Source organism: Kaistia adipata DSM 17808, from assembly GCF_000423225.1.
GTDB classification, from domain to species: domain Bacteria; phylum Pseudomonadota; class Alphaproteobacteria; order Rhizobiales; family Kaistiaceae; genus Kaistia; species Kaistia adipata.
Genome location: NZ_KE383991.1, coordinates 644,912 through 701,954 on the forward strand (window position 1 = coordinate 644,912; position 57,043 = coordinate 701,954).

Consider the following 57,043-nt stretch of genomic DNA (forward strand, 5'->3'; position numbering starts at 1 on the left):
AGGACTCCGCCAGACTCGATCGCCTGTTCCACGCCCTGTCCGATCCGACGCGGCGCGCCATGCTGCGACAGCTTGCCGACGAGGAACGGAAGATCGGCGATCTCGCCAGGCCCTTCGCCATGTCGTTTGCCGCCGCCTCCAAGCATGTGCGCGTGCTGGAAAGCGCGGGGCTGGTCAGCCGCCGCGTCGAGGGCCGCGCGCATATCTGCCGCATCGAGGCGGCCCCCCTGGCGGAGGCGGAGGCCTGGCTCAGCTTCTACGCCCATTTCTGGAGCCGCCGCCTCGACACGCTCGAGGCCCTGCTTCAGGCGGAGCCACACCTGCCGCCGCCAGCAACGGAGTAAACACGTCATGAGCGACTACGGCACGATCATCGCGCCTGGCACGATCCGGTTCGAGCGGCTCCTGCCCGGCCCGATCGAGCGGGTTTGGAGCTTCCTCGTCGATTCCGACAAGCGCGGGCAATGGCTTGCGAGCGGCGCCATGGAGCCGCGCGCGGATGCCCGTTTCGAGCTCACGTTCCATCATGCCAGCCTGTCGCCCAACGTCGTCCCCACGCCGGAACGCTTCAAGTCGTTCGAGAACGGCGCCACCAGCCGGCACCGTGTCACCCGGGCCGAGCCGCCGCGCCTCCTGAGCTTCACCTGGAGCGCGGATGCGGAGGCTCCTTCCGAGGTGACGTTCGAACTGGAGCCGGTGGGCGACAAGGTGCGGCTGATCCTCACGCACCGGCGCCTGCCGAGCGGTGAAATGGTCAATACCGCGGGCGGCTGGCACACCCATCTCGCCATCCTCACGGACAAGCTTTCTGGCCGGACACCACCGTCGTTCTGGACCCTGTTCGAGGGCATAGAGGCGGAATATGGCCGGCGCCTCGGGGCACCGTGAGCCGTGACTATCGGCGGCGGGTCAGGTTGACGATCAGCACGCCGCCGATCGCCATGGCGCCGCCGGCGAGGCTGAGCAGCGTCGGCACCTCGCCGAGCCACAGCCAGCCGATCAGCGTCGCGGTCGGGGCGATGCAGTAGAGGAAGTTGGCGGCGCGCGCCGCCGGGAAGCGCTTCAACGCGATCGCCCAGGTCAGGTAGCCGATGACGGTCGGCAGGATTACGAGATAGGCGATCGAGAGCACGACGGAGAGCGGCGCGGCCTTGAGCGCCACAGCGGTGGCCGGCAGCGCCGGCAGCAGCGGCAGCGCGCCGAGCAGCAGCACCCAGGCGGTGACGACCAGCGCCGGCATGCGGCCGAGCAACGGCTTCTGCAGGATGGTCGAGATCGAGGTGCAGAGCGCCGCGCCGAGGATCAGCACGGCGCCGAAGTTCAGCCCGAAGCCGTCGCTGTTGGCATAGGCGATCAGCCCGACGCCCAGGAACGATACCAGCGTCCCGATCCAGCCATAGACGCCGAAGCGCTCGCCGAGCAGCGGCACGGCGATCAGCGCGACGATGATCGGATTGATCTGGATGATGAAGGAGGCGGGACCGGCGGCGATCGTCTGCTCGCCGGTATTGAGCAATACGGCATAGGCCGAGATGAAGAGCACGCCGATGACGACGAGCCGCGCAAAATCCCGACCCGATGGCAGAGGCGGCCGCGCGATGGCGAGGAAGAGACCGGCCGGCACCGCCGCCGAGAGATAGCGCGCCGCCGCGAGTTCGACCGGCGTCAGCGCCGTCAGGCCGACGCGGATCGCGGCGAAGGCCGACGCCCAGCCGATGATCGTGGTCGCGATGGCGGCCAGTCCGATCAGATCGGTTGCGCTCTTCCGTTCGGTCACAGCCTCGGTCATGCGATCCCCGCCTTCGCCAGCCCCTCCCTGATACGCCGATCACCGGCGGTTTCGAAGAGCAGAAATGCCGCCGGCCGGCGCAAAAAAGAAAAGGCCGCCCGAAGGCGGCCTTTCCGGAAGTCGATGGATCGACTGATCAGCGCGAGTAGAACTCGACGACCAGGTTCGGCTCCATGTGGACCGGATACGGCACGTCGGCGAGAGCCGGAACGCGCTGGAACTTGGCGGTCATCTTGTGATGATCGACTTCGATGTAGTCCGGAACGTCGCGCTCGGCGAGCTGGGTCGCCTCGAGGACGATCGTCAGCTGACGCGAGGCTTCCTTGACCTCGATCACATCGCCGACCTTCGCCTGGAAGGACGGAATGTTGACGCGGCGGCCGTTGACCTTGATGTGGCCGTGCGAAATGAACTGGCGCGCGGCGAAAACGGTCGGGACGAACTTGGCGCGGTAGACGATCGCGTCCAGACGGCACTCGAGGAGGCCGATCAGGTTCTCGGACGAATCGCCCTTGCGACGGGTCGCATCGGCATAGATCTTCCGGAACTGCTTCTCGGAGATGTTGCCGTAGTAGCCCTTGAGCTTCTGCTTGGCGCGGAGCTGGGTGCCGTAGTCGGAAACCTTGCCCTTGCGGCGCTGGCCGTGCTGGCCGGGGCCGTATTCGCGCTTGTTGACCGGAGACTTGGGACGACCCCAGAGGTTTTCGCCAAGACGGCGGTCAATCTTGTGTTTGGACGAAGCACGCTTCGACATCGCATATCCCTTGGATACGAGTTACAGGGACACGTGCCCTCCTCTGCCGGCTTGGGACCGGCCGACAGGAAGCCCTGGGGCCTCCGCGGGTGCGTGAAATACCGCGCCGGCCCAAACGGACCGGCTCGATGGGCCGGGGTGTAGAGGAGAAGGCCGGTCGAGTCAATTCAAGACGCCGCGCCCGGCGCCTCAGGCCACCGACATCAGCAGCCCGCCCTCGACCCGGAGCGCCGCGCCGTTCGTCGCCGCGCCGAGCGGGCTGGCGACATAGGCGACCAGCGCCGCGATCTCCTTCGGATCGATCATCCGCTGCAGCAGCGACGAGGAGCGGCAGAGCCGGAAGAACTCCTTCTCCAGCTCCGCCTCGCTGCCCGCATGGCCCGGAAACACCGAGCGCAGGAAATCGCCGATGCCGGCCGAGCGGGTCGGTCCCGGCATCAACGAGTTGACCGTCACCGCCGTGCCCTTGGTGAGCTCGGCGAGCCCGCGCGCGATCGAAAGCTGCGCGGTCTTGGTCATGCCGTAGTGGATCATGTCCGGCGGCACCTGCAGCGAGGATTCGCTGGAGATGAAGATGATACGCCCCCAGTTCCGCTCGATCATGCCGGGGAAATAGTGCCGCGCCAGGCGCACGCCGCTCAGCACGTTGACGTCGAAGAAGCGCAGCCAATCGGCGTCGCTGATCTCGACGAACGGCTTCGCTTCATAGATGCCGAGATTGTTGACGAGGATGTCGACACTCGGCTGCTCGCGGATCAGGATCGCCGCGCCCTCGGCCGTCGCGGGATCGGCGGCGATGCCGCGCGCCGCGCCGATCTCGCGCACCACCGCGTCGACCTTGTCGGCCGAGCGCCCGACCACCGTCACGGCGGCGCCCTCTTCCGCCAGCGTGCGGGCGATCGCCAGCCCGATGCCGCCCGTCGATCCGGTGACGAGCGCTGTCTTGCTCGAGAGTTCGAGGTCCATTCCGGTCTCCTGATCCTGCCGACATGCCGTGGCGGCAGAGTAGGAGAGTCCGGTGCGGCAGGCACGCCGGAATTCAGGCGCGGCGAATGTCCGCTTCCCAGTCGGTCAGCATCTGCATGATCTCGATCGAATCGGATGGCCGCGGCGACGGGCGTTCGGCCTGCCTGCGGCCGGCGGCCAGGCTGCGCTCGACCATCCGGACCTGATGGACGAAGGCATCCGCATCGCTTTCGACGACGATCTCCTCGCCCTTCCCGTCGAAGCCGGTGAACAGCAGCCGGCTCGAACCCGCCTCGGGGAGCCAGGGATTGTCGAGGAAACCCAGGCTGCCCTTGTCGCCGACGACGGTGAAATCCGGAAACATGCCGTAGGTCTCGGCCGTCTGGACGGTCGCGAGGATGCCGCAGCCGAAGCGGACGGCGAGCGCCGCCTCGGCGACGTTGCCGTCATGGGCCGAGATCACTCCCGTGCCGGTCTGGGCGCGATCCGCGAAGGCGCCCTCTCCCGCCACCGTCTGGACGGCGAGCTGAAGCAGCGACACCGGATAGCAGCCGAGATTGTAGAGCGTGCCCCGCCCCTCGGGATTGACCACCTGCCAGATGTCGGCGGCGTAGTTCGCATGGATCGATTTGACCGTGCCCAAACGCCCGTCGCGCAGGATCTCGGTGAAGCGCGCGATCAGCGGATGGGCGAGATACATCAGCCCTTCGACAAAGAAGATGTCGTGCGTCGCTACGGCCTCGACCAGCGCCCGGCTCTTCTCCATGTCGACAGACAGCGACTTCTCGCTCAGCACCGCCTTGCCGGCCTTCGCTGCGGCGGCGACCGCCTCGTGATGGACATGGTTGGGTAGCCCGACATAGACGATATCGACGGCCGGATCGGCCAGCAGGGCGGCAGCATCGACATGGGCGCGCTCACCGTCGAAGCGGGCGCGGAATTCCTCGGTACGCGTCACATCACGCCCGGCAACGCCGGCGATGCGCGATCCCGGGCTCTTCTGGATCGCCGCCGCGACCGTGTCGGAGATGAACCCCGTCCCCCAGATACCCCAACCGATCATCGCCCACTCCCCGTTCTGCCTGCGCGCTTCTACCGCCGAGGCCTGCCGGGAGCCAGAGGCATGGCGTATATTGTATCAGTCCATACAAAAATGTGCGGGACGGGCTTCCCCTTTCCGGATCGGCCTCCCACATTGCCTGCACACGGCCCAGACACCCGCCTTACCGGATTGCCCCGCCCATGCCCCTTACCGTCCCGCTCTCCGTCCTCGACCTCGCCCCGGTTCGCCAGGATGGAACCGTCGCCGACGCGCTCGCCCGCTCGCTCGATCTCGCGCGCCACGTCGAGAAGCTCGGCTACAATCGATTCTGGGTCGCGGAGCACCACAACATGCCAGGCATCGCCAGCTCGGCGACCTCGGTGCTGATCGGCTATATCGCCGGCGGCACCTCCACCATCCGCGTCGGCTCCGGCGGCATCATGCTGCCGAACCATGCGCCCCTCGTCATCGCCGAGCAGTTCGGCACGCTGGAGGCGCTCTATCCCGGCCGCATCGATCTCGGTCTCGGCCGCGCGCCCGGCACCGACCCGATGACGATGCGGGCGCTCCGCCGCGACTTGACCGACGACGACAACGACTTTCCGCGCAACGTGCAGGAACTGCAGGCCCTTCTCGCGCCGGCGACGGAGGGGCAGAAGGTGCGCGCGGTGCCGGGTGCAGGCTCCAACGTGCCCGTCTGGCTGCTCGGCTCGTCGACCTTCAGCGCCCAGCTCGCGGGACTGCTCGGCCTGCCCTTCGCCTTCGCCAGCCATTTCGCGCCGCTCCGCCTGATGGAGGCGCTCGAAACCTACCGGCACTTCTTCCAGGCCTCCGAGCATCTGGAGAAGCCCTACGCCATGGTCGGCGTTCCGGTGATCGCGGCGCCGACCGACGACGAGGCGCACTATCAGGCGACGACGCAGTACCAGCGCCTGATCAACCTCGTCCGCGGCCGGCCGACAACGCTGATGCCGCCGGTCGACAACATGGACGGGCTGTGGGAAGCGCGCGAGGAGGCCTATGTGCGCTCGCATCTCGGCGTCGCGGTGATCGGCGGGCCGGACACGGTGCGCGAGGGGCTGGCGGCGCTCGTCGCGCGCACCGGCGCCGACGAGCTGATCATCACGACGGATTTCTACGATCATGCCGATCGCTTGCGCTCCTTTGAAATCGTGAAGGAAGCGACAAGCGGGCCTTGATGCTGTATCAATCTCGGCAGTTCGTATCGAGACCAACTTCAAGCATTCGCTGTGCCGTCATCGCAGGTTACCATTGTCGTACCGGTCTTCAACGAAGCGGCCGGCCTTCCGAACTTCGCTCAGCAGCTCCGCGCGGCGATCGACTCCATTCGCGGAATCACCTGGACCATCCTGTTCGTCGATGACGGTTCCGGCGACGAGACCCGCGCGGCGATCCGCGCGCTCAACGCCGCCGACGGGCGGTTCCAGGGCCTGGCGCTGTCGCGCAATTTCGGCAAGGAAACGGCGATCGCCGCCGGCCTGCGCCATGCCAAGGGCGACGCCGTCATCCTGATGGATGGCGATCTCGAACATCCGCCAGAGGTCATCGCCTCCTTCGTCGAGAACTGGCGCGCCGGCTACAAGATCGTCTTCGGCAAGCGGATCGACAAGGAAACGCAATCGCCGCTGCGCCGCTTCTATTCGAAAGCCTTCCACGGGCTGTTCAGCGCCATCGCCCGCCCGCGCATTCCCGCCGGCGCGGTCGATTTCCTGCTGATGGACCGCCAAGCCGTCGACGCGATGAACCAGCTCGGCGAGCGCACGCGCTTCAGCAAGGGGCTCTATGCCTGGATCGGCTTCCGCTCGACGACGGTGCCCTTCGTCGTCGGCGACCGCAGCGCGGGCCAGTCGAGCTGGCGCTTCCGCTCGCTCGCCCGCTTCGCCGTGGACGGCATCGTCTCGTTCTCGTCCGTGCCGCTCAAGGTCTGGTCCTATCTCGGCCTGGTGATCTCGGCCTTCGCCATCCTCTACGCCGCCGCCTTCATGATCCGCACGCTGATCTTCGGCGCCGACGTGCCGGGCTTTCCCACCCTGGTCGTCTCGATCATGGTGTTTTCGGGCGTGCAGCTGATCTCGCTCGGCGTGCTCGGCGAATATGTCGCCCGCATCTATGACGAGGTGAAGGGGCGGCCGCTCTTCCTCGTCGAGGAGACGATCGGCGGCGCCCCCGAACAGCAGACCGAGCCCCGCGTGCGGCGCATCGCATGATGACGGCCGGCCGCGTCCTTCTCTGCGCGGACGACTATGCGCTGTCGCCCGGCGTCTCGCGCGGCATCGCCGAGCTGATCGAGGCCGGCCGGCTCTCGGCGACCGGCGCGATGACCACCGAACCGGGCTGGCTCCAGGCGCGCGAAGCCGTCGCCGGCCTGCGCCGCCAGGCCGCCATCGGCCTGCATCTGAACCTGACGACCGGCGCCCCGCTCGGCGCCATGCCGCGCACCCTGCCCCTGGGCCGGTTCGACGGCATCGGCGCCATGATGCGGCGGACGCGGGACGGCTCGGCCGATGCGGGCGAAATCACCTCCGAGATCGACCGGCAGCTCGACCGCTTCGAGGCGATCGCCGGCGCGCCGCCCGATTTCGTCGACGGCCATCACCACGTCCATGTCCTGCCGCTCGTCCGCCCGGCCCTGCTCGCCGCGCTGGCCCGCCGCTATCGGCACGCGCCGCCGCTGGTGCGCGATCCCGGCGACAACCCGCTCCGCATCCTCGCGCGGCGGCGTTCGTTGGTGAAGGCGCTCGGCGTCGCCTGGCTGGCGCGCGGCCTCGCCGCCGAGGCCCGCCGCCTCGGCCTGCCGACCAATGACGGCTTCTCCGGCTTCTCCCGCTTTGACCGGGCCGTGCCCTTTGATCGGGAAATGACCGACTTCCTGCGCGCACCGGGTCCACGCCAGCTGGTCATGTGCCATCCAGGCTATCCCGACGAGATCCTGCGCCCGCTCGATCCGCTGTTCGAACGGCGCCGCGACGAGCTGGATGCGCTGAAGGCGTTTCCGGCCGAGCGGATCCTGCGCCTCGAGCGCGACGGCTCCGGCCGGATCCGGTGGCCGGCATGACGGCGGCGACGCTGGCCGGCAAGCTCCGCCACGTCGCCGCCTTCGGCGTCGCGGGCCTGAGCGCCTTCGCCGTCGACGCGGCGATCCTGAGCCTGCTCGTGCAGCTCGGCGCGGATCCCTATCTCGCGCGGCTTGTCGCCATCGCCTGCGCCATGGTCGTGGGCTGGCTGGCCAACCGCACCTGGACCTTCCGGGCCCCAGGGCCGCCGCGCCTCGGCGAGTTCCTGCGCTATGCCTCGGTCGCCTCGCTCTCCGTCGCGGTGAACTACGCCGTCTATGCGGCGGTGCTCGCGGCGTGGTCCGGCGCGACGCCGCTGCGGGCGCTCGTCGCCGGCACGGCGGTGGCGACGCTCCTCTCCTATCTCGGCTACCGCCTCTTCGCCTTCGGCGGCGTCAGGCCGGCAGCGTCCGCTCCACCGGCGGCGTCCAGCAACGCCACGCCAGGAACGGAATGAAGGCGAGGCAGAGCAGCGGCTTGAGCCAGAGCGTCGTGTACGGATAGGTCGCGATCGCGACGACGAAGGCGACCGACAGGCCGACCATGAACCAGCTCTCCGCGGCGCGGCGCTCGCGATGCCAGAGCACCGCCGCGTAGATCGCGACGACGCAGCCGAACATCACATAGGTGTTCGATTCCGTGCGCGGGTTGAACAGCATCAGATAGACGACGGCGATGGCGAGGATGTGGAACGGCGCGTCGCGCCCCGTCCGACGCAGCGCCACGAAGGCGAGGCCGAGCGACAGCAGCGCGAAGACGAGCCGGATCCCGGTCAGGACCCGATCGGAAAGCGAGATGCCGAGCGCGTTCAGGAGACCGGTCAAATCCGCCCAGCGCCCGTCGCCGGGATCGCCGGCGGCCAGGATCTTGGCGATCCCGAGCCGATAGAGATCGACCACGCCGGCGGGATCGGGATTGACGAAGGGGAGCAGCAGGAAGCCGATCGTCACGACGACCAGGCGCCAGCCGAGCTTCGGATAGAGCACGCCGACGAGCAGCATCAACACCAGCGCCAGGGGCTTGATCGCGAAGGCGAGGCCGAGGAACAGCGCCGAGCGCCACCAGCGCTCTTCAACGATCGCCACCGAACCGAGCATCAGCAGCGCCATCAGCAGCACCGTCGCCTGGCCGTTGCGGAACGCGCTGAAGCCGCTCGGCTCGAGCAGCAGCAGGCACGCGCCCAGCACGAGCCACTTGCGGCGCCCCGCCACGGCGGGAAGCAGCAGGCCAACGCTCCACCAGATCGCATAGGCGAGCAGCCCGACCGACACCACCCGCCAGAGGGCATCGCCGAGCGACGCCCCGAGCAGGGCGAAGGGGGTATAGAGGACGGCGAAGCTCGGCAGGTAGAGGAAGCCGGCGATGCCCCCGCCGAAGATGTCCTCGCCCCGCCACCAGCCAAGCGCGCCCAGGCGATAGACCGGCACGACGCTGCGGCGCTCGGGATCGACCAGCACCAGCGCCACGACGACGAGGTTGAACAGCAGGAAGATGCCGAGTCCCGCCCAGCCAGCGACCGGCAGCAGCCGGTCGAGCGGCCGCTCCGCGACGGCGAACCCCGCCCTTCCGGCGGAGCTGTCGATCGTCATGAGAAATCGCCTTCCAGGCCCATGCCCGCGAGAACGGGAGCCAGTTGCCGTGGCCATGCGTGGCCCGAGGTCAGAAAGGCCCGTCCGGGCCGCATCGGCACGCCGTCCGCCTCGCGCGCCAGCTTGAGCACCGACAGCACGCGCCGGGCGATCGCCTCGGCCGGATCGATCCACTCCACGGGCCACGGCGCGACGCGCTCGAGCCGGTCGATCAGGAACGGATAATGCGTGCAGGCGAGCACGATCGTGTCGGTGCGCCGGCCGTCGACCTCGATGAAGGCCGGTTCGATCTCGGTGCGGATCGCCGCGTCGGCGACGCTCTCGCCGCGCATCACCGCCTCCGCCAGCGGCGCCAGCTCGGACGAGCCGACGAGGCGGATATGGCAGCCATTGGCGAAGCTGCGGATCAGTTCCCGCGTATAGTCGCGCTTCATCGTACCGGGCGTCGCCAGCACGCCGACGACGCCGCTTTTCGAGCGTTCGGCCGCCGGCTTGATCGCCGGCACGGTGCCGATGAACGGGATGGCGTGTCGGGCGCGCAGCGGCGGCAACACCAGCGTCGACGCCGTGTTGCAGGCGATCACCACCGCGTCGGGACGATGGCGTTCGATCAATTGCCCCATCAGCGCGACGATGTGGTCGGAAAGCGGTCCCGCCTCCCAGTCGCCATAGGGAAAGGCGGCATCGTCCGCGACATAGGCGATCTCGGCGGACGGCAATTGCCGCCGGATCTCGCGCAGCACCGAGAGGCCGCCGATACCCGAATCGAAGACCAGCAGCCTGGCGCTCAATCGTCCGCCTCGCGGCTGGTGGTCTCGGTGCCGTCGGCCCGCTTGCGCGGGCGGGTCGGCCGGTTCTCCAGCGCCGCGATGACGCCGCGCAGCGTGCGGATGTCGGCCTCGGTGAACTGCGCCCGCTGCAGCATGGCGCGCAGGGTCTGCACCACGACCGGGCGCTTCTCGACCGGCCGGAAGAAGGTGACCTGGTCGAGCGCGCCTTCCAGATGCTCGAACAGGCCGAGCAGCTCCTGCTTGGTGGCCGGCCGGCTGTCGTTCGGCATGGCGAAGCGCAGGCCCGCTTCCTCGGTCTCGAGCCCGCTCCGGCGCCACTCATAGGCGACGATCAGCACGGCCTGGGCGATGTTGAGCGAGGCGAACTGCGGATCGATCGGCAGCGTCACGATCTCGTCGGCGAGCGAGATTTCCTCGTTGGTGAGGCCGATCCGCTCGCGTCCGAACAGCACGCCGGTCTTCACGCCGGCCGTCATGTGGCCGCGCATGATGCCGGCGGCCGAGGCCGGGCCGCGCACCGGCTTTGCCAATTCGCGCGACCGCGCCGTGGTGGCGACCAGATAACCGAGATCGGCGACCGCCGCCTCGACCGTATCGAACAGGCGGATGCGATCGAAGACATGGTCGGCGCGGCTGGCGGCGCGACGAGCGCTTTCGTTCGGCCAGCCGTCGCGCGGGTTGACGATGCGGAGGTCGCGCAGGCCGAAATTGGCCATCGCGCGGGCGGCCGTGCCGATATTCTCGCCCAGCTGGGGTTCGACGAGAATGACGGCGGGGCCATCGACGAGAAGTTCAGGGGAAGACATGTCGCTCATGGGGCGGTGGGAGAAAGGGATGTCCTAGCTGATTGCGCGTGGTCGCGCTATATTTGCGGCTTGGAAAGCGACACACGGATGAGTCGCTAGTGCCACGGTATTCACGACCCAAGGGGGGTAGACGCCATGCCGGCAGACACAGCAGCCAACAAGAGCTTTTCTGCGGCGGTCCGCGACAAATGGGGCTGGTTCCTGTTTCTCGGCATCGTCTTCCTGATCGGCGGCGTCTTCGCGATCGGCATGCCGCTGGTCTCCAGCGTCGCCGTCACGATCTTCCTCGCGGTGGTGCTCGTCATCGCCGGCGTGTTCCAGATCTTCCAGGCCTTCAGCGTCAAGGGCTGGGGCGGCTTCCTCTGGCAGCTGGTCGTCGGCATCGTCGTGCTGATCGGCGGCATCGCCATCTACATGTCGCCCGTCTTCGGCAGCTTCGCGCTGACGCTCATCATCGCCTCGGTGTTCCTCGCCAAGGGCATCTTCCAGGTCGCGCTGTCCTTCCGCATCAAGCCGCTCGACGGCTGGGGCTGGATCCTGGCGGCGGGCATCATCGCCTTCCTGGCCGGCTTCTTCATCCTGATGCAGTATCCGACCTCCGGCCTCTGGGTACCCGGCACGCTCGCCGGCATCTCGCTGATCTTCACCGGCTGGAGCTACATCGCGCTCTCCCTGGCGGCCAAACGCAGCCTGGCATGAACGAGAGGGAGTGGCGGTTGCGCTACGGGGTGAGCGGCGACGCGATGTTGCCGCTTGTCTCGATCATCGTGATCAACTGGAACTATGTCGACTATCTTCAGGCTGCGCTCGATTCCGCAATCGCGCAGGATTATCCGGCGATCGAGATCATCGCTCTCGACAATGCCTCAACCGACGGCAGCGCCGAGCTCATGGAAGCCTTCGTCGCCCAACATCCAGCGGTCCGCTTAGTCCGGCTTCCTGAAAACCTGGGCCAGCTCGGCGCAGCGCATCACATCTTTGGACATCATGATGTCGCCGGAGCGTTCGTCTGCTTTCTAGACACAGACGACCTGCTCTTCCCGCATTTCGTCAGCCATCATGTTCGGGCCCATCTCCTTGTAAGCCAGAACGCGGGAATCTCGACGAGCGATGCATTCCAGCTTGACAGCCAGGGCAGCGTCATCGCGGGCAGCCTGCCTCACTGGCGAAAAGACCTGATCGAACCGCCTGCTCATTGGCAGCAGATCGAAGTCGAGGTTGAGGGCAGCTTGCCCGGAAAGATTTCGGCAACCTCGATATCGAGCAAGGAGTCCAGATGGTTTTGGTATCCAGGAACGGCCAACCTATTCAGATCGACGATACTGCACGATTTTTTCGCCCTGCTGAACGCGCCGATACCTCAGAAATACTGCATCGACGCTTCTGCAGCGCCCTTCAGCCACAAGAGATTGGGCACCCTTCTGCTTGAGGCTCCGCTGTCGGCCTACCGCTCCCATGGGCGGAACACCAGTTCAGCTACGCCACGTCTGCAGCATTTTCGAGCGCACCGGCAAACCTTCATCGCCAGCGATAAAGAGCAGGCAATATGGTTCAAACTCCAGCGGAGTGCGTCAGGGCTCACGGCCAACCAGACATAGCAAGCCAATCTCGGGGCTTGATGCAAGCGGCCGGGGGGGCCATCACGTTGAATATTCAGAACAGGGCGGGCGCCAGAAACGAGTTCACGCTCGGCGGAATCCCTGCCTCACGTCTGGCCGTGCCCGGCCAGATGCAACTGCCACTCGTTTCATTCATCGTCAGAAACTGGAACTACGGCGACTTCATCGGCAACGCCATCGCTTCGATCAAGGCGCAAGACTACCCGCGTTTCGAAGTCATTGTCGTGGACAACGCCTCGACAGACAACAGCCGCGACATCATCCAGCAGCAAATCGAAGAGGACCCTCGCTTTAGGGTTGTTCATTCCGACGTTAATCTGGGTCCGCTCGGTGGCGCGCTTCTCGGCCTGGAAAGCGCCAAGGGCGAATTCGTCACCTTCGTGGATTCGGATGATACGCTGCTTGCGAACTTCGCCTCCCTGCACATACAGGCCCATCTGGCAGCCTCCCGGAATATAGCCTTCACATCCTGCTCGACGATCGAAACCGGTCCCGATGGTGCTGTTGTCAATGGACGTCGACAGCGCTCTGGTATCAAGGAAACCGCCCCACGTCACGGTCTGCGCGCGGCCGACATCGTTCCCCGGCTTGGAACTGTCGATGATGAGGCCTACGAGCTGTTGTCGCAAAACACAATGATGCTCGGCCCGGCGACCACGGGTTGGCTTTGGTCACCCGGTACCGCCAACATGTATCGCCGCTTCATGCTCGACTTACTGGCACCACTGGCCGATCCGATCGATCTTCTAAAGCTGTCCGGAGACGGTCACTACAATCGGCTGTGCCATCTGATTGGCGGTTCGGCGATCATCGACCTGCCGCTTTCCACCTATCGGATCCACGGTGGAAATTTCTACGTCTCGACGCCCAGCCTAGCGAGCTGGCAGCTGGATGGCGGTCCCGCCCTTCAATTTGGAGCCCTGAGATCACGAGAAATGATCCGAGTCCTGGTTGCCAATACGCAGGACTTCGCTTGGCGGATCGGCGAGAAGCGCTTCTGGGACTCGCTGTTCATATTGGTGGACTTGGGACAGAAGCGACAAGGCGGAACCACGGAAGAGTTTGCCACTTTCATCGGCGAACAGATCGGAATCCTCGCCCAGACCTTTGGGGAGAAGCACACGCTGCACCAGCTGGCAAATCACCTGCCCAGGGACACGTTGAACGAGATCCTCAGGCAGCGCTACGGTGGCAGCATTCCATACCGTGTTCGATGGTTCCTTCATCCCCTTCACCTTCACCGTCTCAAGGAGCGCGTGAAGCGCCTAGCCCGGAAATTGCGTATCGCGCGCGACTAAAAAAAGCGGTCTCCAAATGCCGCTGGGATGTTCGATGGGGCGTTGGGCCACGCCCCGCCCTTCCCGCCTTTGCGCGTCCTGAGTGCGATGCTATAGGGAAGCCCGCACCATCCTCGGCGCCCTGGCGCTGGCGGCTTCTTCCGCCGGCAGGCAGCGCCGTCAAACCCGGAAGCGAGGCAATCCTCCATGGCGAAGATCAAGGTAGCCAATCCCGTCGTTGAGCTCGACGGCGACGAGATGACCCGGATCATCTGGCAGAACATCAAGGACAAGCTGATCCATCCCTACCTCGATCTCGACCTGCAGTACTTCGACCTGGGGATCGAGCATCGCGACGCCACCAACGACCAGGTGACGATCGACGCGGCCGAGGCGATCAAGCGCGTCGGCGTCGGCGTCAAGTGCGCCACGATCACGCCGGACGAGGCGCGCGTGAAGGAGTTCAACCTCAAGGAGATGTGGAAGTCGCCGAACGGCACGATCCGCAACATCCTCGGCGGCGTGATCTTCCGCGAGCCGATCATCTGCAAGAACGTGCCGCGCCTGGTTCCGGGCTGGACGCAGCCGATCATCGTCGGCCGTCATGCCTTCGGCGACCAGTACAAGGCGACCGACTTCCTCGTCCCCGGCAAGGGCCGCATGACGATCAAGTTCGAGGGCGAGGACGGCACCGTCATCGAGAAGGAAGTCTTCAAGTTCCCGGGCGCCGGCGTCGCCATGGCGATGTACAACCTCGACGAATCGATCCGCGAGTTCGCCCGCGCCTCGATGAACTACGGCCTCAACCGCAAGTATCCGGTCTACCTGTCGACCAAGAACACGATCCTCAAGGCCTATGACGGCCGCTTCAAGGACCTGTTCCAGGAAGTGTTCGACAACGAGTTCGCCGACAAGTTCAAGGCCGCCGGCATCACCTACGAGCACCGCCTGATCGACGACATGGTCGCGTCGGCGCTGAAGTGGTCGGGTGGTTATGTCTGGGCGTGCAAGAACTATGACGGCGACGTCCAGTCCGACACGGTCGCCCAGGGCTTCGGCTCGCTCGGCCTGATGACCTCCGTGCTGATGACGCCGGACGGCAAGACCGTCGAGGCGGAAGCCGCCCACGGCACCGTGACGCGTCACTACCGCGAGCACCAGAAGGGCAAGGAGACGTCGACCAACTCGATCGCCTCGATCTTCGCCTGGACCCGTGGCCTCGCCCACCGCGCCAAGCTCGACAACAACGAAGAGCTCGCCAAGTTCGCGCTGACGCTCGAGAAGGTCTGCGTCGATACCGTCGAGGCCGGCGACATGACCAAGGACCTCGCGCTGCTCGTCGGTCCTGACCAGAAGTGGCTCTCGACCACCGGCTTCCTCGACAAGGTCAGCGAGAACCTGACCAAGGCGATGGCATAACCAAGCCGTCCGGGAGCCCCGCTCCCTGTTGCCTTCGGACAAGGGCGGTTCGCCGCCCTTGTCCCCTCGCCTTCACTGCGCCCCACCGGGCCGCATATGAGCAGGACGCCCGCATGAACGTCGTCATCCGTCCGCTCGCCCCCGCAGACCACGCGGCGTGGCTCTCCCTGTGGCAGGGCTATCTCGACTTCTATGAGAGAGCGCTCGCTCCCGAAATCACCGATCTCACCTGGACGCGGCTCCACGATCCCGCCGAGCCGATGTTCGCCCTCGGCGCCGAGCGCGACGGACGCCTGGTCGGCTTCGCCCACGCGATCCTGCACCGCTCGACCTGGCTGGCCGGACACTCCTGCTATCTGGAAGACCTGTTCGTCAGCCCCGGCGATCGTGGCGGCGGCATTGGCGGCGCGCTGATCGAGGCCGTCGCGCAGCAGGCGCGCGATCGCGGCTGCGACCGGCTGCACTGGCTCACGCACACCGACAACGCCACGGCGCGGCGCCTCTATGACAAGCTCGCGGCCCATCTCGGTTTCGTCAGCTACCGGCGCAGCCTTCTCGATCCGTGAGTCGATAGCGGCTCCGTCGGCTACATCCGCGCCAGCACCACGATCGGCCGTCCGCGGCCGTCGCTCAGGATCAGCTTCTGGCGTGGGCCGTCGATGCGCCAGCTGCGCACGTCCTTGAGCGCATCCAGGAACTTGCGCTCCTGGTTCATGGCCGCCGGCGTGCAGGCCATCATCGTGCTGACGATCTGGCCGAAGCGGATGCTGTCGCCGCGGATCTTCGCGCTGCCGCCTATGGTGTTGCAGCCGCCGGAGCCGCTGACGCCCCCATCCCGCCGGATCACCAGCTCCGTCTGCAGATAGTCCATCACGCCGCCGCCGCGGATATCCTCGGCGAGCCAGCGCCCGACCGGCCCGCGCGAGGGCCGCTCCATGCCCTGCCCGGCGACGCGCTGAAGCGGAATGTCGATCCGGTCGGGTCCGCCGATCTCGACCGCATGCCGGCTCGTCGAGGTGAACCAGAGCTTGCCGCCGGCGGAGATCGTGGCGCGCAGCGCATAGCTGTGGCGCGGCCTCAGCTTGTCGTCATCGAAGCGCAGGCGAAAGGCGATCGGCACCTGGCCGCGCGGCCGGAACGTGGTCTGCGCGATCACCCGGGAAGGAGCGTCGGCGAGCGACACGTCCAGGAGTTGCACCTCGACCCGCGCGTCGGGCGGCAGGGCGATGCGTTCGCGATAGAGGATCGATCCGTGCAGGGTGCGCGTCGCGGCGCTGGCCGGCATCGCGACCAGGCCCGCGAGCAGCGCCAACAGCACCGCCAGCGCCAGCGCGACCGCACAATGTCCACAGCGTGCAAAATCCATTTTGCGAGGGATCATCACCCGACACTCCAAGGAAACGCTCATATGCTGCATCGCAATAAATATATGATGCAGGCCCACAACATTACTGCCAGACCGTATCATATTGACCGAGTAGAAAACATTGCATAGCCTTCCAATCAAGCTAGAGACAACTAGCTTCAGCGGGAGAAAAAACTGTCCTTGATGAACGCGTGACATGCTCCGTCGCATTCGCGACGATCGGAGGTTGTTGCTGACAGGGAAACGCCATGACGTCTGAGTGCGGCCAACACGGCTGACATCTCGGCCAGCGCCCTGTCCAGGTGAATAGATCGGGTGACGGTTCGCCGATCTCTTCCGGAATAACCCCTTCCGCAACCTTGCCAACGATGCCGCACCTCGGGGAGGAGCCTGCGGGTGCGCATCAAGGATCACCATCACATCGCGAGGCGCGCCGGAATGCCAGCCAGGCATCCGGCCCCGGCGGCTCTGCGAGCGCGCCGGACCGGCGATGGATCACCACAGCGCCAGGATCCGTCCAAGGCGACGTCAGTTTAAGTTCTGGGAGGATGTGTATGGCGTCAGTTGAGTTCGTGAACGTCAGGAAGTCTTTCGGCAGCCAGCCGATCATCAAGGGCGTCGACGTTCAGATCGAAGACGGCGAGTTCGTTATTCTTGTCGGTCCTTCCGGTTGCGGCAAGTCGACATTGCTGCGCATGCTGGCCGGGCTGGAGAACATTTCCGCCGGCGAGATCCGAATCGGCGACAAGGTCGTCAACCGCGTGCCGCCCAAGGAGCGCGACATCGCGATGGTCTTCCAAAACTATGCGCTTTACCCGCATATGACCGTCGCCGACAACATGGCCTTCTCGCTGACGCTGAAGGGCGAGAGCAAGGCCGTCATCGACGCCCGCGTCAAGCCGGCGGCGGAAATCCTCGGCCTCACCCACCTGCTCGAGCGCTATCCGCGTCAGCTCTCCGGCGGCCAGCGCCAGCGCGTCGCCATGGGCCGCGCCATCGTCCGCGATCCGCAGGTCTTCCTCTTCGACGAACCGTTGTCGAACCTCGACGCCAAGCTCCGCGTCGCCATGCGCGCCGAGATCAAGGAACTGCACCAGCGCCTGAAGACCACGACCGTCTATGTGACGCATGACCAGATCGAGGCCATGACCATGGCCGACAAGATCGTCGTCATGCATGACGGCCGCGTCGAGCAGATCGGCGCACCGCTGGAGCTCTACGATCGGCCGGCCAATCTCTTCGTCGCCGGCTTCATCGGCTCGCCCTCGATGAACATGATCAGCGGGTGCATCGATCCGAGCGATCCCCTGAGCTTCGTGGCGAAGGACGGCACGAAACTGCCGGTCGGCAAGCCGATCGACGCCAGCCCCGACCGCCCGCTCGTCTACGGCATGCGTCCGGAATTCATGCGGCTCGACCCCGCCGGCATCCCGGCCGAGGTCGTGGTCATCGAGCCGACCGGCGCCGAAACCCAGATCATCGCCAAGCTGGCCGGCACCGAGGTGACCTGCGTCTTCCACGAGCGCATCGCGGCCAGGCCGGGCGACACGCTGCATATCGGCATCGACGCGGCCGCCATTCACATCTTCGACGAGACAACCGGACTTCGCCTCTAGAGATCGTCAACATCCGAGGCACGCGCCGTGTCGGAACGGCGTCCTGCGTTAAGCAGGAGATTTCCGCATCACAGGAGGAGGACACCCATGACCTTGAACAGACGTCATTTTCTCGCTTCGTCCGCCGGCCTCGTCGCCGCGGCCGGTTTCGGCGGCCTCGGCACCAACCGGGCCTTCGCGCAGAACGCCCCGGTCTACAAGCCGGAAGAAGGCGCGTCGCTGCGCCTGCTGCGCTGGGTTCCGTTCGTCGCCGGCGAGGAAGCGGCCTGGCTCGAGAACACGCGCAAGTTCACCGAGGCCACGGGTGTCCAGGTCCGGATCGACAAGGAGAGCTGGGAAGACGTCCGCCCGAAGGCCGCCGTCGCCGCCAATATCGGCTCGGGCCCCGACATGGTGATGAGCTGGTTCGACGACCCGCAGCAATATCCCGACAAGCTGGTCGACCTGACCGAGCTCGGCGAATATCTCGGCAGCGCGCATGGCGGCTGGTATCCGGGCCTCGAGGGCTATGCCAAGCGTGACGGCAAGTTCATCGCCCTGCCGCTCTGCGCGATCGGCAACGCGATCGTCTATCGCGACAGCCACATGAAGGCTGCCGGCTTCAATGAGTTCCCGAAGGACACCGCCGGCTTCCTCGAGCTCTGCAAGGCCCTCCAGGCCAAGGGCACGCCGGCCGGCTTCCCGCATGGCAAGGCCGTCGGCGACGGCAACAACTATGCCCACTGGCTGCTCTGGAGCCATGGCGGCAAGATGATTGACGAAGGCGGCAACGTCGTCCTCAACAGCCCGGAAACGCTCGCCGCCGTCCGCTATGCGCAGGAGCTCTACAAGACCTTCATCCCGGGCACGGAAAGCTGGCAGGACGTCAACAACAACCGCGCCTTCCTGGCCGGCCAGGTGTCGCTGACCGCCAACGGCGTCTCGGTCTACTATGCCGCCATCAAGGACCCGGCGATGAAGGAAATCGCCGAGGACATGCGCTCGGTCAACCTGCCGATCGGCCCGGTCGGCGAATCCGTCGAGCTGCACCAGGCATCGACGCTCTCGATCTTCAAGCACACGAAGTATCCGGAAGCGGCCAAGGCCTATCTGCAGTTCATGTACCAGGCGGACAACATGAACGACTGGATCGAGGGCGCCAGCGCCTATTGCTGCCAGCCGCTCAAGGCCTTCGCCTCCAATCCGGTCTGGACCAGCAACCCGATCCACGAGGCCTATGCCAAGGCGTCGGCCTCGCTGCGTCCGAACGGCTATGCCGGCCCGCTCGGCACCGCCTCGGCCGCAACCATGGCCGACTATGTCCTGGTCGACATGTTCGCGACCGCCGTCACCGGCCAGATGTCGCCGGAAGACGCGATCGCCCAGGCCGAACGTCGCGCCCTGCGCTACTACCGCGTCTAGGCGGCACCCCGGTTTCCCGCCGCCCATGCGGCGGGAAACCACCCGATCGATGCCCGGGCGCGGAGTTGTCCATGAGTTCCCAATCCATCCCCCCCCCGAAGGCCCGCATGACGGACTGGCTCCAGAGCCGGAATGCGACGGGGCTGCTCTTCATGCTGCCGGCGGCGGCGTTCCTGATCTGCTTCCTGACCTACCCGCTCGGACTCGGCGTCTGGCTCGGCTTCACCGATGCCAAGATCGGCCGAAGCGGCGTGTTCATCGGCCTTGAGAACTACTGGTATCTCTGGCACGACCCGGTGTTCTGGACCTCGGTGTTCAACACCGTCTTCTACACGCTGATCGCGTCCGTTCTGAAATTCGCGCTCGGCCTGTGGCTCGCCCTGATCCTGAACGAGCACCTGCCGTTCAAGTCCTTCTTCCGTGCCATCGTGCTGCTGCCCTGGGTCGTGCCGACGGTGCTGTCGGCGCTCGCCTTCTGGTGGATCTTCGACGCGCAGTTCTCGATCATCTCGTGGTCGCTGATGCAGCTCGGCTGGATCGACGCCCCGATCAACTTCCTCGGCGACCCGACCAATGCCCGCATCTCGGTGATCGCGGCCAATGTCTGGCGCGGCATCCCCTTCATCGCCATCTCGCTGCTCGCCGGCCTGCAGACGATCTCGCCCTCCCTGCAAGAGGCCGCCTCGCTCGACGGCGCCACCAGCTGGCAGCGCTTCCGGCTCGTCACGCTGCCGATGCTGACCCCGATCATCGCGGTTGTCATGACCTTCTCGGTGCTGTTCACCTTCACCGATTTCCAGCTCATCTACGTACTCACCAAGGGCGGCCCCGTGAACGCGACCCATCTGATGGCCACGCTCTCGTTCCAGCGCGGCATTCCCGGCGGCCAGCTGGGTGAAGGCGCGGCGATCGCCGTGGCCATGATCCCGTTCCTGCTCGCGGCGATCCTGTTCAGCTTCTTCGGCCTGCAGAGGCGGAAGTGGCAGCAGGGCGGCCAGGATTGAGGAGACACCCCATGGCAATCTCATCCGATCAGGACGTCCTGAACGACAACGCCGAAGGCATGAGCTACCTGAACCGGCTGCCGCGCCGGGTGGTGACGATCTACCTGCCGCTGGCCGTGTTCGTGTTCGTCCTGCTGTTCCCGTTCTACTGGATGGCGATCACCGCGGTGAAGCCGAACCAGCAGCTGACGAACTACTCCGAATACAGCCCGTTCTGGGTCGTCAGCCCGACGCTCGACCACATCAAATACCTGCTGTTCGACACGTCCTATCCGGGATGGCTCTTGAACACGATGCTGGTCGCCATCGGCTCGACGGTGCTCTCGCTCGCGGCGGCCGTCTTCGCGGCCTACTCGATCGAGCGGGTGCGCTTCACCGGCTCGCGGCCGGCCGGCCTGCTGATCTTCCTGGCCTATCTCGTGCCGCCGTCGATCCTGTTCATCCCGCTGGCCGTCATCGTCTTCCAGTTCGGCATGTTCGACAGCAAGCTGGCGCTCATCTTCACCTACCCCACCTTCCTCATCCCGTTCTGCACCTGGCTGCTGATGGGGTATTTCCGCTCGATCCCCTTCGAGCTGGAGGAGAGCGCCCTGGTCGATGGCGCGTCGCGCTGGCAGATCCTCGTCAAGGTCATCCTGCCGCTCGCCGTCCCCGGCCTGATCTCGGCCGGAATCTTCGCCTTCACGCTGTCGTGGAACGAGTTCATCTATGCGCTGACCTTCATCCAATCGTCCGAGAACAAGACGATCCCGGTCGGCGTGCTGACCGAACTGGTTCGCGGCGACGTGTTCGAATGGGGAGCGCTGATGGCCGGTGCGCTGTTCGGTTCGCTGCCGGTGGTCATCCTCTATTCGTTCTTCGTCGACTACTACGTCTCGTCGATGACGGGCGCCGTGAAGGAATAGGCCGGCCTCCGGTCACGACCTTCCCGCGACAGACTATCCGGCCGCCGCAGCGAAAGCCGCGGCGGCCGATTTTATTCCGTCCCCTCACCGGGACCCACGCGCCGCGAATGCCCTCCCTGGCAGCGGCATCGGCGACGCGACAAAATCATGGGGGCCGACGGTGGCTCCTGGCCGCCGCCCCGCATCTGCGGCGTGGCGTTCCGGCCCGCCTTCGCGCTAGGCTCGGCCATCGGATCGGGAGGATCATCATGTCGGAGTTTTCGGGGAAGCGCGTTCTCGTCACGGGCGCGGGCAAGGGCATCGGCCGCGCGACGGCGGAGCTCATGGCGGAATATGGCGCCCGCGTCGTCGCGCTCTCGCGCGACCCGAACGACCTGGCGAGCCTCGCCGAGCAGATCGGCTGCGAGACGATCGCGGTCGACCTCGCCGATCCCGTCGCGGCTCGCGTCGCCGCCCGGGCGGCCCAGCCGATCGACCTCCTCGTCAACTGCGCCGGCACGACCGTCCTCGAGCCGTTCCTCGAGACCAGCGTCGAGAGCTTCAACCATCTCTACACGGTCAACGTGGTGTCCGCGGCGGTGATCGCGCAGGAGACGGCGCGCAGCATGATCGAGCGCGGCATCAAGGGCGCGATCGTCAACGTCTCGTCGCTCTCCTCCTGGATCGGCTTCGCCGACCACGCCGCCTATTGCGCCTCGAAGGGCGGCCTCGACGGCCTGACCACGGTGATGGCGAACGAGCTCGGCCGCAAGGGCATCCGCGTCAACGCCGTCAATCCCTGCGTGACGCTGACCCCGATGGCGGTGAAGGCCTGGAGCGACCCGGCCAAGGCCGACCCGATGCTCCAGCGCATTCCGCTCGGCCGCTTCATCGAGCCGCGCGAGGTCGCCGAGGCGATCGCCTATCTGCTCTCCGACCGCGCCTCGATGGTGAACGGCGTGACGCTGCCGGTCGACGGCGGCTTCATGGTCAACTAGGCGGCTCGCCCGGCGCATCGGCCTCCAGGCCGTCGACCTTCGGCTGCCTGGGGCCGATGAAATCGAGATCCGCGCCGCTCCTCAGCCTTGCGCGGACGATCTCGCGCGCCCGGCTCAGCCGCAGGTCGATCTCGCTATCCGGCAGGCCCATTCCGGACAGCAACTCGCCGGAGAGCTGGAGGCTCGCCTCCAGCGCCTCGGGAACGACATGGGTGGCGCCGAGATTGAGCAGGACGCGGGCATGCGGCACGCTGCGGGCGCGCGCGTGCACCGCGGCCTCCGGCCAGCGCCGCCGCACGGCGGCGATCATCTTCTCCGCGACATTGCCGCTGTCCGGCGTCACGACGAAGGCGGCCGCCCGGTCGCCGCCCAGCCTGGCCAGGATCTCGGCCCGCGTCGCATCGCCATAGAACACCGGATGCCCGTCCCGCTTGGCCCGCTCGACATGCGACACGTCGAGATCGAGCGCGACGAAGGGAATGCCCTCCGTGCGGAGCATGTGGGCCACCATGCTGCCGAAACGGCCATAGCCGCCGATGATGACATGATCGGCAAAGTCGACGTCGCCATGGATGCCATGCGTCTGCGCCTGATTGCGCACCTCCATGCGACGGCCGAGCCGGCCGCCGACGACGCCGAGCAGCGGCGTGAACATCATCGAGAGCGCGGCGACCGTCGTCGCGAAATGGGCCACGTCGGCGTCGATCACCTTGCCGCTATAGGCGAGCGCGAACATGACGAAGGCGAACTCGCCCGCCCCGGCGAGCAGGAAGGCCATCTCGACGGCGACGGACGCCTCCAGCCGGTTGCCCCGCGCCGCGACATAGGCCGTCAGCATCTTGACGAAGATCAGCACGACGAGCGCCGCCAGCACGAAAGCCCATTGCTCGACGACGATCGACAGGTCGATGGTCATGCCGACCGTCATGAAGAACAGGCCGAGCAGCAGGTCCTTGAACGGCTCGACATCGACGTCGAGCTGGTGCCGATACTCACTTTCGCTAAGCAGCAGCCCGGCCAGGAACGCGCCGAGCGCCGAGGACAGCCCCGCAGCCGAGGTCAGCGCGCCCGCGCCGACGATGATCAGCAGGGTGATCGCGATCAGGAGGGTGCGGTTGCCGGTCGATCCCGCCAGCCGCATCAGCGGCCGGATCAGGAAACGGCCGAGCGCCAGCACCAGCACGACCACGGCGGCGGCGATGCCGATGCCCTGCACCAGAGCCAAACCGATCTTGGCGCCGCCCGTCGCGCCCGCCGTGCCGAGAATACCCACGACGATGACGATCGGAACGACGGTCAGGTCCTGCAGGATCAGGACGCCGAGCGTCGCCCGGCCCGCCGGCGTGCTCAGTCGCTGCCGCTCGATCAGCGACTGGGTGACGATGGCGGTCGACGACAGCGAGAGGGCCATGCCGAGAACGAGCGAGTCGTCGAACTGATAGCCGATCGACGCGGCGAGCGCGTAAATGGCGGCCGTCGCCAGCACGACCTGCAGGCCGCCGACGCTGACCATCAGCCGCCCGATCGCCTTCAGCCGCGCGAAGGAGAGCTCCAGCCCGATCGTGAACAGCAGGAAGAGAACGCCGAGCTCGCCCAGCGTCTGCAGCCGCGACACGTCCGAGATCGCGGCATAGCCGAGAATCGGCCAGTGCTCGGCGAGATGGCCGAGGCCGCCGGGCCCGACCGCGATGCCGGCGATCAGGAAGCCCAGCACCACGCCGAGCTTCAGATATTGGAACAGGGGCACGATGATGCCCGCGGCAACCAGGAAGACCAGAAGTTCCCTGCCTGCCGCGGCGTGTTCCATCGCGTAATCCCTTTCCCGGGCCTACGCGCCCGTCGATCAGCCTGCCAGAACGGCCTCGATCGCGGCGAGCGCCTCATCGGCCTTGGCGCCGTCCGGCCCGCCGGCCTGCGCCATGTCCGGACGGCCGCCGCCGCCCTTGCCGCCGAGCGCGTCGGAACCGGCGCGAACCAGGTCGATCGCGCTGTAGCTGCCGACGAGATCGTCGCTGACGCCGACCACGAGGCCGGCCTTGCCGTCGTCCGAGACGCCGACGATCGCCACGATGCCCGAGCCGACCTGCTTCTTGGCGTCGTCGACGAGACCCTTCAGGTCCTTCGGCGCGATGCCCGAGACGACGCGGCCGAGATAGCGCACGGAACCGACCTCGCGCACGCCCTCGCCGGCCGCCTGGCCGCCGCCACCGCCGAGCGCCAGCTTCTTCTTGGCCTCGGCGAGCTCGCGCTCGAGACGGCGCTTGTCCTCGACGAGCGAGGCGACGCGATCGGCCGCCTCGTCCGGACGCACCTTCAGCGCCGCCGCGACGGCCTTCAGCCGCTTGTCCTGCAGCTCCAGGTGATCACGCGCGGCCTTGCCGGTCAGCGCCTCGACACGGCGCACGCCGGCCGCGACCGCGCTTTCGCCGACGAGCGTCACCAAGCCGATCTCGCCGGTGCGGCCGACATGGGTGCCGCCGCAGAGCTCGACCGAATAGGCCTTGTTGCCGTCCTCGCCCATCGAGACGACGCGGACCTCGTCGCCATATTTCTCGCCGAACAGCGCCATCGCGCCGGAATGCATCGCCTCGTCGCGATCCATCAGGCGGGTGACGACCGGCGCGTCCTGCAGCACCACCGCGTTGGCGATGTCCTCGATCGCGCCGAGCTCGGCCTCGTCGATCGGCTTCGGATGGCTGAAGTCGAAGCGCAGACGCTCCGGCGCCACCATCGAGCCCTTCTGCGCGACATGGTCGCCAAGCACGCGGCGCAGCGCCGCATGCAGCAGGTGGGTGGCCGAATGGTTGGAACGGATCGTCGAGCGGCGGGCGTGATCGACGGTGAGGCGCACCGCGTCATCCACCTTGACCGTGCCGCTCTCGACCGTGCCGACATGCACGAACAGGCCGTCGGCGCGCTTCTGCGTGTCGGAGACGAGGATGACGGCGCCGCCCTCGGTCTCGATGCGGCCGGCATCACCGACCTGGCCGCCCGATTCCGCGTAGAACGGCGTCTGGTTGACGACGATCGACACCGCCTCGCCGGCCTTCGCCTCGGCGATCTCGGCGCCGTCGCGCACCAGCGCCTGCACCTTGCCCTCGGCCGCCTCGGACGAATAGCCGAGGAACTCGGTCGCGCCGAGCTTGTCGCGCAGGCCGAACCACACGGTCTCGGTGGCGGTGTCGCCCGAACCCGCCCAGTTGGCGCGGGCCTCGGCCTTCTGCCGCTCCATCGCGCTCTGGAACGCGTCGGTGTCGACGGCGATGCCGCGGGCGCGCAGCGCGTCCTGCGTCAGGTCGAGCGGGAAGCCGTAGGTGTCGTAGAGCTTGAACGCCGTCTCGCCATCGAGCGTCGCGCCGCTGGTCAGCGAGCCCGTCGCGTCGTCGAGCAGCGTCAGGCCGCGCGCCAGCGTGCGGCGGAAGCGGATTTCCTCCAGCCGGAGCGTCTCGGTGATCAGCGCCTCGGCGCGGACCAGCTCGGGATAGGCCTGGCCCATCTCGCGCACCAGCGCCGGCACCAGGCGCCAGATCAGCGGCTCGGCCGCGCCGAGGAGGTGCGCGTGGCGCATGGCGCGGCGCATGATGCGGCGGAGCACGTAGCCGCGACCCTCGTTCGACGGCAGCACGCCGTCGGCGATCAGGAAGCTGGTGGCGCGCAGGTGGTCGGCGATGATGCGGTGGCTGGCGCGGTTGGCGCCCTCGGCCGGCACGCCGGTCGCCTCGACCGAGGCGCGGATCAGCGCCTTGAACAGGTCGATATCGTAATTGTCATGCACGCCCTGCAGGACGGCGGCGATGCGCTCCAGGCCCATGCCGGTGTCGATCGACGGACGCGGCAGCGGCACGCGGTTGCCCGGCGCGATCTGCTCGAACTGCATGAAGACGAGATTCCAGATCTCGATGAAGCGGTCGCCGTCCTCGTCAGGGCTGCCCGGAGGACCGCCGGGGATGTGGTCGCCATGGTCGAAGAAGATCTCCGAGCACGGGCCGCACGGGCCGGTGTCGCCCATCTGCCAGAAATTGTCCGAGGTGGCGATGCGGATGATCTTGTCGTCGGAGAGGCCGGCGATCTTCTTCCAGAGGCCGAAGGCTTCCTCGTCATCGTGATAGACGGTGACGCAGAGCTTGTCCTTCGGCAGGCCGTACTCCTTGGTGACGAGCGTCCAGGCGAGCTCGATCGCCCGCTCCTTGAAATAATCGCCGAAGGAGAAGTTGCCGAGCATCTCGAAGAAGGTGTGATGCCGGGCGGTGTAGCCGACATTGTCGAGATCATTGTGCTTGCCGCCGGCGCGGACGCATTTCTGCGACGTCGTGGCGCGCGGATAGGGCGCGGCGGAACGGCCGGTGAAATAGTCCTTGAACTGGACCATGCCGGCATTGGTGAACATCAGCGTCGGATCGTTGCGCGGCACCAGCGGGCTCGACGCGACGATCTCGTGACCGTTCTTCTGGTAGAAGCCGAGATACGCCGACCGGATGTCGTTGACGCTGCTCATAAACTGACCCGCCTGCTGCAGTGGGCAGGGCGCGTCAAAGCGCACCCGCCGAAGGAATTGTGCCGGCGTTTGTAACGAGCGCTAAGCGGACTGTCCAGAAACCGCGTGCGGTAGGGTTAGCGCGCGTCGGCGACCCGACGGCTCAGGCGCTGCGGCCGTCATAGGGCGTCACGCTCACCGTCGAAAGATCGATGTCGTCGATGCAGCGGACATTGACCGCGACCATGGCGGAGCCGTCCGGCGCCGTGCCGCGCCCGAACGAGCCGACGCCGCAGGTGGTGCAGAAGAGATGATGGATGCGGCGGTGATTGAACTGGTAGTCGGCGAGCGCCGCCGGATCGGTCTCGAGGACGAAATCATCGGCAGGGACGAAGGCGAGCCAATGGCCGCGCTTCTGGCAGATCGAACAGTTGCAGCTTAGCGCGGCGCCGAAATCGCCCCGCGCCGTGAAGCGGACATTGCCGCAGTGACAGCCGCCGCGCACTTCCTGCCAAGCCATGAAATTCCCTCTCCCGGTGCTTCCGCGCCGGCCGTCCGGCGCGGACAATCCCGATACAGGAAAGCACGAACGGGGCGTCGGCGACACCCCGTCCGCGCGGCCGCTCAGGCCTCCAGCGCGTCGTCGCCGTCGTCCTCGGGGCCGCCCTTGATCAGCTGGTCGGCGATCAGGCCGGCATTCTGGCGGATCGCCAGCTCGATCGCGGCGGCCGCCTGCGGATTCTCGCGCAGGAAGGTCTTGGCGTTCTCGCGGCCCTGGCCGAGGCGCTGGCTGTCATAGGAGAACCAGGCGCCTGACTTCTCGACGATGCCGGCCTTGACGCCGAGATCGATGAGCTCGCCCATCTTGGAGACGCCCTCGCCATACATGATGTCGAACTCGACCTGCTTGAACGGCGGCGCCAGCTTGTTCTTGACGACCTTGACGCGGGTCTGGTTGCCGACCACCTCGTCGCGCTCCTTGATCGCGCCGATGCGGCGGATGTCGAGGCGGACCGAGGCGTAGAACTTGAGCGCGTTGCCGCCCGTCGTCGTCTCCGGATTGCCGAACATGACGCCGATCTTCATGCGGATCTGGTTGATGAAGATCACCATCGTGTTCGATTTCGAGATCGACGCGGTGAGCTTGCGCAGCGCCTGGCTCATCAGGCGCGCCTGCATGCCGGGCAGACTGTCGCCCATCTCGCCCTCGATCTCGGCGCGCGGCGTCAGCGCCGCCACCGAATCGACCACCAGCACGTCGATCGCGCCGGAGCGCACCAGCGTGTCGGTGATCTCGAGCGCCTGCTCGCCGGTGTCGGGCTGCGAGATCAAGAGGTCGTCGAGATTGACGCCGAGCTTGCGGGCGTAGACGGGATCGAGCGCGTGCTCGGCGTCGACGAAGGCGCAGATTCCGCCATTCTTCTGCGCCTCGGCGATGGTGTGCAGCGCGAGCGTCGTCTTGCCCGAGGATTCCGGACCGTAGACCTCGATGATTCGGCCGCGCGGCAGACCGCCGATGCCGAGCGCGATATCGAGGCCGATCGAGCCCGTGGAAACCGTGCCGATCTCGACGGCCTTGTTCTGGCCGAGGCGCATGATCGAACCCTTGCCAAAGGATCGTTCGATCTGGGAGAGCGCTGCATCGAGCGCTTTCGACTTGTCCATTGTGGCCCCTTCGACGAGACGGAGAGAAGATTGAGACATTCCGGCGCTCCTTATTCCACACCGCTCGGACGTGAGCAAACAGGGATAATGTACACGTTTTGTTCTCATGCGCAAGAACCCGTTGCGCCGGGAACGCCGACCGATCTCCGGTGGCGTCGCCGCGGCCGATCGGGCTAGGATGAGGCCCATGGGCCATTTGGATGCGCGTTCGCGCCGGAGGCTTGCCTATGCTCCAGTTTGCAACCCGAAGCCCGACTGCCGCCGTGCGCGGCCTTGCCTTGGCGGCTGCCCTGATCGGGGCCGCCGCGACGATCGCTTCCCTCCCCGCGTCCGCACAGGAAGGCAAGTCGATGACGGCAGCCGAATCCGATCCGATCGCGCTCGGCTGGATGGTCGGCGCCCCGCCGCCCGCCGACAAGATCATCCGCTTCACCGATCCCGACTATTTCGCCTTTCCCAAGCTGCGCTGGACGGTCTGCCATTTCCGCCAGCTGATGCCGACGGTCGGCGTCGGGCGCGGGCTCGGGCCGCTGCGCTTCTTCGAACGCGCCCCGGACAGCGGCATCGACGCTCTCACCTTCACCCCGCTCGGCGGCGACAGGAAGATGCGCTTCGACGATTCGCTCGCCGCCAACTACACGGACGGCATCGCCATCCTGCATGACGGCAAGCTGGTCTACGAGCGCTATGCCGGCTGCCTCGACGACACCGGCAAGCACGCGGCGATGTCGGTGACCAAGTCGCTGACGGGGCTGCTCGGCGAGATCCTCGTCGCCGAGGGCACGCTCGACGATAAGGCCAAGGTGGCGACGCTGGTGCCGGAGCTTTCGGCGAGCGCCTTCGGGGACGCGACGGTGCGCCAGGTCCTCGACATGACCACCGGCCTTCACTACAGCGAGGATTATTCGGATCCGGATGCCGATGTCTGGATCTATTCGGCCGCCGGCAGCCCGCTGCCCAAGCCGGCCGACTACACCGGTCCGCGCAGCTATTTCGACTATCTGAAGACGGTCCGGAAGGAAGGCGAGCACGGCGTCGCCTTCGGCTACAAGACGATCAATTCCGACGCGATGGGCTGGATCATCGCGCGCGTCACGGGAAAATCCGTCGCGACGCTGCTCTCCGAGCGGATCTGGAGCCGGATGGGGGCCGAGCAGGACGCCTACTACACCGTCGATTCGATCGGCACGCCGTTTGCCGGCGGCGGCCTCAATGCCGGGCTCCGCGACATGGCGCGGATCGGCCAGCTGATGCTGGATGGCGGCCGCCAGAACGGCGTCCAGATCCTCCCGGAAGCGGCGATCGCCCATATCCGCGCCGGCGGCGACAAGGCGGCCTTTGCGAAAGCCGACTATCCCCTGCTCAGGGGCTGGAGCTACACCGGCATGTGGTGGATCTCGCACAATCCAAACGGCGCCTTCATGGCGCGCGGCGTGCACGGCCAGGCGATCTATGTCGACCCGGCCGCGCGCATGGTGATCGCCCGCTTCGCCTCGCACCCGAAGGCCGGCAACGCGGCCAATGATCCGACCAGCCTGCCGGCCTACGAGGCGGTAGCGAAATACCTGATGGCGAAGTGAGCGTCAGGCGGTCAGTCCGCCGTCGATGGCGATGGTCTGGCCGGTGACGTAGCGCGCCACCGGCGAGGCGAGATAGGCGACGGTCGCGGCGACCTCGGCGACCTCGGCATAGCGGCCGGCCGGGATGCGGGCGATGCGCTCCGGCGTGCTCGGCAGCGAATCGACGAAGCCCGGCGCGATCGCGTTGACGCTGATGCCGTCCTTGGCGAGCGTCCGCGCGGCGACGCCGACATAGGCGGAAAGCCCGGCGCGCAGCACCGAGGACGAGGCGAAATCCGGATCGGTGCGCTTGGCGGCGAAGCTCGAGATCGCGATCACCGCGCCCCCGGACTTCTCGAGATCGGCGCGCGCCGCGCGCAGCAGACGAACCGTCGGCATCAGGAAGATGTCGAGCGCGGCGTGCCAGTCGGCATCGTCGAGATCGAGCAGCTTCTTCTTCGCCGCATGGCCGGTGCTGGCAACGATGACGTCGATGCTGCCGGTCTCGGCGCGGGCGCGCTCGACCAGCGCGACGAGATCATCGGGGTTGGTGACGTCGCCCCGAACGGCGAAGCCGCCGAGTTCGGCCGCGAGCGCATCGACGCCGTCCGAGCGACCGAGCAGGCCGACGCGGTAGCCATCCGCGGCGAGGCGGCGGGCGACAGCCGCGCCGATGCCCTTGCTGGCGGCCGTGATGAGGGCGGTCTTGGTCATGCTGGGAGCCTCTTGGTGATGCGGCATGGCGACGGCGCGCCGACGCGGTTCGACGGGTCGTCGATAAGAACCGCTCCGTACGCGAAAGAAAAGGCAATGGAATGCCGAAACGGGGCCGGGAAAGCGAATGGCTTGCCACTTGCGGATCGAGAACGTCGCGGAACCGGCCGGACGTCAGGCGAGCAGAATCTCTGCGCGCCGAATCGTCGGAACACTTGCGCGCGCCGCGCCGGATCGGCATGGTCCGCCTTTTCGCGGTCGCTCAGCACCCCCGTCGGGGGCGTCAGCCCGCGCCTCCAAGAAGAACGGTACTCTTCGATGTCCGAAAAAGACCTCATCATCCTTTCCGACGAAGTCGCCGCCGCCAAGGCGGATGGCAAGCCGCTGGTGGCGCTCGAGACGACGATTGTCACGCATGGCATGCCCTATCCGGACAACATCGCCACCGCCCGCGCCGTCGAGGACATCGTCCGCGCGAACGGCGCCGTGCCGGCGACGATCGCCATCATGGACGGCAAGATCCGCGTCGGCCTGACGGCGGACGAGCTGGAGCGCCTGGCCGGCCTCAAGGACGTGATGAAGGTATCGCGCGCCGACCTCGCCTTCGCGCTTTCGACCGGCCGCCCCGGCGCCACCACGGTCGCCGCGACGATGATCACGGCGCATCTCGCCGGGATCAAGGTGTTCGCCACCGGCGGCATCGGCGGCGTGCATCGCGGCGCCGAGACCACCTATGACGTCTCGGCCGATCTCTACGAGTTCCCGCAGACGCCGGTCACCGTGGTCTGCGCCGGCGCCAAGGCGCTGCTCGACATCCCGAAGACGCTGGAAGTGCTGGAGACGCTCGGCGTGCCGGTCGTCACCTTCGGCCAGGACGAACTGCCGGCCTTCTGGTCGCGCAAGAGCGGCCTGCCCTCGCCGCTTCGCCTCGACGCGGCGCGCGACATCGCCGCCTTCATCGCCAAGCGCGCCGAGATCGGCCTTTCGGGCGGCATGCTGGTGGCCAATCCGGTGCCGGTCGCCGACGAGATCCCGGCCGAGGAGATGAGCGGCTATATCGAACAGGCCATCGTCGACGCCGAGCGCGACGGCATCCGTGCCAAGGGCGTGACGCCCTACGTGCTCGGCCGCATCCTGGAGCTGACGTCGGGCCGCAGCCTCGTCACCAACATCGCGCTGGTGAAGAACAACGCCAAGCTCGCCGCCGGCATCGCCGCCGCGCTCTGACGCGCCTTCGCGCGGCAGGTTGCTGCGCGCGAGAACACACGACAAGGACCGTCTCGTCGTTCACGAAGCGAAGGGACGGTTCGGCCCCGGCCGATCAGGATTGCCGTCGCACCGCGTCCCGCCGGCTCTCGGCGCGCTGCGGCCTGGCGATCCAGATGTAGCCCTCGCCATATTGGGTGGCGATCATCGTGGGGCTTCGGGCCGAGTCGCCAAGCTTGGCGCGCAGCCTGTTGATCAGGAAATCGATGCTGCGATCCGTCCCGACGGAACCGCTACCGGCGATGGCGTCGAGAAGCTGGTTCCGCGTCAGCACCCTGCGCGGATGGCGGGTGAAGACCTGGAGCAGCGCCCGCTCGGACCGGGTGAAGCGGAATTCCGTGCCGGCGCCATGACGCGCGAACAGGAACGACGGATCGAAGCTCAGATCGCCGTAATGGACCTCGCCCTCCATTTCGCCCTCCTGCCCAATCAAACAATCATGCAACAATTCTTGGCTATGGTCGAGATGAACAGCGGACCACACCGCGACAGACGAGTTCAACAATAGATCACGATCGTGGATCTTCATGATGCGCGCCGGATCACGTTCATTTGCGTTTCTACCCAAGAAGATCAGATGCCATATGTTTATATTGGCATCCTTTCTGTGCTTGGCCTCGCTCGCCACCACCGGCGCGGCGATCGCGGAAGCCTCTCGACCGGTCGATCTGAAGCTGGTGATCGCCCTCGACGTGTCGACCTCCATGGACCTGGCCGAACGAAAGCTGCAGCGCGACGGCTTCGCCACCGCCTTTCGCCAGCCCGATGTGCTGCGCGCGATCCAGCGGGGGGCCCATCAGCGCATCGCGGTTGCGGTCATGGAATGGGCCGGCGAAACCCGCCAGAACGTCATCCTCGACTGGACCGAGCTCGCCGACGCCCCGGGGATCGCCGCCTTCGCCGATCGCCTCCAGAGCCGGATTCCCGGTCGCATGGCGCTCGGCACGGCGGTCGGCGCGGCCATGCTGCGCGCCGCGGCGATGCTCCGCGAGAGCCCCTATGGAAGCGACCGCCTCGTCATCAACATTTCCGGCGACGGGCTGAGCAATCGCGGGCCGGATCCGGCCGCCGTGCGCGACCTGCTGGTCGCGCGGGGGATCACGATCAACGGCCTGCCGATCGTCTACAAGGACCTGCTGCAGGGCATCGCGGCGTTGGGCACGGCGGATGCGCCTGGCCCCGGCGCGCTGATACGCTATTTCGAGGAAAGTGTGATTGGGGGCGCCGGTGCCTTCGTCGAGCCGGTGGCCAGCATTGACCAGTTCGATGAGGCGATCCGCCGGAAGCTGATCCGCGAGATCCACGGCCCCCTCGACGTCGCCGGGCGCGGCGACGTCGACCGGCCAGAGGCTCAGGCGGCGGTCGCCGCCTCGATCGTGCCGGATGCGGACTCCGCCATCCGGATGGCCGCCACGACATGGCCGATCGCAGCCCGGTCGAGCGCCGACGGCCCGCCCAGATAAAGCTGGCCGAGATCGGGGCCGGAACGGTCCTCGATCGACGAGAAGCCAAGCGCGGCCAGCCGCCCGGCAAGGTCGTCGGGACGGAAGAAGGTGACGAAAGGCTCGCCGAGGCTCGCCGTGCGACCGGCGAGCGTCGTGAAGGCGAGACGCTGCAGGAGCGTGAGCTTCTCCGGCGATTCGGCGTAGTCGAACACGACCTCGCTGCCGCCCGGCCGCGCCGCGATGATGCCGAGCGTCGAGGTGATCGCCTCTTCGCTCAGATAGGGCGCCACGCCGAGCCAGGAGAAGAAGGCCGGCACGTTGGGGTCGAGGCCCGCCTCGACCAGCTTCTCGTCCAGCCGGTCCGTGCTGAAATCGATGGGAACATAGGTCACCGTCTCCGGCACGGTGATGCCGGTCGCGGCGAGACGCTCGCGCTTCCAGGCCTGGGTCGCCGGATGATCGACCTCGAACACCACGACGTCCTGGTCGGCATAGGGATTGCGATAGGCGAAGGTCTCCAGACCGGCGCCGAGCACCACGACATGGCGGACGCCGCGCGCGACGGCGGCGGCGAGCCGATCCTCGGCGAAGCGGCTGCGCGCGGCGAGGAAGGCGCGGATCGCCTCGCCGCCGGGCGAATCGGCGCGCGAGAGTTCGTCGCGCGCGAGCACGGAACCGCGATCGCCGCCGACGATGACGAGCGCGAGCGGATCCTCGAAAATCAGGGGTTTATCAAGAAGCTGGTGAGCCGCGCGCCGCATGGCGACGCGGAAGGCGGTAGCACTGGGTTGTCCTTCGATCATGTTCGCCTTCTACTCCAGACAACCGAAATTGGTAAGCAGCCGAATGGCCGCCTCCCGGTCCGCCGGCTCGCTCGCATCGGAGAAACGCAGCAGCGAAGCCGTGCCGTCCGCCTCGATGATCGCGTGGAACGGCACGAAATCCGCGTCCGGACCGACCGCCACCTGGCCGCAATAGCCACGGCCGTTGCGCGCCTTGGAACGATGGATGCCGCGCAGTCGCGCGTCGGCCGGCGCCGCGAAGTCGCGCGTGGCGAGCTTCGTGATGGCGCCCACCAGCGGCGCGTCGAGATCCCTGGCGGAACCGTCGACGACCTGCTGCGCCCCGGCCGCCGCCGCGCCCAGAACCGGCGACAGCAGCGCGGCGAGGACGGCGGCCCGACGGCGGCTGAGGCGCGGCATCAACGGTCCCATGCCAGCTGCAGGCCGTCGAGGCCGTGGAAGTGATAGGCGTCGCGATAGCTCGGCTGCCCGGCGAAGCGGAGCCCCGGCAGGCGCTCGAACAGGATCGGCAGCGCCACCTGCATCTCCAGCCGCGCCAGCGGCGCGCCGATGCAGAAATGAATGCCGAGGCCGAAGGAGACATGCGGCTTCGGTTCACGGCTCGCATCGAAACGGTCGGCCGCGACGTAGCGCACGGGATCGCGGTTCGCCGCGCCGAGCATCAGCCCGACCTGCTGGCCCTTCTTCAGCTGGAGCCCGCCATATTCCATGTCCTCGAGCGCATAGCGCATAAACATGTGCAGCGGCGGGTCGAAGCGCAGGCACTCCTCGACCGCCGCGGCGGTCGCCTCGTCGGAGGCGAACAGCGCCTTCGGGTCGGCGCCGGACTGGAGGATGGCGCGGACGCCATTGCCGATCGCGTGCACCGTCGCCTCGTGGCCGGCGTTCAAGAGCAGGATGCAGGTCGTGATCAGCTCGTCCTCGGACAACTTCTCGCCCTGCTCCTCGGCGGCGATCAGCTGGCTGATCAGGTCGTCGCCCGGCTTGCCGCGCCGCTCCTCGACATAGGCGCGCAGGAAGGCGGAGAATTCGAGCGTCGCGGCGACGGCGGCGTCCTCCATCGCGCGGGTGCGGCCGAGCTGGTACATGCCGACCATGGCATGCGACCAGGCGAGAAGGTCCGGCGCCCGCTCGACCGGCACGCCGAGGATCTCGGCGATGACGGTGATCGGGATTGGCGTCGCATAGGCCTCGATCAGGTCGGCGCTGCCCTTCGCCTCGAAGCCGTCGATCAATTCGTTGCAGAGCGCGGCGATGCGCGGGCGCAGCCGCTCGATCTGGCGCGAGACGAAGGCGCGGTTGACGAGGGTGCGCAGCCGCGTATGCACCGGCGGCTCGCGCTCCAGCATCGAAAGATTGTCGACGTCGTAGAACGGCTTCAGATGCGCCGGGATCTCGGGAATGCCGAGTTCCTCGCGGGTCGCCACATGCAGGATCTCGCGGCCGAAGCGGCGATCACGGTAGATGGCGTTGACGTCTTCCGCGTCGAGGAAGCACCAGACGCCGGGCTCCTCCCAGAAGAACACCGGCGCCACGGCGCGGATCGCCTCGAAAACCGGATAGGGATCCTGGAAAAAGGCCGGATCCTTGGCGTCGATCGAGACGTATCGCGTGGCCGGATCGATCCGGACCGGCAGAACCTGCGCCGTCGCCGTCTGGCCGGGCGCGCTTCCATCATTCATGAAGATCATTCCGAGTTTAAAATCTGAACCGCCATTTTCGGCGGCCATGCGCGCCTTGGCAAGCGCGGCGTTTGGCTGCGCCGCCGACACGGCCGGCGCCCGGTCAGTGACCGAGCGCTTCCTTGACCGCCGTCGCCAGCTGCTTGAGCGAGAACGGCTTCGGCAGGAAGTTGAAGGTCTCGCCATCCGGCAGGTTGCGGGCGAAGGCGTCCTCGGCATAGCCCGACACGAAGATGATCTTCAGGTCCGGCCGCTCCTTGCGCAATTCGCGCAGCAGCGACGGGCCGTCGAGCTCGGGCATGACGACGTCGGAGACGACGAGGTCGATCGACCCGCCGGTCTCGCGCATCACCTCGAGCGCCTCGACGCCGGAGGTGGCCTCGTGCACCGTATAGCCGCGCGAGGCGAGCGCGCGGGCGGCGAAGCTCCGCACGGCCTCCTCGTCCTCGACCAGCAAGATGCTGGCGCTGCCGGTGAGATCGGCGATCTCCGGGGCCTTCTCGGCGACCGCCTCGGGCTTGGCCGAAACGGCCGGCACATGGCGGGGCATGAAGATGCGGAAGGTCGTGCCGACATCCGTCTCGCTGTCGAAGAAGATGTGCGCGCCGGTCTGCTTGACGATGCCGTAGACGGTCGACAGGCCGAGGCCCGTGCCCTTGCCGACATCCTTGGTCGAGAAGAACGGCTCGAAGATCTTCGACTGCACCTCGGGCGGAATGCCGGTGCCGGTATCCTGGACCTCGATCAGGACATAGTCGGCCGGCGGCAGCGGCTTATAGTGGAAGGCCGCGACCTCGTCCGGCGTGACATTGCGGGTGCGGATCGTCAGCGTGCCGCCCTTCGGCATGGCGTCGCGCGCATTGACCGCGAGGTTGATCACCACCTGCTCGAACTGGTTCAGATCCGCCTTGATCGGCCAGACGTCGCGGCCATGCACGAGCTGCAGCTTGACCTTCTCGCCGAGCAGCCGCTCCAGCAGGATCGAGAGATCGGACAGCACATCGCCCATCGCCAGCACCTGCGGGCGCAGCGTCTGGCGGCGCGAGAACGCCAGCAGCTGCCGGACCAGGCCGGCGGCGCGGTTGGCGTTCTGCTTGATGTTCATGATGTCCTGGAAGGACGGGTCGCTCGGCCGGTGGTTGGCGAGCAAGAGGTCGGAGAAGCCGATGATCGCCGTCAGCACGTTGTTGAAGTCGTGCGCGACGCCGCCGGCCAGCTGGCCGATCGCCTGCATCTTCTGGCTCTGGGCGAACTGCAGTTCCAGCGCCCGCTGCTCCGTCGTCTCCAGCGCGTAGACGGTGGCGATCTCGCGATCGGTGGCGTCCTCGTCGACCGCCGACACATAGAAGCGGACGCTGCGCTCGCCATGGCCGGGAATGGTCGTGTCGACGGGCGCGATCTCGCTGCGGCCGCCGGCGGCGGTCTCGAGCGCCGCCTCCAGCGCCGGGCGTTCGCTTTCGGCGACGAGGTCGATCAGCCGCGTGCGCGAACCGCCTTCCGACTTGATCGGCCCGAACAGCCGCGCGAAGGGCGCGTTGGTGCGGCCGATGCGGCCGGACTTGTCGATCGAGGCGATGGCGAAGGGCGTGTGGTTGAAGAAGCGCATGAAGCGCACCTCGGCCGCGCGCAACGCCTCCGAAAGCTCCTCGCCGGGGCCGCGATTGAGGACCACGGTCCGCGTCGCGCCGGGCGCGCCGTCGCCGGCGAAGGGCACGCGATGCAGCAGCCGCACCGGCAGGCTCTGACCGTTCTGCTTGACGAGGTCGAGGTCGATCGTCTCGGTGCGCGTCTCGCCACCCCGCTCGCGGCCGACCGACAGCAGCGCCGCGCCATCGCCGCGCACGATGTCGGAAAGCGTCAGTGTCCCCGACTTGAAGAAAGCGAGATCAATGCCGAGCCAGTCGGCGAGCGTCGCGTTCAGATAGACGATGCGGCCATCCGGCTCGGCCGAGAAGAAGCCCGCGGGCGCATGGTCGAGATAGTCGATCGCGTGCTGCAGGTCCTGGAAGACGTTCTCCTGCTGGGCGCGATCGCTGGTGACGTCGGCGATCTGCCAGGCGGTCAGGACGCGGTCCGGCTCCTCGCCGGTGCGCACCGGCCGCACGCGGATGCGATACCAGCGCGGCGGGCCGCCGGCGGGGCCGGCCAGCGGGCTCGGCATGCGCACTTCCTCGACCGCCGTGCGGCCGTCGCGGATCGACTGCGACAGACGGTAGATCGCCTCGCTCGCCGCCTGGTCGGCCGAGAACACCCGCTCGACGACGCGGACGTCCTTCGCCTCGTCGGCGCCGATCAGGTCGGCATAGGCGGCATTGGCATAGAGGATGCGGCTGTCGCGATCGGTGATGACGAGGCCGTCGGCCATGGAATCGATGAAGCCGCGGCCGAGTTCGTCGCGCGGCGAGCGGCCGCTGAAATGCAGGAGCCCGATCGCCGCCGCGAACAGCGTGAATACGCCGACCACGGCGAGCAGCCCGAGCAGGGCGAAGATGAAAGGTTCGGCCGCATCCGGCGGCAACAGCGCGAAGGCGAGCGCCGCGCCGACCAGGCAGCAGGCGAGCACCAGCAGGCGGCCGATTCCGGTCGGACGATCGGAGCGGTCGACCAGCGCGCGGCGCGGTGTCTTCTGGCGGTTCTCGGTCATGCCGTCACCCGGCCCGATCTGTGCGGCACGAACCCTTGCACCCCGGTCTGCCCCATCTTCTTCTCGGTCCCGGAAAATCCCTGGCGGCGACGAAGAATCGCCACGCACCGCATGTAGCAGGCAGAATGCGGAGGATCGCCCCCGAATTCAACGCAAGCGCGGAATTCGACAGCAATCGGCTCCCCCGTTCCTGCCCCTGCCACGGAATCGGCCAGCTCGCCCCCTATCAGGCCGGAACGGGAATCGTCACGCGGCGCGCCACGCGATGCCTGGCGCCGCCCCGTGGGTGCGAATCCACTGGATTCTGCCAAAGTCATGGTCAATGAATTCTTAATGCCATCAGGGGATTGATGGATCAGTTCGGTGCTGCGGGCTTGCCAAGGCCCGGCGCACGCAGGAAAAACGTCGGCTATGCGCGGAATCGAGCTTCCGGTCACCGAAGGTGCCAGGCTCGATCCGTTTCGATGCCTTGCGACGGGCTGAACCGGAATCGGAAGTCGGGAGAATAAGATGCACGATTATCTGGCGCCAATGTTCGGCGACACAGGCGCGACCATTGCCCAGTTCGTGATCACCCTCGTGGTGGTTCTGCTGGCCATCCTGCTGGTGTTCTGGCTGATCCGCCTGTTCACGAATGGCCGCCTCGGCAACAGCCCGACCCGTGGCCGCCAGCCCCGCCTCGCCGTGCTCGACGCGCTGCCGATCGACCAGCGCCGCCGGCTCATCCTCGTCCGTCGCGACAATGTCGAGCACCTGATCCTGATCGGTGGCCCCGCCGACGTCGTCGTCGAGCCGGGCATCCAGCGCGCCCAGCAGTCGCGCCGGCTCGAGCCGCTGCGCACGGAGCCGGCGCCGCGCCCGGCGCCCGCGCCGCAGAACGGCCGCGTCGCCGCGCCCCTCCCGGCCGAGATGGTCCGCCAGCACGAACCGCACCGTCCCGAGCCGGCGCCGGTCGCCGAGTTCCAGCCGGTCGAGCCCGCGCCGCAGGCCGAAGCGCCGCGCGCGCCCGAGTTCGACGCCCCCGCCGAGCTTTCGGCGGAACGCGGCCAGGAAGCACGCTTCCAGCAGTCCGAGCCGGAGCCCGCCTTCGAGCCCGCGTCGCCCTCGCCCCGCGCCCAGCCGCAGCGCCCGATCCCGGAGCCGCGCACCGGCCGTGGCTTCCCGAGCTTCATCTCCGGCAACCGGCCGCGCCACACGCCGACGACGGCCGACGTGCCGGCCCAGCCCATGCCGGCGCCGCGCCAGGTTCCGCCGGCAGAGCCGATCGAGGGCCGCTCCACCGGCCAGCGCCCGCGCCCCTATGATCCGCGCCCGCTGCTCGGCTCGCAGCAGACGCCCGTCGCCCCACCGGTGAGCTCCGCCGCCGCGGTCGATCCCGCCCTTGCCGGCGAGTTCGAGAACGCCCGCCAGGCGGCACGTCGTGGCGCGACGCCGCCGCCGGTCGAGGCCGCCGACCCGTTCGCCGCGCTGGACGAGGAGGCCGAGCGCCTCGCCCGCTTCGAGCCGATCTTCGACGTCGGCGCCGAGACGGCGACATCCGCGGCGGACGACGCGGCGTTCGCCGCGCCGCGCCACGCCGCCGCGCCGGCCGTCGAGCCGCCGCAGCCGGAGGACGAGCCGGTCGAGATCGCGGAGGACTTCATCGACCAGGCGCCGTTGCCGGGCGAGGAGAACCAGCCGCCGCAATCGCCGGTCAGCGATCTCGAGAAGGAGATGGCGCGCCTGCTCGGCGAGATCTCCGGCTCGCGCAAGAGCTGATCGCGCCGCCAGGCGAAGCCAAGAAAAAGGGCGCGGAACCGACGGTTCCGCGCCCTTCTCTTTTTTGAAAAATCCGGTTGTCTATTCGTCGCGGTAGACACGCTCGCGCCGCTCGTGGCGTTCCTGCGCCTCGAGCGACAGTGTGGCGATCGGCCGCGCGTCCAGGCGCTTCAGGCTGATCGGCTCGCCCGTCTCCTCGCAGTAGCCGTAGCTGCCGTCCTCGATCCGCTGCAAGGCGGCATCGATCTTGGCGATCAGCTTGCGCTGACGATCGCGCGCCCTGAGTTCGATCGCCCGGTCGGTTTCCGACGAAGCGCGGTCGGCGAGATCGGGATGGTTGACGTTCTCGTCCTGGAGATGCTGGAGCGTTTCCCGGGACTCCCGGAGAATATCGTCTTTCCAGGCTAGGAGCTTCTTGCGGAAGTACTCCCTTTGCCGCTCGTTCATGAAGGGCTCGGCTTCTGAGGGCCGATACGCTTCAAGGGTATCTAACGTCATGAATGACCCCTGCTCGATGGCATTTCGGCGCGGAATATAGCGATGCGGCCCCCGGAGGACAACTGGTCGCGGCGGTCTTTGTGAGAGACCCGAAATAACCGCTTGCACAACCCTCCCGCGCCTCCCTGATTCGATCGGAAGCGGCCGGCAAGCCCTTGATGATTCGCGATTTTCGAGAACGCTTACGGGCAGGCTTCCAGCGCTTCGGCTGCCGACAGGATACACCCTCGCGCCGTGGCATTAACGCAACGGAAGGTAAAACTTCGTTAATCTTAACGATGATTGAATGGGCGGGCTGCCTGGTGCCCGTCGCCGCCGGCGACACCCCAGCCCTTCCGCGCCGCCGCGCCTGACCGAGGATGCCGCCGTGAGCCAGTTCCCCCTCCAGCACGCCCCGCACGGCCGCGCGCCCGAGGCGCCCGCCCCGCCCGCCATCCGCAACCGCGACGACGCCATCCGGCTGTGCGCCGGCATCGAGACGACGATGGAGGCGGTGCTGCAGATGATCGAGGCCGAGACGACCTTGCTGCGCAAGGGCCAGCGGATCGCGGCGGCCGAGCTCGAGGCGCGCCAGGGCCATTATGCGCGGCGCTACATCGACGAGCTCGCCTCGGTGGGCGCCGTCGGCGCCGATCTCGACTATTTCCTGCCCGGCTCCGTCGACCGGCTCCGGCGCCTGCACGAACAATTCTGCGCCGTGCTGCGGATCGACATGGCGGCGCTCGCCACCGCCCGCGAGGCGGCGAAGACCCGCCTCGCCGCCCCCGCCGCGCCCCAAGCCGCTCCGCCGCCCGCCCGCGCCGTCAGCGCCCCGCCCGCCGCGCCGATCCGCGACCCGAGACTGGCGCGCGTCGCCGCCGAATGAGCGCGACGATCCGATTGAAGTCGGGCTGAAGCCGTGTCAGCGTAGTGTCTCGACCGCGCCGGCAAACGCTCCGGAACCGCGGTCGCGGAACAGGATTCGACACGACCGCCATGCGCCTTCTGCTGCTCCGCCACGCCAAATCCGCCTGGGACGTCGCCGGACTCGCCGATTTCGACCGCCCGCTGGCGCCGCGCGGGCGTCGCGCCGCGACCATGATCGGCGAGCATCTGGCGACGCATCGGCTGATACCCGACCGCATTCTCTGCTCCTCGGCGCGGCGCACCCGCGAAACGCTGATCGGCCTGCTGCCAATGATCCCGACCGAGCTCGACATCCGCATCACCCGCGATCTCTACGAGGTCGGGGCCGACGCCTATGTCGATTGCGTCACCGCGCTCGGCGGCAACGCCCGCAGCCTGATGCTGATCGGCCATAACCCGACCATGCAGGACACCGCGCTGGAACTGATCGGCAGCGGCAACCCGGCGCTGCGCGACGAGATCGCGTCCAAATTCCCCACCGCCGGCCTGGCGGTGATCGATTTCGACATTCACAAATGGTCGGAGCTGCGCCCGCGCACGGGGCGCGTCGTCGCCTTCTTCCGGCCGCGCGAACTGGAGCTGGTCGGCGCCGATCCCGCCGCCGACGACGAGTAGGGCTTTCGCCGCCAGCGCGCCGTGCCTACATGGAGCGCGGTCGGCTCGTCGGCCAGACGCATCGGCCGCGACCGGCCAGGAACGGGACCCTTGAAGCTCACCACGCTGACTGACGAAGCGCGCCTCGCCCTCTCGACGCTGGGCGATCGCGCGGCGGACCTGATTTCGCCCACCGTGCGCCTCGGAGTCACCGGACTGGCGCGGGCCGGCAAGACGGTCTTCATCACGGCGCTGGTCCACAATCTCGTCCATGGCGGGCGGCTGCCGCTGTTCCGCGCCTATTCCTCCGGCCGCGTCACCGGCGCGAAGCTGGAGCCGCAGCCCGACGACGACGTGCCGCGCTTCGACTACGAGGACCATGTCCGCGCCCTGGTCGACCAGCGGATCTGGCCGGATTCGACCTATCGGATCAGCGAGCTCCGCCTGACCATCGCCTATGAATCCGCCTCCTATTTCAAGCAGCGCTTCGGGCCGGGCAAGCTGCATCTCGACATCGTCGACTATCCCGGCGAATGGCTGCTCGACCTGCCGCTGCTCGCCAAGGACTATGCGCAATGGTCGAGCGAGGCGCTGGCCATGGCGCGGAGCCCGGCCCGCCGCGCCGCGGCCGCCGCCTGGCTGGCGCGGCTCGAGACGGTCGACCCGACCGCTCCCGAGGACGAGGTCGTCGCGCGCGAGCTGGCGGCGCTGTTCACCGACTATCTCCGCGCCTGCCGGGCTGACGAGAACGCGCTCTCGACCCTGCCGCCGGGGCGCTTCCTGATGCCCGGCGACCTCGAGGGTTCGCCGGCGCTGACCTTCGCCCCCCTGCCCGAGCCGGAGGCCGGCAGCCCGCCGGGTTCGCTCGGCCGGATGATGGCGCGACGCTACGAGGCGTATAAATCGGTTGTCGTGAAGCCGTTCTTCCGCGACCACTTCGCCCGCCTCGACCGCCAGATCGTGCTGGTCGACGCGCTGAATGCATTGAATGCCGGCCCGGCCGCCGTCGCCGATCTCGGCGCCGCGCTGACCGAGATCCTCGGCTGCTACCGGCCGGGCTCGAATTCCTGGCTCGCCAGCCTGCTGACGCACCGGATCGACCGCATCCTGATCGGCGCCACCAAGGCCGACCATCTCCACCACGCCGACCACGACCGGCTGGAATCGATCCTCGCCCGGCTGCTCGCCCCGGCGATCGAGCGCGCCTCGGCCGCCGGCGCGCGGGTCGAGGTGGCGGCGCTCGCCTCGGTCCGGGCGACGCGTGAAGGCGTCGTCATCGAGGACTCGCAGAAGTTGCCGTCGATCATCGGAACCCCGCTCGCCGGCGAGACGGTCGATGGCGAAACCTTCGACGGCAAGACCGAAATCGCCTTCTTTCCCGGGGACTTGCCGAACAATCCTGAATCAGTTCTTGCAGGCCCTGACTCAACTTCCGAACTCGAGCAGACGGCGCTCCGCTTCGTCCGCTTCCGTCCGCCGGCGCTGGAACGGACGGCCGAGGGCATCACGCTGTCGCTGCCGCATATCCGCCTCGACCGCGCGCTCGAGTTCCTGATCGGAGACCGGCTGGCATGAGCGACACGCCGCGCAAACCGACCGCATTCCGCCTCGACCGCATCCGCGTCGTCGACGATCCCGACATCGCGCATCGCCCGGGCGACCGCCCCGTCGTCATCACCGAACCCGAGGAGATGGAGCTGCCGGTCGGGGCGCCGAAGCCGCCGAAGCCGATGCGCTGGGCCAACATCCTGCTCTCCGCGCTCGGCATCCTGCTGTCGCTCGGCATCGGGCTTGCCGTCGACCAGCTGATCCGCGACCTGTTCCAGCGCGCCGAATGGCTCGGCTGGTTCGCCGTCGTCGTCGCCGCCGTCGCGCTCGTCGCCCTCGCCGCGCTGGCGGCGCGCGAGATTGGCGGACTGCTGCGGCTCAGACGGATTTCCCGCATCCGCGAGCACGCCGAGGACGCCGCCCGCCGCGACGACCGCGTCGCGGCCCGCGCCACGGTGCGCGACCTCGCCACGCTCTACAAGGAGCGGCCCGATACCGCCCATGGCCGCGCCGCGCTGGAGCTGCACGCCGCCGAGATCATCGACGGACGCGACCTGATCGGCCTTTCCGAGCACGAACTGCTGAAGCCGCTCGACGCGGCGGCGCAGACGCTGGTGCTCTCGGCCGCCAAGCGCGTGACGCTGGTGACGGCCATCTCGCCGCGCGCCGCGGTCGACCTGATCTTCGTGCTGTTCACGGCGCTCCGGCTGATCCGCCAGCTCGGCCAGCTCTATGGCGGCCGGCCCGGCACGCTCGGCTTCATCCGCCTCGCCCGCACCGTCATCGCCCATCTCGCCGTGACCGGCGGCATGGCGGCTGGCGATTCGATCGTGCAGCAGATCCTCGGCCATGGCCTCGCCGCGCGGCTCTCCGCCCGGCTCGGCGAAGGCGTGATCAACGGCATCCTGACGGCCCGCGTCGGCATCGCGGCGATCGATGTCTGCCGGCCCCTGCCCTTCCTCGTCGAGAAGCCGCCGGCGATGGCCGACTTCATGGCCGAACTGACCAAGCTCAATACGGGCAAGGCGCCGAAGGGCGACGCGTAGCCCCCTCGCAACCAGCGGCCCGCGCTCAGAGCCCTTCGGGCCGATCAATCCGCACGACCATCATCCTGAGGTGCTTCGCGTTTGCGAAGCCTCGAAGGAGGATCCAGCGGAGCGCCGACTGCGGGAACGTGTCTGCAGTCTCCATCTCGCGCACTGGACCCTCCTTCGAGGCCCGGCTTCGCCGGGCACCTCAGGATGATGGTCGTGCCTTGGAGGCTGCAGAGGCAGGCTCGGGAAACGGACGTCACGCCGCCCAGAGCGAGCCGAGCGGACCGGCGCTGCCGAGGATGGGGTCGCTTTCGGGCATCGGCACCACCGCGATGCGGGCGCGCACCGCCGCGCCGTCGACGACGTCGTCGGCCCGGATCAGGTCCCAGGTCTGGCCATGCGGATAGGCGCCGACGACGAGGAGGTCGGGGCTCGAGGCGAGCCGCTTGTGGCCGACGCCGGCCGGGATCAGCACCGCGTCGCCGGCCTTGAGCTCGACGGTTTCGCCCTCGGCGCCGCCGAGCTGCACCGTGGCGCTGCCGGAGGCGATGCCGAGCACCTCATGCGCGGTCGAATGATAGTGATGGAAGGGATAGATGCCGTTCCGCCAGGTGCCGCCCCAGCCATGCGCGGCGAACAGACGCTCGAACGCCCTGGCGCGATCCTCGCCCGCCGCGACGAGCGCCTGGCGATAGAGGATGAGCGGCAGGTCCGGATTGTTGGGAACATCGCCGCCATCGGCGAAATGGTGCGGACTTGCGAGCATCGTCACCTCCGGCTGCGACCGCCAAGAAAACGGCCAAGCGGGGCGCGGAGTTCCCCCGCGCCCGTCGAAATCGCCGCCCGCCCCGCGGCGTCGTCAGGCGACGCCGAGCTTCTTCTGCAGGCTGGTCGAGGACGTCGTGTACTGGAACAGGATCTTCTTCTCCGGGAAGACGATCCGGCCCGCGGCCTGCGCCATCAGCGCCGCCTCGTGGAAGCCCGACAGGATCAGCTTGAGCTTGCCGGGATACCAGTTGATGTCGCCGATCGAGAAGATGCCGGGCTCGGAGGTCTGGAACTTCTCGGTGTCGACCTTGATCAGGTTCTCGTGCAGGTTCAGGCCCCAGTTGGCGATCGGGCCGAGCTTCATGGTGAGGCCGAAGAACGGCAGCAGGCGCGTCGTCGGCAGGCGATGCTCCTGGTCGTCATTGTCGGTGATGACGGCGTGCGAGACGTGGCCGTCCTCGCCCTCGAGGCCGGTCACCTGGCCGAAGATCAGCTTCATCTCGCCGGCGTCGACCAGGGCGCGCATCTTGTTGACGCTGTCGGGCGCGGCGCGGAAGGCGTCGCGGCGATGCATCAGCGTGACGCTCCTGGCGATCGGCTGCAGGTTCAGCGTCCAGTCGAGCGCGGAGTCGCCGCCGCCGACGATCAGGATGTCGTGGTCGCGGAACGCTTCCATCTTGCGCACGGAATAGAAGACGGACTTGCCCTCATAGCCCTCGATGCCCGGAACCGGCGGGCGCTTCGGCTGGAACGAGCCGCCGCCGGCCGCGATCACGACGACCTTGGTGTGGAACACCTTGTCGGCGTCGGTGGTGACGCGGAACGTGCCGTCCTCCAGACGCTCGATGCCGTTGACCATCTCGCCGAGATGGAAGGTCGGATCGAACGGCTTGATCTGGGCGAGCAGGTTCTCGGTCAGGCCGTCGCCGGTAATGATCGGAAAGGCCGGAATGTCGTAGATCGGCTTCTCGGGATAGAGCTCGGCGCATTGGCCGCCGGGTTTGTCCAGGATGTCGATCAGATGGCAGCGAACGTCGAGAAGACCGAGTTCAAAAACGGCAAACAGCCCGACTGGGCCCGCACCGACGATGACGACATCGGCTTCGATCGTTTCGCTCATGATCATTCCATTGCAAGTGAGACCGCGCGAATGAACGCGCGCGAGATTTAGCGGCTGCCGCCGTCCCTGCAAAGCATCAATGTTCTGCCGCCAGACGGTCTGCCGAGCAAAACCTTCCAAGCGGCGCCGCTCAGCCCTGGCGTTCGGGGATGCGGACGATCAGGCCATCGAGCTCCGGCTTGACGCGGATCTGGCACGACAGGCGCGAGTTCGGCTGCACGTCCTGCGCGAAATCCAGCATGTCCTCTTCCATCGGCTCCGGCTCGCCGGTCGCCTCGACCCAGGCCTCGTCGACATAGACATGGCAGGTGGCGCAGGCGCAGGCGCCGCCGCATTCGGCCTCGATGCCCGGCACGGCATTGCGGACGGCGTTTTCCATGACGGTCGTGCCGTCACGAGCCTCGATGTCGAAGACGGTGCCGTCGAAGGCGATGTAGGTGATCTTGGCCATGGGATCCGGAACGCTGGATAAGGACTGCCCCCTATAGGCGAAATGCGCCGCATGTGCCAAGGGCCGCGAGGCGGCCGACGCCGCGACGGATCGCGCATGGCCGGCGATCCGGCGGGTCCGGCCTGGCAAAAGCTGATGCTAGCGTTAACAAAGACTGGCGGGCGACCGGCGCCCCGACGCCCCTTTTTGACGCGCAGAGCGCGATTTCGATGGAGGCTGATCCGAGAAGAACACGGCCGCGTGACCAGTCCATCCCGAACAGCCGGTCGACCGACACATCTACACGCAAGAATAGATGAAACGCCGATCAGTTCTCTGGAGCTTTATTCAGGCCACCAGCCTGCCCACCCGACTGCATCGACAGAATTTCGCCACAATGAGCGATCGCTCGACGCAGGACCTCGACCTGCCAGTCGAGGTAAACCTTGGGCGGGGCGTCCGGATCGGGAACCGGGCACCTGAGGCAGGCACGACGCTGCGCGTAAATACCTTGTTAACAAATGACGGCCGAAAGCCGTACTTTCTTGTACCCCCGCGCCGAATGTGCCAAAAGGTGAGGCTACGGGCAAGGGTGTGAAGGCCGATCCGGCAACGCGTTGTATTGCGCTGTCGGGCGACGGACTGATCTACGGGGCATGGCGACCGTGGCGCGAGTGCAAGCGCCTGCCGTGTCCTGGAAGCATCCTCGTGCTTTCGGCGGGTCACTCCGCCGAAGCGGCCGACACAGTATCGAGTACGGACGCGAGGCTACAAAGATGGCGAATACCCCGAAGTCCAAGGACCCGGCGGACGCAGCGCTCACCGCCGTGGAGGAAGCGCTCCGGATCGATTTCAACTCCCCGAATGGTGCCCAGGCCGCCAAGGCGGTCGCGCCGCGCGATCGCCGGCTGGAACAGCCCCGCCTGCAGGAGGCGCCCCGCAAGGGCGACGCCCCGCGCAAGGGCGAGGCGTCCCGCAAGGCCGAGCCGGCGCCGCTGAGCCGCGCCCTGCCGGCGCCGACGCGCGACGAGGCGCCCGCCGCCCCGCGCGGCCGCCAGCCCGGCCGCGGCCGCATGCCGGCCAATGACGATCGCCGCGTCTCCGGCGCCAGCCTGCCCGCCCGTCGTCCCTCGCGCCTGATCTATCCGGCCGCCACGCTGATCTCGGTGGTCTGGGCCGGCGCCATCGCCGCCTATGCCAGCGCGGCCGGCGTCAGCCTGTTCTCCGGTGACGCCGTCGGCTCCGCCCTGTTCTCCAATCTCGCCCTCGCCCTGGTGCTGCCGATCGGCATCGTCTGGGGCATCGCCATCATGGTCGCCCGCGCCCAGGAGATGCGCATCGCCGCGCGCTCCATCTCGGATGTCGCCGCGCGCCTGTCCGAGCCCGAGGACGCCGCCTCCGAGGCCGTCGTCACCGTCAGCCAGGCCATCCGCCGCGAAGTCGCCGCCATGGGCGACGGCATCGAGCGGGCGCTCGCCCGCGCCAGCGAGCTGGAGCTCCTCGTCCACAACGAGGTCGCCGCCCTCGAGCGCTCCTACTCCGACAATGAAGTGCGCATGCGCGGCCTGATCGACGATCTCGCCAACCAGCGCGAGGCCATCGTCATCAATTCCGAGCGCGTCCGTTCGTCGATCGTGTCGGCGCAGGAATCGCTGTCCAAGGACCTCGGCGAGGCGAGCGAGCAGATCGCCGCCAACATCATCGGCTCCGGCGACCGCATCACCCAGGCTCTGGCCGGCCGCGGCGAGACCATCACCTCGGCCCTCGGCAGCGCCGGCGACGACATGATCAGCAAGCTGTCGCTGCGCGGCGAGGACCTGGTCAGCCGCCTGTCGAGCGCCGCCAGCGACGTCACCGAATCGCTGTCGCGCACCAGCGTCGAGGTCACCGACGTGCTGCTCGCTCGCAGCGCCGACATCAACGAGACGCTCGAGACCACCGGCCGCGCCATGGCCGAAACGGTCGCCGAGCGCGGCCGCGAGGTCAACGAGACGCTGGCCCGCGTCACCGACGAGCTGACCGAGGGCCTCGACCGCCGCACCGCCGACATGACCCGCTCGATCTCGGTCACTGGCAACCAGGTCGCCGAGACGATCTCGCTGCACACCCGCGAGGTGAACGCGGCGCTGAAGTCGAACGCCGACAGCCTGATCGTCGACCTGGCGCTGCGCGGCCAGGAGATCAACGAGAAGCTGGACGAGACCGGCACCCGCATCGCCGACACCATCACGGCCCGCGGCGGCGACCTCGCCGACCGCCTGGCGCTGACCGGCGACCGGATTCAGGACGCCATCGCGATCGACGGCAGCGGTCTCGCCGACCGACTGACCGCCGCCGGCGACATCATGGCCAACCTGATCGAGGCCCGCACCGCGGCGCTGCGCGAGACCATCGACGGCGCCTCCAACGCCGTGAACGAGACCTTCGACGCCCGCTCAGCCGAGCTGACCGAGCGCCTCGCCACCGTCGGCGGCGAAGTCGCCAAGGCGATCGCCGTCCGCGGCCTCAAGGTCAACGAGACGATCATCGCCTCGGGCAACGAGATCTCCGAGACGATCGCCGCCCGCGCCAACGTGCTGCACGATCGCATCGTCGACTCCGGCCGCCAGGTCGCCGACAACATGGAAAGCCGCGGCACGGCGGTCTACGACCTGATCGTCGAATCGAGCCAGCAGCTCGCCGACGCCATCGAGACGCGCGGCACCGCCGTGCACCAGAAGATCCTCGCCTCGGGCAACGAGCTCGCCTCGACGATCGAGAATCGCGGCACCGACATCCACGAGCGCATCCTCGCCTCGGGCAACCGCTTCGTCGACGAGATCGCCAACCGGGCCGACAGCGCGCACCAGCAGATCCTCGCCTCCGGAACCCAGCTGGCCGACGAGATCGAGAGCCGCGCCACCGCCGTGCATCAGCGCATCCTGGCCTCGGGCAACGACCTCGCCAACGAGATCGAGGGCGTGCATGGCCGCATCCTCTCCTCGGGCTCGGACCTCGCCAAGGACATCACCGAGCGCGCCGACGCCGTGCACCAGAGCATCATCGCCTCGGGCACCGAGCTTTCGAGCGAGATCGAGCGCCGGGCGCTGGAAGCGCAGGAGCGGATCCTCGCCTCGGGCAGCGACGTCGCCAGCCAGATCGAGAGCCGCGGCACCGACGTCCACCAGCGTATCCTCACCTCGGGCACCGACCTCGCCGACGCGATCGAGAACCGCGCCACCGCCGTGCATCAGCGCATCGTCGCCTCGGGCACCGAGCTCGCCAACGAGATCGAGAGCCGCGCCAACACCGTGCATCAGCGCGTCATCGCCGCTGGCTCGGGCCTGATCGGCCAGATCGAGACCCGCACCGGCGCCGTGCATGACCGCCTCGTCGAGGCCGGCACCGCCCTGATCGGCGATATCGCCAGCCAGGCCAACCTGGCGCATGAGCAGGTGATCGAGTCCGGCGCGACGCTGGCCGACCTGATCGCCAGCCAGACGCTGTCGACGCATCAGCAGTTCCTGTCCTCTGGCAACACGCTGATCGGCGAGCTGACCAGCCAGGCCCGCGCCGCGCACGACGAGATCCTGTCCTCGGGCACCAGCCTCGTCGACCAGATGGCCACCCAGGCCCGCGACGCCCACGAGCAGTTCCTGTCCTCCGGCAACACGCTGATCGGCGAGCTGACCAGCCAGGCCCGCGCCGCGCATGACGAGATCCTGTCCTCGGGCACCGGCCTTGTCGACCAGATCACCAGCCAGGCGCGCGCCGCCCACGAGCAGATCCTCACCTCGGGCACGACGCTCAGCGACGAGATCAGCAGCCAGGCCCGCGCCGCCCACGAGCAGATCCTCACCTCGGGCACCACGCTGAGCCACGAGATCAGCAGCCAGGCCCGCGCCGCGCATGAGCAGATCGTCGCCTCCGGCACGACGCTCGCCGACGAGATCGCCACCCGCGCGCTCGCAACGCATGACCGCATCGTCTCCTCCGGCACCGATATCGCCGGCGAGATCGAGAACCGCGCCAATGCCGTGCATGAGCGCATCGTCCATACCGGCGCCACGCTGCTCGGCGACATCGAGACCCAGGCCGTCGATGCGCATGACCGCATCGCCGCCTCGGGCGCGCGCCTGGCGCGCGAGATCGAGAGCCGCGCCACCGGCGTGCACGAGCAGATCCTCGACACGTCGAACCGTTTCGGCGAGCTGATCAACGATCGCGGCCAGGCAATCGCCACCGGCCTCGACGAGCGCTTCGCGGCGCTGCGCGACATCATCGAAGTGCGCGGCCCCGAGCTGGTCACCCGCTTCGCCGACCGCGCCAACCTGATGGACTCGACCCTGGCCGACCGCCTCACCGGCTTCGGCGACGCGATCGAATCGAAGCTCGGCATGGTTTCGGAGACGCTCGACAGCAGCACCCGCCGCATCGACGACGCCCTCGACGCCCGCTCGCGCCAGATCAACGAGACGCTGATCGAGCGCACCCGCGACCTCGCCGAGACGTTCTCGGTCGGCCAGTCCGAGATCGGCACGATCATCGACGACCGCCTGTCGGACGTGTCGACCCGCCTCTCCGACCGCACCCAGGCGCTGTCCGACATGCTGTCCGACCGCTGGCACGCGATCAACGAGACGCTGGGCGAGAAGGCCGTCGAGGCCGCCAGCAGCTTCGACGCGCGGGCGAGCCAGATGGACCAGATCCTCTCGACCCGCCTCAGCGACATCACCTCGACGCTCGGCCGTGAATCGGTCCGGGTCGCCGAGCAGATCGTCGGCTCGCTGTCGCAGGCGACCGAGCAGCTGGTGACCGCGTCGAGCTCGACCAGCGACGCGCTGCGCCTGTCGGCCAGCGACGCCTCGCAGGCGATGGCGCAGTCGGCCAGCGACGCCGCCCAGAACTTCGCCCAGTCGGCGCTGCATGCGACGCAGTCGCTGTCGCAGTCGCTCGACGACGTCTCGCAGACGCTCGCCCGCTCCGCGGCCGGCGCTTCCGAGGCCGTCACCCTCTCGGCCGAGCAGGCGTCGGAGCGCCTGTCGCAGCTCGCCAGCTCGACCGCCGAACTGATGTCGTCCTCGAGCAACGAGGCCGCCGGCCACCTGTCGCGTGTCTCCTCCGAGGCGGCCGAACAGATCGCCCGCGTCTCGCTCGAGATCGAGCAGAGTCTCGGTGGCCGCGCCATGAACACGGCCAGCGCCCTCGAGGAGCGGACCCGCGCCTTCAACGAGGTGCTGGAGAGCCGCAGCGCCGAGCTGGCCCAGCTGCTTGATGGCGAAGGCAACCGTCTCGTCGCCGCCATCGACCGTCGCGGCAACGACCTCACCAACAGCGTCGCCAACGCCGGCGACACCATCGTCGACCTCCTGTCCACCAAGGGCTCCGAGATCGTATCGATGGTGCTGTCGCGCACCGACGACGCGGCCCGCGCCCTGCTCGAGAGCGGCGAGTCCGTTTCGCAGAACTTCAGCGCGACGAACGAGCGCCTGCGCACCGACGTCGCCGGCATCGTCGAGCGGCTGGCCCAGTCGAACGACATGCTGAACGCGCTGCTGACGCGCACGACCGACAACCTGAACCAGATCGAGACGGGCCTCGCGACCCGGACGGGCGAGTTCGCCCAGGCGATCGAGCAGGCGATCGACGGCACGCAGAATTCGTCGACCGTGCTGGCGACGCAGGTCGCGATGCTGCGCGACGTGTCGAAGGACGTGCTCGAGAATGTCGGCGCCATCGCCGGCCGCTTCGAGGACCAGGGCCGTTCGCTCACCGTGGCGGCGCAGAACCTCACCTCGGCCAATGCCGAGATCGAGGGCTCGATCGACCAGCGCCGCGTCGCGCTCGACCAGCTGGCCGCGACGCTCGCCGCCCGCTCGTCGGAACTCGACGGCATGATGCGCAACTTCACGGAGACCGTCAGCACCTCGCTGAAGGACGCCGAGGAGCGCGCCGCCGAGGTCGCCAAGATGCTCGCCCGCTCCAGCGAGAACGCCGCCAAGGGCGTGCTGGAGAACCTCGAGGGCATGCAGGCGACCGCTAGCAACGAGAGCCTCAAGGCCGCCAACGTCGTCCGCGAGGCCAACCGCGCGCTGATGGACGACATGGCCGCCGTCGTCGCCCAGGCGACCAAGCAGTTCGCCGCCGCGACCGACGAGATGCGCTCCGCCGCCAAGGAGATGCAGAACGACCTCGAGGTCACCCGCAACGAGCTGAAGCGCGGCGTGCTCGAGCTTCCGGCCGAAACGCGCGAGAGCGCCGACGCCATGCGTCGGGTCGTCACCGACCAGCTGAAGGCGCTGTCCGAGCTGTCCGACATCGTCGGCAAGCACGGCAAGTCGCTCGACGTCTCGGCGCCCGGCACGCCGGCGCCGCGCGCCCGCGCGGCCGACGCCGCCCCGGTCTTCACGCGTCCGGCCCGCCAGGCCGCCGCGGCCGAGCCGGCCCGCGTCGCCCCGGCCGTTGCCGCAACTGCCGCCGCTCCGGTCGTCCAGCGCCCCGCCCCGGCCCGCCCGGCCGTGGCCGAGCAGCCGCGCCCGGCGCCGCAGCCCGTCCGCCAGGCCGCCGCCAAGCCCGCCGCCGCTCCGGCGGCGGAGGAAGCGGCCGAGCCGCGTGGCTGGGTGTCCGACCTGCTGCGCCGCGCCTCGCGCGACGAGGAGCAGGCTCCGGCCGAGCGCCGCGAGGCGCCCGCCGCGGCCCAGCGCAACGGCAGCAGCGCCGGCGCCTCGCTCGGCAACCTGTCGAGCGAAATCGCCCGCGCCATCGACCCGCGCGCCGCGGCCGACCTGTGGGAGCGTCACCAGCGCGGCGAGAAGAACGTCTTCACCCGCCGCCTCTACACGCTGCAGGGCCAGCAGACCTTCGACGAGATCCGTCGCAAGTATCAGCGCGAGGCGGAGTTCAAGGCGGCGGTCGATCGCTATGTCGGCGATTTCGAGCGGCTCCTGAGCGAAGTGGCGCGCAACGGCCAGGATCCGGCCGCCAGCAACGCCTATCTCGTCTCGGACACGGGCAAGGTCTACACCATGCTCGCCCATGCGAGCGGCCGCTTCGACTGAGCGGTCCGGCGATAGAATGCGAAAAGGGCGCTGCTTCGGCAGCGCCCTTTTTTCATGCCGGCACAAGGGCAACCGGGCAGACGGTACCCCGTGCCGCGACGAGAAGGTCACACCGCCGCCCGTCGGCGCGCCCGACCGCAGTTCGCGGTTTCCCGGGCGGCAGCGACGATGTAGACAATCGGCACGATTTTCACGCCGCGCCCTTCCCCTCCCCGCGCGGCGGCGGTTTGGACCTCCCGCAATGCCCGATACTTCGGCCGCGCATAAGCGCCACAGCTTTGGTGCCTTCCAGCATCGGGGCTTCCTATTCTATTGGCTGTCCCGGCTCTGCGCGACCTTCGCCGTCAACATCGTCAGCGTCTCGGTCGGCTGGCAGGTCTACGACATGACGCGCGACCCGTTCGATCTCGGCCTGATCGGGCTGGTGCAGTTCCTGCCGGCGCTGCTGCTCGTGCTCGTCACCGGCTCGGTCGCCGACCGTTTCAACCGCCGCATGATCATGGCGCTCTGCCTCGCCGGCGAGGCGCTCTGCGTGCTGGCTCTGCTGCTCTTCACCGTTTCCGGCAGTACCAACGTCATCATCGTCTTCGCCGTGCTGCTCGTGTTCGGCGTCGTGCGCGCCTTCATGGGCCCGGCGCAGCAGTCGCTGGCGCCCAACCTCGTGCCGCCCAAGGACCTCGCCAGCGCCATCGCCTGGAATTCGTCGGCCTGGCAGATCGCCACCATCGTCGGCCCGGTCACCGGCGGCCTGCTCTATGGCGCCGCGCCCGAGGCTTCCTATGGCGTGGCGCTGGCGCTGATGGCGATCGGCGCGGTGCTGATCCTGTTCGTGCCGAAGCCGCCGCAGAAGATCCTGAACGACAAGGCGAGCTGGGAAACGCTGATCGCCGGCTTCCGCTATGTCTGGAAGGAGAAGATCGTCCTCGGCGCGATCTCGCTCGATCTCTTCGCCGTGCTGCTCGGCGGCGCCACCGCGCTGATGCCGGTCTATGCGCGCGACATCCTCGAGGTCGGCCCCTGGGGCCTCGGCCTGCTGCGCGCCGCGCCAGCGATCGGCGCGCTGAGCGTCGCCGCCTGGCTCGCCTTCAACCCGATCCGCAACCATGCCGGCCTGATGCTCTTCGCCTTCGTCACGCTGTTCGGCCTGTCGACCGTGCTGTTCGGCCTCTCCTCCGTCGTCTGGCTTTCGATCGTGGCGCTGATCGTCATGGGGGCGAGCGACATGGTGAGCGTCTATATCCGCGAGACGCTGATCCAGCTCTGGACGCCGGACGCCGTGCGCGGCCGCGTCAACGCCGTCAACATGGTGTTCGTCGGCGCCTCGAACGAGCTCGGCGAATTCCGCGCCGGCATGTCGGCGGCGGCGTTCGGCGCCGTCGCGGCGGTGGTGCTCGGCGGCGCCGGCACGGTCGCCGTCGCCGGGCTCTGGAGCCGCTGGTTCCCCGATCTGCGCCGCGCCCGCCATCTCGACGGCCGCCCCTGAACGGGGCCGCCGACGCCCAGGTTGTGGAACCGATGGCGTGCGCGCCGCGTTGAACCGGCATCGATCCATCGGGGAACATCATGAGCACCATACTGCTGATCATCATCGTCATCCTGCTGGTCGCGGCACTGCCGAGCTGGCCGTACAGCTCGGGCTGGGGCTACTATCCAAGCGGCGGTCTCGGCCTGATCCTGATCATCCTGCTGATCCTGCTCCTGATGGGACGCCTCTGACGGCAGGGTCTTCGCGCCCCGCTGCGGGGCGCCCACATCGACACGGGGCTGGCCTCGACGGGCCGGCCCCTGCCGTTTCGGCACTATCCTCCCGGCGGCACATGCGCTAGCAGACGCATCCGACCCTTTCCGGATGCCTCGCATGTCCCGCCCCGATTCGACTGCCGACGCCCCCCGCTCGGACAAGGCCCGCTTCGTCGCCTGCCTCGTGCTCGTGATCGGAACGCTGGCGACGATGGTGTCGATCGACCTCGTCCTGCCGGCCATCCCGATGCTGCCGTCGCTGCTCGGCGGCGATGCGCAGGCGGCGCAGTATGTGCTGGCGACCTATATGGGCGGCTCCAGCGTCGGGCTGATCCTGTTCGGCGCCATCGCGCACCGCGTCGACGCCCGCCGCCTGCTCGGCTGGTCGCTGGTCGCCTATGCGATCGTCTCGGGCCTCGCCGCCTTCGCGACCGACATCTGGACGCTGAACGCCATCCGCGTCGTGCAGGGCGCGACCTCGGCCGGCGCCGCCGTGCTGCCCGCGCCGATGCTGCGCCAGCTCTTCACCGAGACGGGCGCCGTCCGCGCCGTCTCCGTCATCGGCAGCATCCAGTCGCTGGTGCCCGGTCTCGCGCCGCTGATCGGCGCCTGGCTGCTGCATGTCTCGGGCTGGCAGGCTTCTTTCATTGTCCCCGCCGTGCTGGGCGCGGCGGTCGGCCTCGTCATCCTGGCGCGGCCGTCGCTGCTGCCCTCGATGCCGCAGCGCGACGCCGACGCCAAGCCCGGCAGCTATCTCGGCCTGCTCCGCAACGCGCCCTATCTGCGCTACGCGCTCAGCCATGCGCTGATCCTCGGCGGCCTGATCACCTTCGTGTTCAGCGCCCCCTATGTGATGGTCGAGACGATGGGCAGCTCGGTCAACGCCTTCGTCGTCTTCCAGCTCCTGAGCGTGGCGATGTTCGTGGTGACGTCCAACCTCGCCGGCATCTTCGTCAATCGCTG

General features: G+C 67.9%; 50 protein-coding genes (2 of these 50 cut by a window edge). 28 read left to right on the forward strand and 22 right to left on the reverse strand.

Annotation, left to right across the window (positions count from 1 at the left end; genetic code table 11):
- Together G539_RS0115960 and G539_RS0115965 are read left to right on the forward strand one after the other, a co-directional pair.
- Positions 1–344 carry the 3' portion of an ArsR/SmtB family transcription factor gene (locus G539_RS0115960; RefSeq protein ID WP_029076086.1) on the forward strand. 10 nt of this gene lie to the left of the window's left edge, so only the last 344 of its 354 coding nucleotides appear in the window; its start codon lies beyond the left edge, outside the window; its stop codon occupies positions 342–344.
- A 7-nt stretch (positions 345–351) separates the two neighbouring features.
- A complete protein-coding gene (locus G539_RS0115965; RefSeq protein WP_029076087.1) occupies positions 352–888 on the forward strand; it encodes an SRPBCC family protein in 537 nt (178 codons plus the stop codon).
- 7 nt (positions 889–895) lie between these two features.
- Here G539_RS0115965 and G539_RS0115970 read toward each other — a convergent pair whose 3' ends face one another.
- From G539_RS0115970 to G539_RS0115985, 4 genes are all read right to left on the reverse strand, one after another.
- On the reverse strand, positions 896–1,789 hold the full coding sequence (locus G539_RS0115970) for a DMT family transporter (protein WP_029076088.1): 894 nt from the start codon (positions 1,787–1,789) through the stop codon (positions 896–898).
- A gap of 136 nt (positions 1,790–1,925) precedes the next feature.
- Complete coding sequence (rpsD, locus tag G539_RS0115975) at positions 1,926–2,543, reverse strand: 30S ribosomal protein S4 (protein ID WP_029076089.1); 618 nt, start codon at positions 2,541–2,543, stop codon at positions 1,926–1,928.
- Between the two features lie 189 nt (positions 2,544–2,732).
- Positions 2,733–3,509: an SDR family NAD(P)-dependent oxidoreductase gene (locus G539_RS0115980; protein ID WP_029076090.1), complete on the reverse strand. Its 777-nt coding sequence runs from the start codon at positions 3,507–3,509 to the stop codon at positions 2,733–2,735.
- A 73-nt stretch (positions 3,510–3,582) separates the two neighbouring features.
- The gene (locus G539_RS0115985; RefSeq protein ID WP_051231506.1) at positions 3,583–4,572 is read right to left on the reverse strand and encodes a Gfo/Idh/MocA family protein; all 990 of its coding nucleotides are present in this window, start codon (positions 4,570–4,572) and stop codon (positions 3,583–3,585) included.
- Between the two features lie 179 nt (positions 4,573–4,751).
- Here G539_RS0115985 and G539_RS0115990 point away from each other — a divergent pair, with 179 nt between their 5' ends.
- Genes G539_RS0115990 through G539_RS25100 form a run of 4 tightly spaced genes read left to right on the forward strand, consistent with a single transcriptional unit; the run spans position 4,752 to position 8,082 of the window.
- Positions 4,752–5,750 (forward strand): LLM class flavin-dependent oxidoreductase, encoded by a 999-nt coding sequence (locus tag G539_RS0115990; RefSeq protein ID WP_035831473.1) that lies wholly within the window; start codon positions 4,752–4,754, stop codon positions 5,748–5,750.
- Between the two features lie 51 nt (positions 5,751–5,801).
- On the forward strand, positions 5,802–6,779 hold the full coding sequence (locus tag G539_RS25090) for a glycosyltransferase family 2 protein (protein ID WP_035831475.1): 978 nt from the start codon (positions 5,802–5,804) through the stop codon (positions 6,777–6,779).
- Complete coding sequence (locus G539_RS25095; RefSeq protein WP_035831477.1) at positions 6,776–7,627, forward strand: ChbG/HpnK family deacetylase; 852 nt, start codon at positions 6,776–6,778, stop codon at positions 7,625–7,627. Before G539_RS25090 ends, G539_RS25095 begins: the two co-directional genes overlap by 4 nt.
- Positions 7,624–8,082 (forward strand): GtrA family protein, encoded by a 459-nt coding sequence (locus G539_RS25100; RefSeq protein WP_156911999.1) that lies wholly within the window; start codon positions 7,624–7,626, stop codon positions 8,080–8,082. Before G539_RS25095 ends, G539_RS25100 begins: the two co-directional genes overlap by 4 nt.
- Here G539_RS25100 and G539_RS0116010 read toward each other — a convergent pair.
- The 3 genes from G539_RS0116010 to G539_RS0116020 are packed head-to-tail and all read right to left on the reverse strand — an operon-like array spanning position 8,021 to position 10,811.
- A complete protein-coding gene (locus G539_RS0116010; protein WP_029076093.1) occupies positions 8,021–9,214 on the reverse strand; it encodes a glycosyltransferase family 87 protein in 1,194 nt (397 codons plus the stop codon). The genes G539_RS25100 and G539_RS0116010 overlap by 62 nt on opposite strands.
- A complete protein-coding gene (gene murI / locus G539_RS25105) occupies positions 9,211–10,005 on the reverse strand; it encodes a glutamate racemase (RefSeq protein ID WP_035831479.1) in 795 nt (264 codons plus the stop codon). The genes G539_RS0116010 and murI overlap by 4 nt, the downstream gene beginning before the upstream one ends.
- A complete protein-coding gene (locus tag G539_RS0116020; protein WP_084640114.1) occupies positions 10,002–10,811 on the reverse strand; it encodes an RNA methyltransferase in 810 nt (269 codons plus the stop codon). Before G539_RS0116020 ends, murI begins: the two co-directional genes overlap by 4 nt.
- A 135-nt stretch (positions 10,812–10,946) precedes the next feature.
- On the opposite strand from G539_RS0116020, the gene G539_RS0116025 reads away from it, so the two are divergent.
- The 5 genes from G539_RS0116025 to G539_RS0116045 all read left to right on the forward strand — a co-directional run bounded on the left by G539_RS0116025 (position 10,947) and on the right by G539_RS0116045 (position 15,692).
- Complete coding sequence (locus G539_RS0116025; protein WP_029076095.1) at positions 10,947–11,510, forward strand: HdeD family acid-resistance protein; 564 nt, start codon at positions 10,947–10,949, stop codon at positions 11,508–11,510.
- Positions 11,507–12,409, forward strand: a complete 903-nt coding sequence (locus G539_RS26325) for a glycosyltransferase family 2 protein (protein WP_029076096.1) — start codon at positions 11,507–11,509, stop codon at positions 12,407–12,409. Before G539_RS0116025 ends, G539_RS26325 begins: the two co-directional genes overlap by 4 nt.
- A 47-nt stretch (positions 12,410–12,456) precedes the next feature.
- On the forward strand, positions 12,457–13,728 hold the full coding sequence (locus G539_RS0116035) for a glycosyltransferase family 2 protein (RefSeq protein ID WP_169516657.1): 1,272 nt from the start codon (positions 12,457–12,459) through the stop codon (positions 13,726–13,728).
- A gap of 186 nt (positions 13,729–13,914) precedes the next feature.
- Positions 13,915–15,126 carry an NADP-dependent isocitrate dehydrogenase gene (locus G539_RS0116040; protein WP_029076098.1) on the forward strand — a complete coding sequence of 404 codons (1,212 nt, stop codon included), beginning with the start codon at positions 13,915–13,917 and terminating at the stop codon, positions 15,124–15,126.
- Between the two features lie 113 nt (positions 15,127–15,239).
- Positions 15,240–15,692 (forward strand): GNAT family N-acetyltransferase, encoded by a 453-nt coding sequence (locus G539_RS0116045; RefSeq protein WP_029076099.1) that lies wholly within the window; start codon positions 15,240–15,242, stop codon positions 15,690–15,692.
- Positions 15,693–15,712: 20 nt separating this feature from the next.
- On the opposite strand, the gene G539_RS27120 is transcribed toward G539_RS0116045, so the two are convergent.
- Positions 15,713–16,690, reverse strand: a complete 978-nt coding sequence (locus tag G539_RS27120) for a YbaY family lipoprotein (RefSeq protein ID WP_169516658.1) — start codon at positions 16,688–16,690, stop codon at positions 15,713–15,715.
- Positions 16,691–17,046: 356 nt separating this feature from the next.
- On the opposite strand from G539_RS27120, the gene G539_RS0116055 reads away from it, so the two are divergent.
- The 5 genes from G539_RS0116055 (at position 17,047) to G539_RS0116075 (ending at position 22,395) form a co-directional block, all read left to right on the forward strand.
- Complete coding sequence (locus tag G539_RS0116055; protein ID WP_029076101.1) at positions 17,047–18,108, forward strand: ABC transporter ATP-binding protein; 1,062 nt, start codon at positions 17,047–17,049, stop codon at positions 18,106–18,108.
- Positions 18,109–18,195: 87 nt separating this feature from the next.
- Positions 18,196–19,509, forward strand: a complete 1,314-nt coding sequence (locus tag G539_RS0116060) for an ABC transporter substrate-binding protein (protein ID WP_029076102.1) — start codon at positions 18,196–18,198, stop codon at positions 19,507–19,509.
- Between the two features lie 107 nt (positions 19,510–19,616).
- Entirely contained in the window at positions 19,617–20,513 is an 897-nt protein-coding gene (locus G539_RS0116065; RefSeq protein WP_425402360.1) for a carbohydrate ABC transporter permease, read from the forward strand.
- 11 nt (positions 20,514–20,524) lie between these two features.
- On the forward strand, positions 20,525–21,418 hold the full coding sequence (locus G539_RS0116070) for a carbohydrate ABC transporter permease (RefSeq protein ID WP_029076104.1): 894 nt from the start codon (positions 20,525–20,527) through the stop codon (positions 21,416–21,418).
- 248 nt (positions 21,419–21,666) lie between these two features.
- Positions 21,667–22,395 carry an SDR family oxidoreductase gene (locus G539_RS0116075; protein WP_029076105.1) on the forward strand — a complete coding sequence of 243 codons (729 nt, stop codon included), beginning with the start codon at positions 21,667–21,669 and terminating at the stop codon, positions 22,393–22,395.
- Here the strand turns inward: G539_RS0116075 and G539_RS25115 are convergent.
- From G539_RS25115 to recA, 4 genes are all read right to left on the reverse strand, one after another.
- Positions 22,388–24,202: a cation:proton antiporter domain-containing protein gene (locus G539_RS25115; RefSeq protein WP_051231513.1), complete on the reverse strand. Its 1,815-nt coding sequence runs from the start codon at positions 24,200–24,202 to the stop codon at positions 22,388–22,390. The genes G539_RS0116075 and G539_RS25115 overlap by 8 nt on opposite strands.
- 36 nt (positions 24,203–24,238) lie before the next feature.
- The gene (alaS, locus tag G539_RS0116085; RefSeq protein ID WP_029076106.1) at positions 24,239–26,890 is read right to left on the reverse strand and encodes an alanine--tRNA ligase; all 2,652 of its coding nucleotides are present in this window, start codon (positions 26,888–26,890) and stop codon (positions 24,239–24,241) included.
- 142 nt (positions 26,891–27,032) lie between these two features.
- Entirely contained in the window at positions 27,033–27,389 is a 357-nt protein-coding gene (locus tag G539_RS0116090) for a GFA family protein (protein WP_029076107.1), read from the reverse strand.
- Between the two features lie 104 nt (positions 27,390–27,493).
- Positions 27,494–28,573 (reverse strand): recombinase RecA, encoded by a 1,080-nt coding sequence (gene recA, locus G539_RS0116095; protein ID WP_029076108.1) that lies wholly within the window; start codon positions 28,571–28,573, stop codon positions 27,494–27,496.
- Positions 28,574–28,884: 311 nt separating this feature from the next.
- On the opposite strand from recA, the gene G539_RS0116100 reads away from it, so the two are divergent.
- A complete protein-coding gene (locus G539_RS0116100) occupies positions 28,885–30,114 on the forward strand; it encodes a serine hydrolase domain-containing protein (RefSeq protein ID WP_051231780.1) in 1,230 nt (409 codons plus the stop codon).
- A gap of 3 nt (positions 30,115–30,117) precedes the next feature.
- Here G539_RS0116100 and G539_RS0116105 read toward each other — a convergent pair whose 3' ends face one another.
- Entirely contained in the window at positions 30,118–30,807 is a 690-nt protein-coding gene (locus G539_RS0116105; RefSeq protein ID WP_029076110.1) for an SDR family NAD(P)-dependent oxidoreductase, read from the reverse strand.
- Between the two features lie 318 nt (positions 30,808–31,125).
- Between G539_RS0116105 and G539_RS0116110 the strand changes: the two genes are divergently transcribed.
- Positions 31,126–32,034, forward strand: coding sequence for a pseudouridine-5'-phosphate glycosidase (locus G539_RS0116110; RefSeq protein WP_029076111.1), 909 nt, complete (start codon positions 31,126–31,128; stop codon positions 32,032–32,034).
- 94 nt (positions 32,035–32,128) lie between these two features.
- On the opposite strand, the gene G539_RS26765 is transcribed toward G539_RS0116110, so the two are convergent.
- A complete protein-coding gene (locus G539_RS26765; protein WP_169516659.1) occupies positions 32,129–32,602 on the reverse strand; it encodes a winged helix-turn-helix domain-containing protein in 474 nt (157 codons plus the stop codon).
- On the opposite strand from G539_RS26765, the gene G539_RS25120 reads away from it, so the two are divergent.
- Positions 32,601–33,536, forward strand: coding sequence for a DUF1194 domain-containing protein (locus tag G539_RS25120; RefSeq protein WP_084640038.1), 936 nt, complete (start codon positions 32,601–32,603; stop codon positions 33,534–33,536). The genes G539_RS26765 and G539_RS25120 overlap by 2 nt on opposite strands.
- On the opposite strand, the gene G539_RS25125 is transcribed toward G539_RS25120, so the two are convergent.
- The 4 genes from G539_RS25125 to cckA form a co-directional block, all read right to left on the reverse strand.
- Entirely contained in the window at positions 33,425–34,321 is an 897-nt protein-coding gene (locus tag G539_RS25125) for a class I SAM-dependent methyltransferase (RefSeq protein ID WP_084640039.1), read from the reverse strand. The genes G539_RS25120 and G539_RS25125 overlap by 112 nt on opposite strands.
- A 9-nt stretch (positions 34,322–34,330) precedes the next feature.
- Positions 34,331–34,720 carry a hypothetical protein gene (locus G539_RS0116130; protein WP_029076113.1) on the reverse strand — a complete coding sequence of 130 codons (390 nt, stop codon included), beginning with the start codon at positions 34,718–34,720 and terminating at the stop codon, positions 34,331–34,333.
- Positions 34,720–36,012 (reverse strand): cytochrome P450, encoded by a 1,293-nt coding sequence (locus G539_RS0116135; RefSeq protein ID WP_084640040.1) that lies wholly within the window; start codon positions 36,010–36,012, stop codon positions 34,720–34,722. The genes G539_RS0116130 and G539_RS0116135 overlap by 1 nt, the downstream gene beginning before the upstream one ends.
- Before the next feature lie 94 nt (positions 36,013–36,106).
- The gene (cckA, locus tag G539_RS0116140) at positions 36,107–38,647 is read right to left on the reverse strand and encodes a cell cycle histidine kinase CckA (RefSeq protein ID WP_029076115.1); all 2,541 of its coding nucleotides are present in this window, start codon (positions 38,645–38,647) and stop codon (positions 36,107–36,109) included.
- A 510-nt stretch (positions 38,648–39,157) separates the two neighbouring features.
- Here cckA and G539_RS27430 point away from each other — a divergent pair.
- Entirely contained in the window at positions 39,158–40,405 is a 1,248-nt protein-coding gene (locus G539_RS27430) for a flagellar biosynthetic protein FliO (RefSeq protein WP_051231519.1), read from the forward strand.
- 81 nt (positions 40,406–40,486) lie between these two features.
- Here the strand turns inward: G539_RS27430 and dksA are convergent, their stop codons facing one another.
- Positions 40,487–40,903 carry an RNA polymerase-binding protein DksA gene (gene dksA / locus G539_RS0116150; RefSeq protein WP_029076116.1) on the reverse strand — a complete coding sequence of 139 codons (417 nt, stop codon included), beginning with the start codon at positions 40,901–40,903 and terminating at the stop codon, positions 40,487–40,489.
- 367 nt (positions 40,904–41,270) lie between these two features.
- Here dksA and G539_RS0116155 point away from each other — a divergent pair, with 367 nt between their 5' ends.
- The 4 genes from G539_RS0116155 (at position 41,271) to G539_RS0116170 (ending at position 44,997) form a co-directional block, all read left to right on the forward strand.
- Positions 41,271–41,768: a hypothetical protein gene (locus tag G539_RS0116155; protein WP_029076117.1), complete on the forward strand. Its 498-nt coding sequence runs from the start codon at positions 41,271–41,273 to the stop codon at positions 41,766–41,768.
- Positions 41,769–41,878: 110 nt separating this feature from the next.
- On the forward strand, positions 41,879–42,424 hold the full coding sequence (locus G539_RS25135) for a SixA phosphatase family protein (protein WP_035831486.1): 546 nt from the start codon (positions 41,879–41,881) through the stop codon (positions 42,422–42,424).
- A 90-nt stretch (positions 42,425–42,514) separates the two neighbouring features.
- A complete protein-coding gene (locus G539_RS0116165) occupies positions 42,515–43,978 on the forward strand; it encodes a YcjX family GTP-binding protein (protein WP_029076118.1) in 1,464 nt (487 codons plus the stop codon).
- Positions 43,975–44,997, forward strand: a complete 1,023-nt coding sequence (locus tag G539_RS0116170; protein ID WP_029076119.1) for a YcjF family protein — start codon at positions 43,975–43,977, stop codon at positions 44,995–44,997. Before G539_RS0116165 ends, G539_RS0116170 begins: the two co-directional genes overlap by 4 nt.
- A 244-nt stretch (positions 44,998–45,241) precedes the next feature.
- Here G539_RS0116170 and G539_RS0116180 read toward each other — a convergent pair whose 3' ends face one another.
- From G539_RS0116180 to G539_RS0116190, 3 genes are all read right to left on the reverse strand, one after another.
- Positions 45,242–45,751: a cupin domain-containing protein gene (locus tag G539_RS0116180; RefSeq protein ID WP_029076120.1), complete on the reverse strand. Its 510-nt coding sequence runs from the start codon at positions 45,749–45,751 to the stop codon at positions 45,242–45,244.
- A gap of 93 nt (positions 45,752–45,844) precedes the next feature.
- Positions 45,845–46,873, reverse strand: coding sequence for an NAD(P)/FAD-dependent oxidoreductase (locus G539_RS0116185; RefSeq protein ID WP_029076121.1), 1,029 nt, complete (start codon positions 46,871–46,873; stop codon positions 45,845–45,847).
- A 130-nt stretch (positions 46,874–47,003) separates the two neighbouring features.
- The gene (locus tag G539_RS0116190) at positions 47,004–47,324 is read right to left on the reverse strand and encodes a 2Fe-2S iron-sulfur cluster-binding protein (RefSeq protein WP_029076122.1); all 321 of its coding nucleotides are present in this window, start codon (positions 47,322–47,324) and stop codon (positions 47,004–47,006) included.
- 755 nt (positions 47,325–48,079) lie between these two features.
- Here G539_RS0116190 and G539_RS0116195 point away from each other — a divergent pair.
- From G539_RS0116195 to G539_RS25140, 4 genes are all read left to right on the forward strand, one after another.
- Positions 48,080–54,340, forward strand: a complete 6,261-nt coding sequence (locus G539_RS0116195; protein ID WP_029076123.1) for an apolipoprotein A-IV repeat region-like domain-containing protein — start codon at positions 48,080–48,082, stop codon at positions 54,338–54,340.
- A 241-nt stretch (positions 54,341–54,581) separates the two neighbouring features.
- Positions 54,582–55,823, forward strand: a complete 1,242-nt coding sequence (locus tag G539_RS0116200; protein ID WP_029076124.1) for an MFS transporter — start codon at positions 54,582–54,584, stop codon at positions 55,821–55,823.
- A 77-nt stretch (positions 55,824–55,900) separates the two neighbouring features.
- Positions 55,901–56,056 (forward strand): DUF3309 family protein, encoded by a 156-nt coding sequence (locus G539_RS26770; protein WP_210162837.1) that lies wholly within the window; start codon positions 55,901–55,903, stop codon positions 56,054–56,056.
- A 142-nt stretch (positions 56,057–56,198) separates the two neighbouring features.
- On the forward strand, positions 56,199–57,043 hold the 5' portion of the coding sequence (locus G539_RS25140) for an MFS transporter (RefSeq protein WP_051231521.1). Its footprint extends 403 nt past the window's final position; the window shows 845 of its 1,248 coding nt (coding positions 1–845); it begins with the start codon at positions 56,199–56,201; its stop codon lies beyond the right edge, outside the window.

What these genes read in the sequence shown, in the direction of transcription:
- G539_RS0115965 (WP_029076087.1), top strand. Translation starts at nt 352, where the DNA reads ATGAGCGACTACGGCACGATCATCGCGCCTGGCACGATCCGGTTCGAG.
- G539_RS0115970 (WP_029076088.1), bottom strand. Translation starts at nt 1,789, where the DNA reads ATGACCGAGGCTGTGACCGAACGGAAGAGCGCAACCGATCTGATCGGA.
- rpsD (WP_029076089.1), bottom strand. Translation starts at nt 2,543, where the DNA reads ATGTCGAAGCGTGCTTCGTCCAAACACAAGATTGACCGCCGTCTTGGC.
- G539_RS0115980 (WP_029076090.1), bottom strand. Translation starts at nt 3,509, where the DNA reads ATGGACCTCGAACTCTCGAGCAAGACAGCGCTCGTCACCGGATCGACG.
- G539_RS0115985 (WP_051231506.1), bottom strand. Translation starts at nt 4,572, where the DNA reads ATGATCGGTTGGGGTATCTGGGGGACGGGGTTCATCTCCGACACGGTC.
- G539_RS0115990 (WP_035831473.1), top strand. Translation starts at nt 4,752, where the DNA reads ATGCCCCTTACCGTCCCGCTCTCCGTCCTCGACCTCGCCCCGGTTCGC.
- G539_RS25095 (WP_035831477.1), top strand. Translation starts at nt 6,776, where the DNA reads ATGATGACGGCCGGCCGCGTCCTTCTCTGCGCGGACGACTATGCGCTG.
- G539_RS25100 (WP_156911999.1), top strand. Translation starts at nt 7,624, where the DNA reads ATGACGGCGGCGACGCTGGCCGGCAAGCTCCGCCACGTCGCCGCCTTC.
- G539_RS0116010 (WP_029076093.1), bottom strand. Translation starts at nt 9,214, where the DNA reads ATGACGATCGACAGCTCCGCCGGAAGGGCGGGGTTCGCCGTCGCGGAG.
- G539_RS0116020 (WP_084640114.1), bottom strand. Translation starts at nt 10,811, where the DNA reads ATGTCTTCCCCTGAACTTCTCGTCGATGGCCCCGCCGTCATTCTCGTC.
- G539_RS0116025 (WP_029076095.1), top strand. Translation starts at nt 10,947, where the DNA reads ATGCCGGCAGACACAGCAGCCAACAAGAGCTTTTCTGCGGCGGTCCGC.
- G539_RS26325 (WP_029076096.1), top strand. Translation starts at nt 11,507, where the DNA reads ATGAACGAGAGGGAGTGGCGGTTGCGCTACGGGGTGAGCGGCGACGCG.
- G539_RS0116040 (WP_029076098.1), top strand. Translation starts at nt 13,915, where the DNA reads ATGGCGAAGATCAAGGTAGCCAATCCCGTCGTTGAGCTCGACGGCGAC.
- G539_RS0116045 (WP_029076099.1), top strand. Translation starts at nt 15,240, where the DNA reads ATGAACGTCGTCATCCGTCCGCTCGCCCCCGCAGACCACGCGGCGTGG.
- G539_RS27120 (WP_169516658.1), bottom strand. Translation starts at nt 16,690, where the DNA reads ATGTCACGCGTTCATCAAGGACAGTTTTTTCTCCCGCTGAAGCTAGTT.
- G539_RS0116055 (WP_029076101.1), top strand. Translation starts at nt 17,047, where the DNA reads ATGGCGTCAGTTGAGTTCGTGAACGTCAGGAAGTCTTTCGGCAGCCAG.
- G539_RS0116060 (WP_029076102.1), top strand. Translation starts at nt 18,196, where the DNA reads ATGACCTTGAACAGACGTCATTTTCTCGCTTCGTCCGCCGGCCTCGTC.
- G539_RS0116065 (WP_425402360.1), top strand. Translation starts at nt 19,617, where the DNA reads ATGACGGACTGGCTCCAGAGCCGGAATGCGACGGGGCTGCTCTTCATG.
- G539_RS0116070 (WP_029076104.1), top strand. Translation starts at nt 20,525, where the DNA reads ATGGCAATCTCATCCGATCAGGACGTCCTGAACGACAACGCCGAAGGC.
- G539_RS0116075 (WP_029076105.1), top strand. Translation starts at nt 21,667, where the DNA reads ATGTCGGAGTTTTCGGGGAAGCGCGTTCTCGTCACGGGCGCGGGCAAG.
- G539_RS25115 (WP_051231513.1), bottom strand. Translation starts at nt 24,202, where the DNA reads ATGGAACACGCCGCGGCAGGCAGGGAACTTCTGGTCTTCCTGGTTGCC.
- alaS (WP_029076106.1), bottom strand. Translation starts at nt 26,890, where the DNA reads ATGAGCAGCGTCAACGACATCCGGTCGGCGTATCTCGGCTTCTACCAG.
- G539_RS0116090 (WP_029076107.1), bottom strand. Translation starts at nt 27,389, where the DNA reads ATGGCTTGGCAGGAAGTGCGCGGCGGCTGTCACTGCGGCAATGTCCGC.
- recA (WP_029076108.1), bottom strand. Translation starts at nt 28,573, where the DNA reads ATGTCTCAATCTTCTCTCCGTCTCGTCGAAGGGGCCACAATGGACAAG.
- G539_RS0116100 (WP_051231780.1), top strand. Translation starts at nt 28,885, where the DNA reads ATGACGGCAGCCGAATCCGATCCGATCGCGCTCGGCTGGATGGTCGGC.
- G539_RS0116105 (WP_029076110.1), bottom strand. Translation starts at nt 30,807, where the DNA reads ATGACCAAGACCGCCCTCATCACGGCCGCCAGCAAGGGCATCGGCGCG.
- G539_RS0116110 (WP_029076111.1), top strand. Translation starts at nt 31,126, where the DNA reads ATGTCCGAAAAAGACCTCATCATCCTTTCCGACGAAGTCGCCGCCGCC.
- G539_RS25120 (WP_084640038.1), top strand. Translation starts at nt 32,601, where the DNA reads ATGATGCGCGCCGGATCACGTTCATTTGCGTTTCTACCCAAGAAGATC.
- G539_RS26765 (WP_169516659.1), bottom strand. Translation starts at nt 32,602, where the DNA reads ATGAAGATCCACGATCGTGATCTATTGTTGAACTCGTCTGTCGCGGTG.
- G539_RS25125 (WP_084640039.1), bottom strand. Translation starts at nt 34,321, where the DNA reads ATGATCGAAGGACAACCCAGTGCTACCGCCTTCCGCGTCGCCATGCGG.
- G539_RS0116130 (WP_029076113.1), bottom strand. Translation starts at nt 34,720, where the DNA reads ATGCCGCGCCTCAGCCGCCGTCGGGCCGCCGTCCTCGCCGCGCTGCTG.
- G539_RS0116135 (WP_084640040.1), bottom strand. Translation starts at nt 36,012, where the DNA reads ATGATCTTCATGAATGATGGAAGCGCGCCCGGCCAGACGGCGACGGCG.
- cckA (WP_029076115.1), bottom strand. Translation starts at nt 38,647, where the DNA reads ATGACCGAGAACCGCCAGAAGACACCGCGCCGCGCGCTGGTCGACCGC.
- G539_RS27430 (WP_051231519.1), top strand. Translation starts at nt 39,158, where the DNA reads ATGCACGATTATCTGGCGCCAATGTTCGGCGACACAGGCGCGACCATT.
- dksA (WP_029076116.1), bottom strand. Translation starts at nt 40,903, where the DNA reads ATGACGTTAGATACCCTTGAAGCGTATCGGCCCTCAGAAGCCGAGCCC.
- G539_RS25135 (WP_035831486.1), top strand. Translation starts at nt 41,879, where the DNA reads ATGCGCCTTCTGCTGCTCCGCCACGCCAAATCCGCCTGGGACGTCGCC.
- G539_RS0116170 (WP_029076119.1), top strand. Translation starts at nt 43,975, where the DNA reads ATGAGCGACACGCCGCGCAAACCGACCGCATTCCGCCTCGACCGCATC.
- G539_RS0116180 (WP_029076120.1), bottom strand. Translation starts at nt 45,751, where the DNA reads ATGCTCGCAAGTCCGCACCATTTCGCCGATGGCGGCGATGTTCCCAAC.
- G539_RS0116185 (WP_029076121.1), bottom strand. Translation starts at nt 46,873, where the DNA reads ATGAGCGAAACGATCGAAGCCGATGTCGTCATCGTCGGTGCGGGCCCA.
- G539_RS0116190 (WP_029076122.1), bottom strand. Translation starts at nt 47,324, where the DNA reads ATGGCCAAGATCACCTACATCGCCTTCGACGGCACCGTCTTCGACATC.
- G539_RS0116195 (WP_029076123.1), top strand. Translation starts at nt 48,080, where the DNA reads ATGGCGAATACCCCGAAGTCCAAGGACCCGGCGGACGCAGCGCTCACC.
- G539_RS0116200 (WP_029076124.1), top strand. Translation starts at nt 54,582, where the DNA reads ATGCCCGATACTTCGGCCGCGCATAAGCGCCACAGCTTTGGTGCCTTC.